The sequence below is a fragment of the Komagataeibacter rhaeticus genome, assembly GCF_011611525.1.
GTDB lineage: Bacteria > Pseudomonadota > Alphaproteobacteria > Acetobacterales > Acetobacteraceae > Komagataeibacter > Komagataeibacter rhaeticus.
This window is the reverse complement of record NZ_CP050139.1, coordinates 684479-741637: the sequence shown is the minus strand read 5'-3', so window position 1 is coordinate 741637 and position 57159 is coordinate 684479. Positions and strand designations below refer to the sequence as shown.

The 57159-nt window shown below is 65.5% G+C and carries 51 protein-coding genes and 1 riboswitch (2 of these 52 only partly in view); of the genes, 24 read left to right on the top strand and 27 right to left on the bottom strand.

Annotation, left to right across the window (positions count from 1 at the left end):
• Window positions 1–487, top strand: the 3' portion of a protein-coding gene (locus GWK63_RS03460) for an NAD(P)-dependent oxidoreductase (RefSeq protein WP_007399150.1). It extends 389 nt beyond the left edge of the window; only the last 487 of its 876 coding nucleotides appear in the window; its start codon lies beyond the left edge, outside the window; it ends in the stop codon at window positions 485–487.
• Here the strand turns inward: GWK63_RS03460 and GWK63_RS03455 are convergent.
• Window positions 484–1356 (bottom strand): squalene/phytoene synthase family protein, encoded by an 873-nt coding sequence (locus GWK63_RS03455; protein WP_007399149.1) that lies wholly within the window; start codon window positions 1354–1356, stop codon window positions 484–486. The two genes, GWK63_RS03460 and GWK63_RS03455, sit on opposite strands and share 4 nt — an antisense overlap.
• 108 nt (window positions 1357–1464) lie before the next feature.
• On the opposite strand from GWK63_RS03455, the gene GWK63_RS03450 reads away from it, so the two are divergent.
• Complete coding sequence (locus GWK63_RS03450) at window positions 1465–2073, top strand: superoxide dismutase (RefSeq protein ID WP_034929349.1); 609 nt, start codon at window positions 1465–1467, stop codon at window positions 2071–2073.
• An 82-nt stretch (window positions 2074–2155) separates the two neighbouring features.
• On the opposite strand, the gene GWK63_RS03445 is transcribed toward GWK63_RS03450, so the two are convergent.
• Complete coding sequence (locus GWK63_RS03445; RefSeq protein WP_110581044.1) at window positions 2156–3583, bottom strand: sugar porter family MFS transporter; 1428 nt, start codon at window positions 3581–3583, stop codon at window positions 2156–2158.
• Between the two features lie 88 nt (window positions 3584–3671).
• Window positions 3672–4061, bottom strand: coding sequence for a preprotein translocase subunit YajC (gene yajC, locus GWK63_RS03440; RefSeq protein ID WP_007399146.1), 390 nt, complete (start codon window positions 4059–4061; stop codon window positions 3672–3674).
• Between the two features lie 174 nt (window positions 4062–4235).
• Here yajC and GWK63_RS03435 point away from each other — a divergent pair, with 174 nt between their 5' ends.
• From GWK63_RS03435 to mutT, 3 genes are all read left to right on the top strand, one after another.
• Complete coding sequence (locus GWK63_RS03435; RefSeq protein ID WP_007399144.1) at window positions 4236–5108, top strand: ATP-binding protein; 873 nt, start codon at window positions 4236–4238, stop codon at window positions 5106–5108.
• Between the two features lie 283 nt (window positions 5109–5391).
• Entirely contained in the window at window positions 5392–6513 is a 1122-nt protein-coding gene (locus tag GWK63_RS03430) for an aromatic ring-hydroxylating oxygenase subunit alpha (protein ID WP_034929170.1), read from the top strand.
• Entirely contained in the window at window positions 6510–7511 is a 1002-nt protein-coding gene (mutT, locus tag GWK63_RS17395) for an 8-oxo-dGTP diphosphatase MutT (protein ID WP_007399142.1), read from the top strand. Before GWK63_RS03430 ends, mutT begins: the two co-directional genes overlap by 4 nt.
• Before the next feature lie 2 nt (window positions 7512–7513).
• On the opposite strand, the gene GWK63_RS03420 is transcribed toward mutT, so the two are convergent.
• Window positions 7514–8443, bottom strand: a complete 930-nt coding sequence (locus GWK63_RS03420; RefSeq protein WP_223846628.1) for an SMP-30/gluconolactonase/LRE family protein — start codon at window positions 8441–8443, stop codon at window positions 7514–7516.
• Window positions 8444–8522: 79 nt separating this feature from the next.
• Between GWK63_RS03420 and GWK63_RS03415 the strand changes: the two genes are divergently transcribed.
• The gene (locus GWK63_RS03415; protein WP_034929344.1) at window positions 8523–9281 is read left to right on the top strand and encodes a competence/damage-inducible protein A; all 759 of its coding nucleotides are present in this window, start codon (window positions 8523–8525) and stop codon (window positions 9279–9281) included.
• Between the two features lie 51 nt (window positions 9282–9332).
• Here GWK63_RS03415 and GWK63_RS03410 read toward each other — a convergent pair whose 3' ends face one another.
• The 3 genes from GWK63_RS03410 to GWK63_RS03400 all read right to left on the bottom strand — a co-directional run bounded on the left by GWK63_RS03410 (window position 9333) and on the right by GWK63_RS03400 (window position 11518).
• Window positions 9333–10289, bottom strand: a complete 957-nt coding sequence (locus GWK63_RS03410; RefSeq protein WP_039999430.1) for an acetyl-CoA carboxylase carboxyltransferase subunit alpha — start codon at window positions 10287–10289, stop codon at window positions 9333–9335.
• A 75-nt stretch (window positions 10290–10364) separates the two neighbouring features.
• A complete protein-coding gene (locus GWK63_RS03405) occupies window positions 10365–11288 on the bottom strand; it encodes a tyrosine recombinase (RefSeq protein WP_007399138.1) in 924 nt (307 codons plus the stop codon).
• Between the two features lie 14 nt (window positions 11289–11302).
• Entirely contained in the window at window positions 11303–11518 is a 216-nt protein-coding gene (locus GWK63_RS03400; RefSeq protein WP_007399137.1) for a hypothetical protein, read from the bottom strand.
• 129 nt (window positions 11519–11647) lie between these two features.
• Between GWK63_RS03400 and aroB the strand changes: the two genes are divergently transcribed.
• From aroB to GWK63_RS03360, 8 genes are all read left to right on the top strand, one after another.
• Window positions 11648–13381: a 3-dehydroquinate synthase gene (gene aroB / locus GWK63_RS03395; RefSeq protein WP_050800736.1), complete on the top strand. Its 1734-nt coding sequence runs from the start codon at window positions 11648–11650 to the stop codon at window positions 13379–13381.
• Window positions 13382–13650: 269 nt separating this feature from the next.
• Window positions 13651–14874, top strand: coding sequence for an OmpA family protein (locus GWK63_RS03390; RefSeq protein ID WP_007399135.1), 1224 nt, complete (start codon window positions 13651–13653; stop codon window positions 14872–14874).
• 408 nt (window positions 14875–15282) lie between these two features.
• Window positions 15283–16389: an OmpA family protein gene (locus GWK63_RS03385; RefSeq protein WP_007399132.1), complete on the top strand. Its 1107-nt coding sequence runs from the start codon at window positions 15283–15285 to the stop codon at window positions 16387–16389.
• 380 nt (window positions 16390–16769) lie between these two features.
• The gene (locus GWK63_RS03380; protein ID WP_007399130.1) at window positions 16770–17864 is read left to right on the top strand and encodes an OmpA family protein; all 1095 of its coding nucleotides are present in this window, start codon (window positions 16770–16772) and stop codon (window positions 17862–17864) included.
• Window positions 17865–18038: 174 nt separating this feature from the next.
• The gene (locus tag GWK63_RS03375) at window positions 18039–18566 is read left to right on the top strand and encodes a GtrA family protein (RefSeq protein WP_007399128.1); all 528 of its coding nucleotides are present in this window, start codon (window positions 18039–18041) and stop codon (window positions 18564–18566) included.
• A gap of 522 nt (window positions 18567–19088) precedes the next feature.
• Complete coding sequence (gene alaS / locus GWK63_RS03370) at window positions 19089–21740, top strand: alanine--tRNA ligase (protein WP_039999329.1); 2652 nt, start codon at window positions 19089–19091, stop codon at window positions 21738–21740.
• Window positions 21741–22033: 293 nt separating this feature from the next.
• Window positions 22034–22726, top strand: a complete 693-nt coding sequence (locus GWK63_RS03365) for a carbonic anhydrase (protein ID WP_007399123.1) — start codon at window positions 22034–22036, stop codon at window positions 22724–22726.
• A gap of 28 nt (window positions 22727–22754) precedes the next feature.
• Window positions 22755–23606 carry an endonuclease/exonuclease/phosphatase family protein gene (locus GWK63_RS03360; protein WP_007399122.1) on the top strand — a complete coding sequence of 284 codons (852 nt, stop codon included), beginning with the start codon at window positions 22755–22757 and terminating at the stop codon, window positions 23604–23606.
• A gap of 9 nt (window positions 23607–23615) precedes the next feature.
• Here the strand turns inward: GWK63_RS03360 and GWK63_RS03355 are convergent, their stop codons facing one another.
• Window positions 23616–23969, bottom strand: a complete 354-nt coding sequence (locus GWK63_RS03355) for a hypothetical protein (RefSeq protein ID WP_007399121.1) — start codon at window positions 23967–23969, stop codon at window positions 23616–23618.
• 122 nt (window positions 23970–24091) lie between these two features.
• On the opposite strand from GWK63_RS03355, the gene GWK63_RS03350 reads away from it, so the two are divergent.
• Window positions 24092–24865: an NADPH-dependent F420 reductase gene (locus GWK63_RS03350; RefSeq protein ID WP_007399120.1), complete on the top strand. Its 774-nt coding sequence runs from the start codon at window positions 24092–24094 to the stop codon at window positions 24863–24865.
• On the opposite strand, the gene GWK63_RS03345 is transcribed toward GWK63_RS03350, so the two are convergent.
• A complete protein-coding gene (locus GWK63_RS03345; protein WP_034929143.1) occupies window positions 24844–25392 on the bottom strand; it encodes an HdeD family acid-resistance protein in 549 nt (182 codons plus the stop codon). The genes GWK63_RS03350 and GWK63_RS03345 overlap by 22 nt on opposite strands.
• 315 nt (window positions 25393–25707) lie before the next feature.
• Between GWK63_RS03345 and rpsD the strand changes: the two genes are divergently transcribed.
• From rpsD to GWK63_RS03325, 4 genes are all read left to right on the top strand, one after another.
• Window positions 25708–26325 (top strand): 30S ribosomal protein S4, encoded by a 618-nt coding sequence (gene rpsD, locus GWK63_RS03340; RefSeq protein WP_007399117.1) that lies wholly within the window; start codon window positions 25708–25710, stop codon window positions 26323–26325.
• A 120-nt stretch (window positions 26326–26445) separates the two neighbouring features.
• Entirely contained in the window at window positions 26446–28008 is a 1563-nt protein-coding gene (locus tag GWK63_RS03335; RefSeq protein WP_007399116.1) for a peptide chain release factor 3, read from the top strand.
• A 73-nt stretch (window positions 28009–28081) separates the two neighbouring features.
• The gene (gene cysS, locus GWK63_RS03330) at window positions 28082–29461 is read left to right on the top strand and encodes a cysteine--tRNA ligase (protein WP_007399115.1); all 1380 of its coding nucleotides are present in this window, start codon (window positions 28082–28084) and stop codon (window positions 29459–29461) included.
• Window positions 29458–30258, top strand: coding sequence for an RNA methyltransferase (locus GWK63_RS03325; RefSeq protein WP_007399114.1), 801 nt, complete (start codon window positions 29458–29460; stop codon window positions 30256–30258). Before cysS ends, GWK63_RS03325 begins: the two co-directional genes overlap by 4 nt.
• Before the next feature lie 123 nt (window positions 30259–30381).
• On the opposite strand, the gene gltX is transcribed toward GWK63_RS03325, so the two are convergent.
• From gltX to GWK63_RS03305, 4 genes are all read right to left on the bottom strand, one after another.
• Window positions 30382–31719 carry a glutamate--tRNA ligase gene (gene gltX, locus GWK63_RS03320; protein WP_007399113.1) on the bottom strand — a complete coding sequence of 446 codons (1338 nt, stop codon included), beginning with the start codon at window positions 31717–31719 and terminating at the stop codon, window positions 30382–30384.
• A 204-nt stretch (window positions 31720–31923) separates the two neighbouring features.
• The gene (locus GWK63_RS03315; RefSeq protein WP_039999326.1) at window positions 31924–32292 is read right to left on the bottom strand and encodes a hypothetical protein; all 369 of its coding nucleotides are present in this window, start codon (window positions 32290–32292) and stop codon (window positions 31924–31926) included.
• 154 nt (window positions 32293–32446) lie between these two features.
• Complete coding sequence (locus tag GWK63_RS03310; RefSeq protein ID WP_034929126.1) at window positions 32447–33613, bottom strand: beta/alpha barrel domain-containing protein; 1167 nt, start codon at window positions 33611–33613, stop codon at window positions 32447–32449.
• Window positions 33614–33641: 28 nt separating this feature from the next.
• Window positions 33642–35045, bottom strand: a complete 1404-nt coding sequence (locus GWK63_RS03305) for a class II 3-deoxy-7-phosphoheptulonate synthase (RefSeq protein WP_034929123.1) — start codon at window positions 35043–35045, stop codon at window positions 33642–33644.
• Window positions 35046–35352: 307 nt separating this feature from the next.
• Between GWK63_RS03305 and GWK63_RS03300 the strand changes: the two genes are divergently transcribed.
• Window positions 35353–35697: a hypothetical protein gene (locus tag GWK63_RS03300; protein ID WP_007399107.1), complete on the top strand. Its 345-nt coding sequence runs from the start codon at window positions 35353–35355 to the stop codon at window positions 35695–35697.
• Window positions 35698–35862: 165 nt separating this feature from the next.
• Here the strand turns inward: GWK63_RS03300 and gorA are convergent, their stop codons facing one another.
• Both gorA and GWK63_RS03290 read right to left on the bottom strand, forming a co-directional pair.
• On the bottom strand, window positions 35863–37263 hold the full coding sequence (gorA, locus tag GWK63_RS03295) for a glutathione-disulfide reductase (RefSeq protein ID WP_039999325.1): 1401 nt from the start codon (window positions 37261–37263) through the stop codon (window positions 35863–35865).
• Between the two features lie 131 nt (window positions 37264–37394).
• Entirely contained in the window at window positions 37395–38273 is an 879-nt protein-coding gene (locus GWK63_RS03290) for a ferredoxin--NADP reductase (RefSeq protein WP_034929117.1), read from the bottom strand.
• A 292-nt stretch (window positions 38274–38565) separates the two neighbouring features.
• On the opposite strand from GWK63_RS03290, the gene GWK63_RS03285 reads away from it, so the two are divergent.
• Window positions 38566–41019 carry a helicase-related protein gene (locus GWK63_RS03285; RefSeq protein ID WP_007399101.1) on the top strand — a complete coding sequence of 818 codons (2454 nt, stop codon included), beginning with the start codon at window positions 38566–38568 and terminating at the stop codon, window positions 41017–41019.
• Between the two features lie 143 nt (window positions 41020–41162).
• Here the strand turns inward: GWK63_RS03285 and serS are convergent, their stop codons facing one another.
• The 8 genes from serS to GWK63_RS03245 form a co-directional block, all read right to left on the bottom strand.
• Window positions 41163–42434: a serine--tRNA ligase gene (gene serS, locus GWK63_RS03280; RefSeq protein ID WP_007399099.1), complete on the bottom strand. Its 1272-nt coding sequence runs from the start codon at window positions 42432–42434 to the stop codon at window positions 41163–41165.
• Window positions 42434–43246, bottom strand: a complete 813-nt coding sequence (gene tatC / locus GWK63_RS03275) for a twin-arginine translocase subunit TatC (RefSeq protein ID WP_034929332.1) — start codon at window positions 43244–43246, stop codon at window positions 42434–42436. Before tatC ends, serS begins: the two co-directional genes overlap by 1 nt.
• Window positions 43247–43253: 7 nt before the next feature.
• Window positions 43254–43826: a Sec-independent protein translocase protein TatB gene (gene tatB / locus GWK63_RS03270; protein ID WP_007399097.1), complete on the bottom strand. Its 573-nt coding sequence runs from the start codon at window positions 43824–43826 to the stop codon at window positions 43254–43256.
• Between the two features lie 79 nt (window positions 43827–43905).
• A complete protein-coding gene (scpB, locus tag GWK63_RS03265; protein WP_007399096.1) occupies window positions 43906–44757 on the bottom strand; it encodes an SMC-Scp complex subunit ScpB in 852 nt (283 codons plus the stop codon).
• Window positions 44747–45634 (bottom strand): segregation and condensation protein A, encoded by an 888-nt coding sequence (locus tag GWK63_RS03260; protein ID WP_007399095.1) that lies wholly within the window; start codon window positions 45632–45634, stop codon window positions 44747–44749. Before GWK63_RS03260 ends, scpB begins: the two co-directional genes overlap by 11 nt.
• Before the next feature lie 7 nt (window positions 45635–45641).
• On the bottom strand, window positions 45642–46679 hold the full coding sequence (locus GWK63_RS03255) for an SPOR domain-containing protein (protein ID WP_099963266.1): 1038 nt from the start codon (window positions 46677–46679) through the stop codon (window positions 45642–45644).
• Window positions 46676–48481 (bottom strand): arginine--tRNA ligase, encoded by a 1806-nt coding sequence (argS, locus tag GWK63_RS03250; protein ID WP_007399093.1) that lies wholly within the window; start codon window positions 48479–48481, stop codon window positions 46676–46678. Before argS ends, GWK63_RS03255 begins: the two co-directional genes overlap by 4 nt.
• 111 nt (window positions 48482–48592) lie before the next feature.
• Window positions 48593–49771, bottom strand: coding sequence for a deoxyguanosinetriphosphate triphosphohydrolase (locus GWK63_RS03245; RefSeq protein WP_007399092.1), 1179 nt, complete (start codon window positions 49769–49771; stop codon window positions 48593–48595).
• Between the two features lie 127 nt (window positions 49772–49898).
• Between GWK63_RS03245 and GWK63_RS03240 the strand changes: the two genes are divergently transcribed.
• Window positions 49899–50264, top strand: a complete 366-nt coding sequence (locus GWK63_RS03240; RefSeq protein WP_034929092.1) for a HesB/IscA family protein — start codon at window positions 49899–49901, stop codon at window positions 50262–50264.
• Window positions 50261–51046, top strand: a complete 786-nt coding sequence (locus GWK63_RS03235; protein WP_007399089.1) for an exodeoxyribonuclease III — start codon at window positions 50261–50263, stop codon at window positions 51044–51046. Before GWK63_RS03240 ends, GWK63_RS03235 begins: the two co-directional genes overlap by 4 nt.
• On the opposite strand, the gene GWK63_RS03230 is transcribed toward GWK63_RS03235, so the two are convergent.
• From GWK63_RS03230 to mtnA, 3 genes are all read right to left on the bottom strand, one after another.
• On the bottom strand, window positions 51036–51905 hold the full coding sequence (locus tag GWK63_RS03230) for an EipB family protein (protein WP_083824474.1): 870 nt from the start codon (window positions 51903–51905) through the stop codon (window positions 51036–51038). The two genes, GWK63_RS03235 and GWK63_RS03230, sit on opposite strands and share 11 nt — an antisense overlap.
• A 5-nt stretch (window positions 51906–51910) precedes the next feature.
• Window positions 51911–53707 (bottom strand): aspartate--tRNA ligase, encoded by a 1797-nt coding sequence (gene aspS / locus GWK63_RS03225; protein ID WP_007399087.1) that lies wholly within the window; start codon window positions 53705–53707, stop codon window positions 51911–51913.
• Window positions 53708–53841: 134 nt separating this feature from the next.
• A complete protein-coding gene (gene mtnA / locus GWK63_RS03220) occupies window positions 53842–54933 on the bottom strand; it encodes an S-methyl-5-thioribose-1-phosphate isomerase (protein WP_034929328.1) in 1092 nt (363 codons plus the stop codon).
• A gap of 215 nt (window positions 54934–55148) precedes the next feature.
• Window positions 55149–55294, top strand: a riboswitch (FMN riboswitch).
• Window positions 55295–55374: 80 nt separating this feature from the next.
• On the opposite strand from mtnA, the gene GWK63_RS03215 reads away from it, so the two are divergent.
• Window positions 55375–56160 (top strand): class I SAM-dependent methyltransferase, encoded by a 786-nt coding sequence (locus GWK63_RS03215; RefSeq protein ID WP_007399083.1) that lies wholly within the window; start codon window positions 55375–55377, stop codon window positions 56158–56160.
• Between the two features lie 158 nt (window positions 56161–56318).
• On the opposite strand, the gene htpG is transcribed toward GWK63_RS03215, so the two are convergent.
• A protein-coding gene (htpG, locus tag GWK63_RS03210; protein WP_007399082.1) for a molecular chaperone HtpG crosses the window boundary here: on the bottom strand, window positions 56319–57159 show its end. The gene runs 1043 nt beyond the window's last position; 841 of the gene's 1884 nt are visible here — the last part of the coding sequence; its start codon lies off the right edge, out of view; it ends in the stop codon at window positions 56319–56321.

Genomic DNA, 57159 nt, shown 5'->3' with positions numbered 1-57159 from the left:
CAACCTGATCGTGCTGGCGGGCGGGACGGCCGAGGCCATTGCCCGTGTGCAGAAGGTTTTTGACACCATTGGCCGCCTGACCATCCATGCAGGCCCGGCAGGGTGCGGCACGAAGCTCAAGCTGGTGATCAACGGCATCATGGGATCGACACTGGCGGTGGTGGCGGAAGGTGTTGCCTACGGTCTGGCCACCGGGCTGGAGCGGGGCATGCTGTTCGATGCGCTGGACGAGGTGCCGGTCATCTCGCCCCACCACAAGCGCAAGCTCAAGGCGGCGAAGGCGGGGGATTTCAGCCCGCAGTTCCCTGCCCGGCTCATGCAGAAGGACATGCGCCTGCTGCTGACCAGCGCGGCGCGCCAGACGGCCCCCCTGCCCGCCATGGCCGCCGCGACCCAGAGCCTGTCGCTCACCCGCCGCCGCCACCCGGACGAGGATTATTCCGCCCTGTTCGCGGTCATGGAAAGCCTGGTGGCCAACACCCCCTAAATCCGCCCGCGCAGCCGTGCCATGATCACGGCCAGCCGGTCCCCCATGCCACGCGGCAGGGCGTGGGGGGCCGCCGGGCCTTCACGCATGTCACGCAGCCCCAGCACCGCGGGCAGGCTTGCGGCCAGCGCGGGGCGCGGCAGGCGGCCACCTGCCCGCGCCCGGTCCAGCCAGTCCCGGCCCTGCTGGCGCAGCATGGCACGCAGGGCCGCGATCTGGGTGGGCGTGGGCCGCCCCGTCCGCAGCCCGTCGCGCGTAAGCCCGGCCATGGCCAGCGCGTCATCGGGCAACGGGCAGCGCCCGGCCGCCAGCACGGCGGGCAGGTAGCGCACCAGTGCGCCCACACCGTACACCCCGCCCAGCAGGCGCACGCGCGCCAGCACGCCCGCATCCGCAATGCCCGCCGCCTGCGCCATGGCCACCTGCATGCCGCCCGCGCCATCCAGCATGGAAGCCTGCCATGCAGCGCTGTCCGGCAGGCCCTCAAGTTCACATTCCCGTGCCTCGATCATCGCCACCAGTGTCCCGCGCCGCACCGCGCCGCGCGCCAGCAGGTCAAGCACGCTGGCCGCCAGTTCAACCCGCCGGGCGTTGCCACCTTCCAGAACATCCCGCCACCATTGCAGCCGGATCAGCCCCGCCATCGGCCCCGCCACCGACCACGATGCAGGCAGCGCCAGCGCGCGCGTGCACTCATGATTGAAGGCAATCAGCACCATGGCGGCATGACGCGCGGCGGCCGGCAGGAACAGCGCGCAGAAGAAGCGGTCCGGGTCCGCCTTGCGGGCGGCGTGCATGAGCGAGAGGGCCGTGCCGCCTGATTGGCATGCATCCATCCGGTCCATCATGGCGTTTGCACCGGGTGGCATGGGATGGCGGTGTTCATGTGTCCGTCACTTGACGCACCCGCTCCGCCCCCATAGCAATCTTGGTATGGCGGCTGCCGGCCGCCCCTTGCAATTCCCAGGAGAATGTTCATGGCTTTTGAATTGCCGTCCCTTCCCTTCGCCTACAATGCCCTTGCCAACCGTGGCATGTGCCAGGAAACGCTGGAGCTGCATCATGACAAGCACCATCAGGCCTATGTGACGGCCCTGAACGGGTTTGTCGAATCCAAGCCGGAACTGCAGGGCAAGTCGCTTGAGGAAATCATCCTCATGGTCAAGGGCAAGCCTGACCTGGCCCCCGTGTTCAACAATGCGGGACAGCACTGGAACCATATCCTGTTCTGGCAGAACCTGGCACCGTCGGGCGGGGCGATCCCCGACTCGCTGAACAGGAAGCTGATCGAGGATTTCGGCAGCATCGAGAAGTTCAAGGCCGACTTCAAGGCCGCCGCCGCATCGCAGTTCGGCTCCGGCTGGGCATGGCTGGTGCTGGGTTCCGATGGCAAGCTGAAGGTGACCAAGACCGCCAACGGCTCCAACCCGCTGGCCGAAGGCCAGGGCAAGGTGCTGCTGGGTCTCGATGTGTGGGAGCATTCCTACTACCTCGATTTCCGCAACCGTCGCCCCGACTACATCGTCAACTACCTGGACAAGCTGGCCAACTACGAGTTCGCCGAAGCGCAGCTCCAGTCCGCCTGATCCGGCCCGTTACCGGCCAGACCACGAAAAACCCGGCCATGCGCCGGGTTTTTTGCATCCTTCCGCCCGGTGCGCCCCCCGGTCAGGAATGTCCCTGCCCCCCCAGCGTGCGCAGCGGCGTGCCGCGCATGAGTTCCGCCTCGATCTGTTCCAGCGTCATGCCCCGGGTTTCGGGCACGCGCAGCACCACCATGAGCAGGAACAGCGCATTCAGCCCCGCATAGATCCACAGCACCCTGTCCGCCCCCAGCAGTTCCAGCCCCGTCAGGAACGTGGCGCTGACCAGCATGTTGGCAATCCAGTTGGCGCAGGTGGAGCATGCCATGCCGAATTCCCGCCCGCGCAGGGGCAGGATCTCGGCACAGAGCAGCCACGCCAGCGGCCCGGCCGAAAACGCGAACGCGGCAACGAACAGCAGCATGAACCCACCCATGAGCAGCCGCATGCCCGGCATGACCGGAATGCCGCCCGCCACCATCAGGGCCTGCCCCCCCATGGCCAGCGCCATGACGGCGAACCCGGCAACCAGCATGGGCCTGCGCCCCACGCGGTCGACACAGGTCGTGGCCACACAGGTGGAAAGCAGGTTGATCACCCCCACCCCCACCGGCCCCCAGACCTGCGCGTAATGCCCGTATCCCGCAAGCCCGATCAGGTGCGGCGCGTAATACAGCACCGCGTTGATGCCCGAGAACTGCTGCGCCACCTGCAGCCCCACCGCCAGCCACATGGCGCGGCGGCAGTTGGGGTCGCGCATGAAGCTGCCAATGCCGTCACGCCGCGCCGAGAGCCGGGCCATGATGGCATTGCGTTCGGCCATGACCATGCGCGGCAGGCCGCGCAGCTCGATCAGCACGCGCCGCGCATCACGCTCGCGCCCCTGCGCCAGCAGCCAGCGCGGGCTGGGGGGCAGGAACAGCACCCCCATCATGAACACCAGCCCCGGAAAGCCGACAATGCCCAGCATCCACCGCCACACCCCGAAATAGGAGAACAGCCCGTCGGATACGAAAGCCGCCAGCAGCCCGCATGAAATCATGAGCTGGTAGCCCAGGATCATGGCGCCACGCCGGCCCGAATCAGCAATTTCGGCAATATAGAGGGGGGTTGTGAACGTGGTTGCCCCCGTTGCCAGCCCCAGCAGCAGGCGGGCGAACAGCAGCATGTGGAACGATGTCGCTTCGGCACACAGCAGCGGGCCGATCACGAACAGCCCGGCGGTCAGCACCAGCGTGCGCTTGCGCCCCCATGCATGCGACATCCACGCCGCGCACAGCACGCCAAGGGCCGCCCCCAGCAGCATGATGGCCACCAGGGATTCGCGCTGGAAGTCCGACAGGATGAACTCCTGCGCGATCAGGTCCAGTGCGCCGGACATGACGCCGGTATCCAGACCGAACAGGATGCCCGACAGCGCGGCCAGCCCCCCGATCAGCCCGGCACGCCCCCGTATGACTGGCCTGTGCCGGATGCTCTGGTCGGTCTGGGCGCCACCGGGCTGCGTGTGCATTCACCATCACTCCTGCTTTCCACCCAGAACGGCACAGCACCGGGGAAGTTCGCCCCGCGCGTGCCATGGAGGGAACAAAAGAGCAGGGTCAGGCGTTCTTGTCGGTCGTTTTGGCGGCACTGTCATTGGCGGGGGTGGCGGCACTGGTGATGACCGAGCTTATGGTATCGCGCAGCACGGCCACGCGCACGCCCTGCGCGATCTCGACTTCCACCTCGTTGGACTCCGCCTGCACCTTCTGCACCACGCCAATGATTCCGCCTGCCGTCAGCACCCGGTCCCCCCGGCGCAGGGCCGCAAGCTGGCTGCGCAGCTGCTTCTGCTTGACCTGCTGGGGGCGGATGAGCAGGAAGTAGAAAATGGCGAACATCGCCACGTAAGGCAGCACGGCCATGATGCCATCCCCGCTGAGCAGGCCGCCGCCCGCAGCCTGCGCATGGGCGGGGGTGGTCAGTAAATCATTGAAAATCGAAGGCATTGCTATCTTTCCGGCAAATGGTGGGATTGAACGGGTTGCGGGTTTGCCATGCGGACCATAGTTTTCGCCTGTTTCCCGTCAAGGCGTTCGCCTGCCATTGCTGGCCAACGCGCTCCGGAGCCCCCGGTGGCAGCGGCCACCGCCATGCCATGCTAAAAGAAAGCAGGACCGACGATGGACAGCACGACCCTTCCCGTTCTCGAACGCATTGCCGCGGCCCTTGAGCGGCTTTCCCCACCCGCCCCGTCGCTTGCCGGGCTGGACGCGGCGGATGCCTTCATCTGGCATCCCGGCCTTGGCCGCCTGACCGCCGTGCCGCATGTGGCCCATGTGGACATGGGGCTGCTGCAGGGCATCGACCGCCAGCGCAGGCTGCTGCTGGACAACACGCTGCATTTCGCAAGTGGCCTGCCCGCCAACAACGCCATGCTGTGGGGCGCGCGCGGCATGGGCAAGTCATCGCTGGTCAAGGCCGCCCACGCGCAGGCCAACCTGGTGGATGGCCAGCCCGCCGCACCGGGAAAGGGGCGGCTGGTGCTGGTCGAGATCCAGCGTGAGGACCTGTCCACCCTGCCCGACCTGCTGGCCCTGCTGCGCGCAAGCCCGCGCCGGTTCATCGTGTTCTGCGACGACCTGTCGTTCGAGCGCGAGGATGCGGACTACAAGGCGCTGAAATCCGTACTGGATGGCGGTATCGCCGGCCGGCCGGCCAATGTGCTGTTCTATGCCACATCCAACCGCCGCCACCTGATGCCGCGCGAAATGATCGAGAACGAAAGCTCCACCGCCATCAACACCGCCGAGGCAACGGAGGAAAAGGTCTCGCTCTCCGACCGTTTCGGTCTGTGGATCGGCTTTCACAACTGCGCGCAGGACACCTTCCTGGCCATGGTCCGGGCCTATGCGAAGGAACGCCACCTGCCGATCACGGATGCCGATCTGGTGCGGCAGGCCAATGCGTGGTCGCTGGGGCGCGGCGGCCGGTCGGGCCGGGTGGCGTTCCAGTTCATCGAGGACCTGAGCGCCGAACTTTCCGCCAAAGGATGATCCATAACAAGGATGGCACCGGGCGGGTACTGCCATAAATGCCACGATGCGCGCCCCTGTGCACGGCATGATGGGACGGCCGGAATGCTGGTGGCAAAGGGGGCGCGCGGCATATTACAAAACATGATCACGTTGAACCATTTGCCCTGCCCGAAAAAAACCTCCTTAATATCGCCATGGCGGCAAGATATTGTTGGGAATGCCTCGCAACTTACATGTAGAACCGGTGTCCTGCCCCGTGGCACCCCCGGCTGCCATGCCCTGCAAACAGTCAAGAGAGACAATGGATCAGTCGTTATCGCCTGACAGCATGCAATCCTCCGCCCCGGTCACCGGGCGGGATCTGCGCCGAATCCGCGCCAACCCCGATTTCTGGTATCCTGTTGCCTGGTCACGGGAACTGAAGCCCGGCAAGACCATTGGCACCCGCTATGCCGGGCAGCCCATTGCCCTGGTCCGCCCGCTGGAGGGCGGGAGCGTCTTTGCACTGGAAGACCGCTGCGCCCACCGTCAGGTCCCGCTCAGCAAGGGTACGGTCAAGGGCGACTCGGTGCAGTGCTGCTATCATGGCTGGGCCTATGGCCGTTCGGGCCGCTGCATCGACGTGCCCTATCTGGGCAAGGGCAAGCTGCCCAACGGGGTGCGCACCTACCCCGTGCGTGAGGTCGATGGCCTGATCTTCGTCTTTCCCGGCGATGCGGCGAAGGCGGAGACGACGCCCTTCCCCCGCCTGGCGGAAGTGGCCAGCCCCGCCTACAAGACCCGCCGCTTCGGCCAGCTGGTACACTGCCACTACAGCTTCATGCACGAGAACCTGATGGATATGAACCACCAGTTCATGCACATGAAGCAGATGGGGCAGATGAAGCCCCGCTTCCTGGGGCAGGAACGTGGTCCCGGCCTGGTGGAAGCACGCTACAGCTTTGCGCGCACCGGCGGCAAGCAGCCGATCGGCGAGGCGCTGATCTTTGGCCAGAAGCGCGACAACAGCGAGAAATTCGCCCATCGCGACGTGATGACCATCCGCACCACCTATCCCTACCAGACCCTTCATATCCAGACGGGTGACAACGCGCCGGTCATGGACCTGTGGATTGCGTACGTACCGCAGGACGAGGCGGAACTGACCAACCGGGTGTTCGGGCTGCTGTCCATCAAGCGGCCGGGGATTCCGGGCATACTGGACCTGGCCTGGCCGTTCCTGACCGCGTTTACCGAACGGATCTTCCGTGAGGACCGTGAGATCGTGGAGCTGGAGCAGAACGCCTGGTATGAACAGGGCGGTGACCGCAACCAGGAAATCTTTCCCGTGATCAACAGCCTGCGGTCGCTGCTGGCCGAATGCGGGTTGCCTGCCGACCAGGATACGCCCGCCCCCGTGGCCAGGGGCGCCTCCCGCGCATGAGTGTTCATGGAGGACATGATCCCGGTACCCTACTGGAGGCTGGCGAATACCGCCTGCGTGAAGTCCGCACATCAGATGCGGGCACAATGCACAGGCTGATCAACGACTGGAGCGTGGTGCGGATGCTCAGCCGCGTTCCCTTCCCGTATTCGCTGGCCATGACAGAGGACTGGATCACGGCCACCATGGAACAGTCCCGGCGTGGCGAAGCCTATCACTTCGCCATCACCTGTCCGCACTCCGATCAGCCCGATGCGCTGATCGGCTGTATCGGGCTGCGCATCAACGCTACCGAACGCTCCTGCTCGCTGGGGTACTGGGTCGGTCGCGCGCACTGGAACCGCAAGGTCGCCAGCACCACGGCGGGCAGGCTGGCGCGCTGGGCGCTGGCCAACCTGCCGGTGGACCGGCTTACGGCCTCGGCGGCCCATGACAACCATGCCTCCGTCGCGGTGCTGAAGCGGATCGGGTTTCGGGAAAACGGCACCGCCACGCAGGAATTCGTCTCTCGCGGGGGGGAATACCCTGTCCGCCTGTTCGAGGCCCGACATGCCGACCTGTCGGGGGAGGCCATGGCCGGGACGCAGGCCGACGGCCCGCGCCGGATCGTGCTGGTGGCTGCCGTCGCGCTGGTGGATTCGGATGCCCGCATCCTGCTGGCCCGCAGGCCCGAGGGCAAATCCATGGCCGGGCTGTGGGAATTCCCCGGCGGCAAGGTGGAAGCGGGTGAGACACCCGAGGAAGCGCTGGTGCGGGAACTGGATGAGGAACTGGGCCTGGACGTGGCCCGCTCCTGCCTGGCACCCTTTACCTTTGTCTCCCACGATTACGGGCATTTCCACCTGCTCATGCCCGTCTATGTCTGCCACCGCTGGAAGAACACCCCCATCGCGCGGGAGGGGCAGAAGCTGGAATGGGTGCCGGCATCCAGGCTGCGCGACTACCCCATGCCCGATGCCGACCGCCCGCTGGTCCCGCTGCTGCAGGACCTGCTCTAGCCCTAGCCCTGCTTGACCTCGTCACACAGGCCGTCCATCCCATCGGCCGGGAAGGCACGGGATGCCTGTCCGGGCACCTCCACACGCAGGCTGAACAGTCCCCCCGCCTGCGGGTAGCGGGCCAGCGCATCGGGCGGCGTGTTCCTGCGTGCTGTCGTGACATAAAGCGTGCGCAGGTCGGGACCGCCAAAGGCCACCTTGGTCACATTGACGGCAGGTACCGCCACCGGCGGCAGTTCCACGCCATCTGGCGTAAACCGCATGACCCGCCCCCCGTTCCAGGCCCCCACCCACACGGTGCCCGCGCTGTCCACCACCACGCCGTCGGGATACCCCTCCGCCACACGGGCGAAGATGCGCCGGCCGGACAGGCTGCCATCGGGCGCCAGGTCAAACACATATATGATCCCGGCGGGGGAATTGTTGTGGTACAGCTTCGTGCCATCGGGCGAGATGGCGGGGCCGTTGGTCACGACATACCCTTCGTCATGGCGCAGCACGTCCAGCCTGCCGCCCCTGCCGCGGGTGACGGAATAGAGCGCGCCACTGGGTGTCGCCTCGCCATCATCCATGGTGCCGAACCACAGCCGGCCCGTCGAATCGACACAGCCGTCATTGATGCGGTTGCCCGGCAGGTCACGTTCCACCGCCACCAGGCAGGTGAACCGGCCCGAAGCCGGGTCAAACCCGTACAGCCCGTCCTTCAGCCCGCATATGAGTGTCCCGTCACTGGCGGGCACGACAAAACCCGGGCGCTGCGGCGTGGCCCACGAAGCATGGCCACCGCTTTCCGGGTGGAAACGGTGGATGGCCTGTCCCACGATATCCACGAAATAAAGCGCCTGTTCGCGCACGGACCACACGGGGCCTTCGCCCAGTTCCGCCCTGATGTCCCACACACAGTGCGGCTGTGGCATTGCTGCCGTGTTCATGGCTTCTCCTTCCGGCGGGCTGTCTGTCATTGTAGGGTGAACGTGAAACGCCCCTGCCGCAACCAAGTGGAATGTCATGATGAACCCCACAGCCTGCCTGCTTGTCATTGGCAACGAGATCCTGTCCGGCCGCACCCAGGACGTGAACGTGCAGTATATCGCGCGCCGCCTGTCGGAAACCGGCATTACCCTGAGCGAGGTACGGATCATTCCCGATATCCGCGCCGTCATTGTCCGTAACGTGACCGAGGCCCGCGCGGCCCATGACAACGTCTTCACCACCGGCGGCATCGGGCCGACGCATGACGATATCACCTCTGCCTGTGTTGCGGAATCGTTCGGGGTGCCCTGGGTGCACCACCCCGCGACATTCCGCCTGCTGGAAGCGCATTTCGCCCCCGGCGAATTCAATGCCGCCCGCCAGCGCATGGCCACCATGCCACAGGGGGCCATCCCCATCCGCAATTCCGTGTCGGTGGCGCCGGGCTTTACCATGGGCAACGTACATGTCATGGCGGGCGTGCCCCGCATCATGCGCGCGATGTTCGAGGAGGTGCTGCCCACCCTACCCCACGGCACGCCGGTCACATCACAGGCATGGCATGCGAACGGGCTGTATGAAGGGGCACTGGCCGCGGCGCTGGAGGCCATCCAGCACCGCTACCCGGCCGTGGATATCGGTTCCTACCCCTACCGGCTGGATGAAAGCCAGCGTGGTGTCTGCCTGCTGTGCAAGGGGACGGACACCCGCGCCGTGCATGACGCGGCCCACGCGGTCCGTGACCTGATCAAGGAAATGGGTTTCGAGCCGCAGGCCGGTGAACCCGCGAAAGCCTGATGTTTCCCTGCCCGGCCGTGCCGCACGCGGCGGCACGATCCGGCACGCAATTCAGGAAACCGCTTCACGCCCCATGGCAAGGAACTTGTCGCGCCGCTGCGCCTTGAGCAGGGCCGGGTCCTTCGCCTGCAGGCCGGGCAGCTCGGCGGCAATGGCGTCGCCCACGGCCCGGATGGCAGCCGCCGGGTCACGCTGCGCGCCGCCCAGTGGCTCGGGGATGATGCGGTCGATCAGCCGCAGCTGGAGCAGGTCCTGCGCGGTCAGCTTCAGCGCATCCGCCGCCGTGCTCGCCTGCTTGGGGTCGCGCCACAGGATGGAGGAACACGCCTCGGGCGAGATGACGGAATAGATGGCATGTTCCAGCATCATCACCCGGTCCCCCGCGCCAAGGGCCACGGCACCGCCGGACCCCCCTTCGCCAATAACGGTGGCAATGACCGGCACCGGCACGTTCAGGCAGGTATCAATGGAACGCGCGATGGCCTCCGCCTGGCCACGGGCCTCGGCATCGATGCCGGGCCACGCGCCCGATGTGTCGATGAAGGTCAGGACCGGCAGGCCGAATCGCCCGGCCAGTTTCATCAGGCGCTGCGCCTTGCGGTAGCCTTCGGGCCGGGCCATGCCGAAATTATGCTTCAGCCGCGTCTCGATCTCGGCCCCGCGTTCGGTCCCGATCACCACCACCGGCTGGCCGTTGAAACGGCCAATGCCGCCAATGATGGCCTTGTCCTCACCAAACAGGCGGTCCCCCGCCAGCGGCGCGAATTCGGTGATCAGCGCACCGATGTAATCCACCGTGTGCGGCCGCTGGGCATGGCGGGCGACCTGCACCTTCTGCCATGGGGTCAGCTTGGCGTAGGCCGTACGCAACTGCCGGTCGGCTTTCTCGCTCAACCGGGCGATCTCTTCCGCGATGTTGATCCCGTCCGGACCGGACATCTTGCGAAGCTCGTCGATCTTGTTCTCAAGCTCGGCGACCGACTTTTCGAAATCTAGAAACTGGCGCATGCGCTGCCGATAGCACAGCCTGCACGCCAGCCAAACATTTTCACGCGGGGAATTCACCCCGCCATGCATTTTTGTCTATCCCACCTCCAGCTCCCCCGCGTGGGACAGGGGATGGTGGTCAGCCACCGCCTCGCGCAGGCGGTCAAGCATGACGTGGGTATAGATCTGTGTTGTCGCGATATCGGCATGGCCCAGCAGCACCTGCAACGCGCGCAGGTCCGCCCCGTGGGCCAGCAGGTGCGTGGCAAAGGAATGGCGCAGCACATGCGGCGAAAGCCGGGCCGGGTCCAGCCCCGCGCGCAGGGCCACATCGTGCAGGATGCGGTCGAATCCCTGCCGGGTCATGGGCCGGGCCACCCCACGGCCGGGAAACAGGAAGGGACTCCGGCGCGCGGCATCGGCTTCCATCAGCGCGCGGGCGGCTTCACGCGCACGCGCCGACATGGGCACCATGCGCTCGCGCCCGCCCTTGCCCCGCACCAGCATCATGCCGGGTGCTGCATCCAGCGCGCGGCGGGGCAGCGCCAGCAGTTCGGATATGCGCAGCCCCGATGCATACAGCATTTCCAGCGCCGCGCGCGCGACCTGCAGCCTGCGCTGGCGCGCGGGAGTTGCATCGGGTTCCGGCGCGCAGGCGGCCAGCAGGGCCTCCACCTCCCCTTCCGACAGGAAACGCGGCAGCGGCGTGTCCAGCCGGGGGGCTTCCAGCAGGGCGGCGGGATTGTCGGGCCGCATGCCCTCCCGCGCCAGGAACAGGAAATACTGCTTCAGGCACGACAGCCTGCGCGCCTGGGTGCGCGCCGCCAGCCCCTGCCCCGCCAGACCGGCCAGATAGGCACGCAGGTCGGCCTCCCCCGCCGTGCGCGCCGTAACACCACCGGCATGAAGGACCGCCGTCATGTCCGCCAGGTCACGGGCATAGGCGGCCAGCGTGTTCAGGGCAGCACCCCGTTCGGCGGCCTGCATTTCCAGAAAGGCGTCAATCCCGTCCGCCTGCACGCCGCCGGGCACCCCTAGTGCAGAGGCGCAAGCGGGGTCACGGGCAGCGGCGCGGGCGCGCCCGGCAGCGCGGGAAGGGCCGCCGCCGCGGGCGGGGCGGGTGGGGCGAAGGGAATGTCCTTATGGATGGCCTGCTGCACCGGCGCGGGCGGAAAGGCGCCCAGCGAGAAGAATCCCCCCACGGCGCACAGGGCAAGAACGCCAACCAGGGCAATGACTATACGGAGCATCAGACCGCTTCCCATATCCTGCAAAATCCGGTTTCGCGTGTTCCCGTACCCGGACACGCCCCATGCGCGACACAGGTCCCGGGCGCGGAGTCTACCGGTCCTGTCCTGCTGTATGTTAGGTTGCCGCGCATGTCACGCCAGATTCCCCCCGACCGGCCCAGTCCGGAGGCTCCGTCACTCAGCATTCCGCTCGACCTGAACGCCGTGGGCCCATCCGCCCCGCGACAGGCCGGATGCGGCCGGACCATCGTGCTGGTGGGCCTGATGGGGGCGGGCAAGACCACAATCGGCCGCATCCTTGCCACGACGCTGGGCCTGCCCTTTGTCGATTCGGACGAGGAGATCGAGCGCGCGGCCGGCTGCTCGATCGCCGACCTGTTCCAGAAATACGGCGAGCCGGAATTCCGCCGGGGCGAACGGCTGGTCATCCGCCGCCTGCTGTCCGGCCCGCCCGTGGTGCTGGCGACCGGCGGCGGCGCCTTCATGGATCAGCGCACGCGCGCCAGCGTGCGCGAGCAGGCAGTGTCCATCTGGCTGCGCTGCCCGCTGCCGCTGCTGGTACAGCGCGTGGCGGAGCGCACACACCGCCCGCTGCTCAATACCGCCTCGCCGCACGCGGTGCTGGCGGATTTCATGCGCATCCGCCATCCGGTCTATGCGGAAGCGGATATCATCGTGGATTGTGGAGATGACAACGTGGAACACAGCGCCGACCATGTGCTGCAGGCCCTGAAACACAGCCAGCAGCCGCTGCGCGTGCCCGTGCGGCTGGAGCGCGCCAGCTACGAGGTGATGATCGGCCCCGACGTGATCCGCCGCGCGGGCGCGCTGCTGGCCCCCGTCCTGCCCCAGAAGCGCGTGATGATCGTGACCGACGCGACGGTCTCCCCCCTGCACCTGCCCCGCCTGCTGGAAGGGCTGGAGGAATGCGCCATCCGTGCCGAGGTGATCACCATCCCCCCCGGCGAGGGGTCCAAGAGCATGGCCCGGTACGAGCAGGTGACCAATGCCCTGCTGGAAGCGCATGTGGAGCGGGGCACCACGGTCGTGGCGCTGGGCGGCGGCGTGGTGGGGGATCTGTCCGGATTCTGCGCCGCCACCACCCTGCGCGGGCTGCCGTTCGTACAGATTCCGACCACGCTGCTTTCGCAGGTGGATTCGTCGGTGGGGGGCAAGACGGGCATCAATACCCCGTTTGGCAAGAATCTGGTGGGCGCGTTCCACCAGCCCATCGCCGTGCTGGCCGACACGTCCACCCTGGCCACCCTGCCGGTGCGCGAACTGCGCGCGGGGTATGCCGAAATCGTAAAATCCGGGCTGCTGGGCGATGCGGCACTGTTCGCATGGTGTGAGCGCCACGGGGCGGCGGTGCTGGCGGGCGACCCCGCCATGCAGGCCGAGGCCATTCGCATGGCCTGTGCCTTCAAGGCCCGCGTGGTCACGGCCGATGAGCGCGAGGAGCGCCGCGTCGATGGCCGCGCCCTGCTCAACCTGGGCCACACCTTCGGCCACGCGCTGGAAGCCGAGATGGGGTACGATGGCAGCCTGCTGCATGGGGAAGCCGTGTCCATCGGGCTGCGGCTGGCCTTCATGCTGTCGGTCAGGCTGGGCTACTGCCCCGCCGGGGACCTGGAGCGCGTGACCCGCCATCTGGAAGACCTGTCCATGCCGCTGCGGGTCAGCGATACGGGGCGGAATTTTTCCGCCAGCCAGCTTGTGCGCAACATGCAGCGCGACAAGAAAATGCGCGATGGCCGCCTGTCCTTCGTGCTGGTACGCGGCATCGGACAGGCCTTTACCTGTCGCGACGTACCCGATGAGGCCGTGCTGGACGTGCTGCGCGCGGATGGCTGCACACCCTGACCCGTCGCGCCGCGCGATGTGATTTTTATACAACAGCCCCCTGCCTTCCCCACGATGGGCAGGGGGTATTTACCGTATTTCAATCCTTGCCCCGCACAACGGTCCCGCCACGGACCGGCGGGGCCGGATGCCACCATTCCCACCCGGCCGCTGGCACCATTCTCACGGCCCCTCTCCGGGCCGATCGTGTCAACAAGCATCAGGCCGGTGTGGAATGCCCCCATCTCCACAGCAGAGAAGGCGTCTGATCAAGTATCAAGGACGGGAATATGCGTCTTCGCGCGGCATTGCTGGCGACTGCACTGACCACGACCCCGGTTGTCACCGCCATGGCAACAACAATCACCGGCCCCTATGCCGATATCGGCGGCGGCTACAACCTGACCCAGACCCAGCATCTTCATGATTTTGACAATGACCGTCTCATGAAGGGGTATGTCGACCACGCGCCTGCCGCCTCGCAGGCGGACGTGCGCGATACCTACAGCCCGAGCATGCATTACCGCGAACGGGTACGCCACGGCGATGGCTGGACCGGCTTCGCCGCCTTTGGCTGGGGCTTCGGCAATGGCCTGCGCGCGGAAGTCGAAGGCGCGTACAACTGGTCCGGCCTGACCGGCATGACCTTCAGCCAGGGCGGCCCGCGGGGCGGTTCCACCACCGGCAGGACCCAGGGCAGCGACCGCTCCTACGGCGGTTTCATCAATGTGCTGTATGACATCGACCTCAAGCGCCTGTTCAACATTGACGTGCCGGTCACGCCATTTGTCGGTGTGGGTGCGGGCTATCTTTGGCAGAATGTAAGCAGCAGCACGGTGCTGGCCTCCAACAGCAGCCTCAACCTGCGCCAGCACGGCACCAATGGCAGCTTCGCCTACCAGGGTATCGTGGGTGCGGCCTATGACATACCGGGCGTGGCCGGCCTGCAGATGACCACCGAATACCGCATGGTCGGTCAGGTGGAATCGTTCAGCATGGGCAACATCACACAGTCCTACACCGCCAATTACGGTGCCGATAACAGCCACCCGAGCTACGACCACCGCTTCAACCACCAGTTCATCGTGGGCGTCCGCTACGCCTTCAACACCGCCCCGCCGCCACCGCCGCCGGCCCCCGCCGTCGTCCCGCCCGTGCCCGCCGTGGCGCGTACCTACCTGGTGTTCTTCGACTGGGATGGGGCAGCCCTGACCGGCCGCGCGCGCGAGATCGTGGCAGAGGCCGCACAGGCTTCCACCCACGTCCAGACCACCCGCATCGAGGTGAACGGTTATACCGACAATTCCGCCGCCCAGCCCGGCCCGCGCGGGCAGCAGTACAACCTTGGCCTGTCCCTGCGCCGCGCGGACAGCGTGAAGGCCGAACTGATCCGTGACGGCGTGCCCGCCAGCGCCATTGGCGTGCAGGGCTATGGCGAAGCCCGCCCGCTGGTGCCGACCGGCCCCGACACGCGGGAGCCGCAGAACCGCCGCGTGGAGATCATCCTGCACTGACCTCCAGTCCCGCCTGACAACAAAACCATGTGGAAAATCAGGGAGAATGCCCGGCATTCTCCCTTTTTGCGTCGAATCGTCCAGTGCCATGACGACCGTCAGGCAGCCCCTCCTTTTCCGGCAATGTCCTATGCAAAATAGAAGGGGCTGTGCCGGCAGTGCAAAAAATCCTTTATAAAGTCACAACTTTTCGCAGCACCTTCCAAAGCTTCCTGAAAGATATGTGTTTTTTTTGCCACACACGATCCGCTTGCGCCATTTTGCCCATTCTCAAGCCTGCCCAGACACGCTAATCCCCGCATCATAGCTTGCGGGTAATCTCAGGCTGCCCTGTCTTCGGGGCATATCCATTGCCCGGCCCACAAGATAGGGCTCTGCCCTGCAACAACAGAGTTTAAGGACTTGAACATGCGTCTTCGCGCAGCGTTACTGGCTACCAGCCTGCTGGCAGCGGCACCGGTCGCCGCCAAAGCCACGACCATCACCGGTCCCTATGTGGGCATCGGCGGTGGCTACGATCTGACCCAGACCCAGCATATGCATGATGCTGACCTGAAAAACGGCGCCAACGGCAATGACGACGGCGGCCAGCATGTCCGTCACGGCCATGGCTGGACCGGCTTTGCCAATGTTGGCTGGGGCTTCGGTAACGGCCTGCGCGCCGAAGTCGAAGGTGCCTACAGCTGGACCGCAATCACCAGTGTCGATGCCGAGAAGACGAAGGGTCACGACCGTTCGTATGGCGGCTTCGTCAACGTACTGTATGACATCGACCTGAAGCGTCTGTTCGGCATTGATGTGCCGGTCACGCCGTTCGTCGGTGCCGGTGCCGGTTACCTGTGGGAAAACGCGAATGTCACGGGCATGTCCTCCGGCGCCCAGATGAAGGGCACGAACGGCAGCTTCGCCTATCAGGGTATCGTGGGTGCGGCCTACGACATCCCGGGCGTGTCCGGCCTGCAGATGACCACCGAATACCGCATGGTTGGTCAGGTTGAAGACTTCGGGATGGGCAACATCCACGCTTCCGGTGGTGGCTACACGAGCGCCGAGCGCTTCGATCACCGCTTCAACCACGAGTTCATCGTAGGCGTCCGCTACGCGTTCAACAACGCGCCGCCGCCGCCGCCGCCGGCCCCCGCTGTCGTGCCGCCCGCGCCGACCGCGGCCCGCACCTACCTGGTGTTCTTCGACTGGGACGGCGCAGCCCTGACCGGCCGCTCGCGTGAGATCGTGGCAGAGGCCGCACAGGCTTCCACCCACGTCCAGACCACCCGCATCGAAGTCAACGGTTATACCGATAACACGGCGGCCCACCCCGGCCCGCGTGGCCAGCAGTACAACCTTGGCCTGTCCATGCGCCGCGCGGACAGCGTGAAGGCTGAACTGATCCGTGACGGTGTGCCCGCCAACGCCATCGACATCCATGGCTATGGTGAAGCCCACCCGCTGGTGCCGACCGGCCCCGACACGCGTGAGCCCCAGAACCGTCGCGTCGAGATCATCCTGCACTGATCACGGCCAACACGGTCACCAAAACGGAAAAGGAGCACTTCGGTGCTCCTTTTTTTATGCCCGTTTTAATGTATGAAAAATTTCTTACTTTTTGAAATACTTCGTTTATTGCGTGATTTTTCTGCCACATTGGGCCTTGAAGATTGTGCGAGACACTTGTTTCCAATGGAATCTTCCCTAACTAGACAATTGTTCTAAAATGGGAAAATCGATTGATCGGCCTGCATTCGGCACGGTGTCACTTTTCTGCCGCCATATGGTAGCAGGGTTCAGGCAACCCCGGGCAACACACAGTGTTTAGGGATATGGATTGATTAATCTTCGCATCCCATGCGTGATGTGGTTTACAAAGAAGTAATAACATGAGGAAGGACGAACATATGCGTCTCCGCACTGCCCTGCTGGCAACCAGCCTGCTGGCAGCGACACCGTTCGCAGCCAAGGCCACGACCATTACTGGCCCCTATGTCGATATCGGCGGTGGCTACAACCTGACCCAGACCCAGCACGGGCATTTCGCGGATACGGAAGATGGCCCGGGCCGTGAAAAGCTTGGCCACCGTCATGGCTGGACCGGCTTTGGCGCGGTGGGCTGGGGCTTTGGCAACGGCCTGCGCGCTGAAATCGAAGGCGACTACAACTGGTCCGAAATCTACAGCAAGACCCGTGGCGACAAGGGCAGCGACCGCTCCTATGGCGGTTTCGTCAACGTGCTGTATGACATCGACCTCAAGCGCCTGTTCAACATTGACGTGCCGGTCACGCCGTTTGTCGGTGTTGGCGCGGGCTACCTGTGGCAGAACGCCCATGACGTGACCGTTGGCAACAACGCGGCACGCAGCCTGAGCGGCACCAAGGGTGGCTTCGCCTATCAGGGCATCGTCGGTGCGGCCTATGACATCCCCGGTGTCCCTGGCCTGCAGATGACCACCGAATACCGCATGATCGGCCAGCCCTCCTCCTTCACCATGGGCAACTACACCGCCAGCGGGCCGGAAGGTACGGGTCATGCCAGCTTTGACCACCGCTTCAACCACCAGTTCATCGTAGGCGTCCGCTACGCGTTCAACAACGCGCCGCCGCCGCCGCCGCCGGCCCCCGCCGTCGTGCCGCCCGCACCGACCGCCGCCCGCACCTACCTGGTGTTCTTCGACTGGGACGGCGCAGCCCTGACCGGCCGCTCGCGTGAGATCGTGGCAGAGGCCGCACAGGCTTCCACCCACGTCCAGACCACCCGCATCGAAGTCAACGGTTATACCGACAACACGGCGGCCCACCCCGGCCCGCGTGGCCAGCAGTACAACCTTGGCCTGTCCATGCGCCGTGCTGAAAGCGTGAAGGCCGAACTGATCCGTGACGGCGTGCCCGCCAACGCCATCGACATCCATGGCTATGGTGAAGCCCACCCGCTGGTGCCGACCGGCCCCGACACGCGTGAGCCCCAGAACCGGCGCGTCGAGATCATCCTGCACTGATCACGGCCAGCCGCTCATCAGGAAAAGGGGGTGCTTCGGTGCCCCCTTTTCTCTTTTATTGACGCAGTATTTGGCCTAATACGATATCCACATGCCCGGCGGGAGGTCCTTGCCGAACAGGCGTGCCCTGACCATATGCCAGCGAATCCCTCGCCCAGGCAGAAGGATCATCCCTTGCCCAGACTCTCTTCCGAGAAAATCACGCAATTCCTCAAATTCGGCATTGTAGGACTGTTAGGACTGGGCTGGGACACAACAGCGGTTTACAGCCTGCGTCCCCTGGTCGGCCTGACTACCGCAACCATCGCCGCCTATTTCATCGCGGCTTCGATCAACTGGTTCATCAACCGGCTGTGGACCTTCCGCAAGGCGGGCAACCAGCATCATTTCATGGTCCAGTGGCTCCGCTTCCTTGCGGGCAACTCGCTGGGGTTCTTCCTGAACCGGGGCTGCGTGTTCATGCTCTTCCACCTTTCCCCCATCTTCAAGGCCAATCCGGTGCTGGCGCTGGTGGCCGGTGCGGCGGCTGGCATGATGGCCAACTTCCATATCAGTCGGAAGCTGGTTTTCCACAGGGAATCGCCCAAGGCCACCGGGCGCCGCAACGTCCAGATCGTGCCCTTCCAGCCTGAACGCGCCGTGGCGCAGAATGCCGTCTCCAGCCGGACCGCTGTCGTGAACTCCCGCAGCAAGACGGGATAACGCGCCCGGGCGCCGTAAGTGGCCCCCACCTGATTCAAGGCGACGGATTGCGTCTTCCACCAGCGTGGCATATTCGCTGCCGCCATGCAGGCCGCATCCATGACCGGCAGGGATTATCCTTCCTGCGGGGCCGGGGACACCGATCTCCGCATAGCCAGCCCGGCACGGCGCCATGGTACCATGCAGGTCACCACCCCGCGGCCCCGGTCAAATACAAACCGGCCGCAGGCAAGTAATTCACGCACCCCGTGCGCAGGCGCGGGCATACCGGATCAGGTCAAGATGATCCCGGATCAGGAAATTCTGGAAGGCGTCGGGCGGCAGGGTGCCAGCAGCCCGTGCTGTTCCGCCGTCCATTCCCGTGGCATATTGAAGCCTCCCGCTGATACAAGCCGCCTGTCATGCCATGGGCATATGGGCGGAACACGCATGTTCGTACTTCCGGTCTGGTGCTACGTGCGCTAGGTGAATGAATCCGGTTTTATATCTATATCTTCAATACAGGATCGTCTGTTTCCCGCCATGCCCACAACAAACGACATTCGTGCCACCTTCCTCGATTATTTCGCGGGGAACGGGCATCAGATCGTGCCGTCCTCGTCCCTGGTGCCGCACAACGATCCGACACTGCTGTTTACCAATGCTGGTATGGTGCAGTTCAAGAACGTGTTCACCGGGCAGGAAACACGTCCCTATTCCCGCGCCACCACCGCCCAGAAGGTCGTGCGCGCGGGCGGCAAGCATAACGACCTGGATAATGTGGGCTATACCGCCCGCCACCATACCTTCTTCGAGATGATGGGCAATTTCTCGTTCGGGGACTATTTCAAGGCCGAAGCTATCGAACTGGCCTGGAAACTGGTGACCGGCACGTTCGGCCTGCCCAAAGAAAAGCTGCTGACCACCGTCTATGCCGATGACGAGGAAGCCGCCAGCCTGTGGCGCAGGATCGCCGGCCTGTCCGATGACCGCATCATCCGCATCCCCACCTCTGACAATTTCTGGCGCATGGGCGATACCGGTCCCTGCGGCCCGTGTTCCGAGATCTTTTACGATCACGGCCCCGAAGTGGCGGGCGGCCCCCCCGGCTCCCCCGATGAGGACGGTGACCGCTTTACCGAAATCTGGAACCTCGTGTTCATGCAGTATTTCGAGAATCCGCCCGGCACCCGCTCGCCCCTGCCGCGCCCGTCCATCGACACCGGGCTGGGGCTGGAGCGTTTTGCCGCCATCCTGCAGGGCAAGCGCGACAATTATGATACCGATACCTTCCGCGCGCTCATCCTCGCCTCGGCCGAGGTGACGGGGCAGGACCCCGACGGGCCATTCAACGCCAGCCACCGCGTGGTGGCCGACCACCTGCGCTCCACCTCGTTCCTGATTGCCGATGGCGTGCTGCCATCCAAGGACGGGCGCGGCTACGTGCTGCGCCGCATCATGCGCCGCGCCATGCGCCACCTGCACATGATGGGCACGACGGAGCCGACCTTCTACAAACTCGTCCCCGCGCTGATCCGGCAGATGGGCGAGGCCTATCCCGAACTGGTCCATGCCCGCGCCCTGATCGAGGGTACGATGAAGGGCGAGGAAGAGCGTTTCAAGGCCATGCTGGACCGTGGCCTGTCGCTGCTGGCGGACGAGACGGAACGCCTGGGCGATGGCGCGCCCCTGCCCGGTGATGTTGCGTTCAAGCTGTATGACACCTTCGGCTTCCCGCTTGACCTGACACAGGATGCCCTGCGCGGCAGCAGCCACAATGTGGATGTGGCGGGCTTCAACGCGGCCATGGAGGTGCAGCGCAAGCGCGCCCGCGCCGCATGGAGCGGTTCGGGCGACAGCGCGACCGAGACCGTGTGGTTCGAGGCCCGCGACACGTTCGGCGCCACCGAATTCCTGGGCTACACCACCGAAACCTCGGATGCCGAGGTACAGACCGTGATCGTGGACAACGCGCAGGTGGAAAGTGCTGGTCCCGGCACCAAGGTGGCGCTGCTGCTCAACCAGACCCCCTTCTATGGGGAAAGCGGTGGCCAGGTGGGCGATACCGGCACCATCACGGCACCCGGCCTGCATATTGCCATTACCGACACGCAGAAAAAGCTGGGCGACCTGCTGGTGCATTACGGCACGGTCATCGAAGGCACGGTCAAGCCCGGCATGGCGGTCACGGCACAGGTCGATCATGACCGCCGCAGCGCCATCCGCGCCCATCATTCCGCCACCCACCTGCTGCACGAGGCCATGCGCCGCAGGCTGGGCGCGCACGTCACCCAGAAGGGCAGCCTGAACGCACCCGACCGCCTGCGCTTTGACGTAAGCCAGCCCCGCCCCATCACGCCCGAGGAACTGGCCGATATCGAGGCCGAGGTGAATGCCCGCATCCGTGAGAATACGGATGTCACCACCCGTCACATGACACCCGAAGAAGCCATCGAGCAGGGCGCCATGGCCCTGTTTGGCGAAAAATACGGTGATGAGGTGCGCGTCGTGTCCATGGGCGGCCCGGAGGAAGGCCGCGCGGGCTGGTCGATCGAACTGTGCGGCGGCACGCATGTGCGCCGCACGGGTGATATCGGGCTGTTCCGCATCACATCGGAAAGTGGCGTATCGTCAGGCGTGCGGCGGATCGAGGCCGTGACCGGCCTGGCCGCGCAGAACGCCACCATCGCCACCGAGGAACGCCTGAACCAGATTGCCGCCATGCTGCGCGTGCCACCTGCGGAAACACCCGAACGCCTGGCCGTGCTGCTGGAAGAGCGCAAGGTGATGGAACGCCAGATTTCCGACCTGCAGCGCAAGCTGGCCTCGGGCAGCCAGGCGGCGGCATCCATTGTGGACGTGGGCGGCATAAAACTTGATGCCCGCAACGTGGGCGAACTGCCGGCCAAGGAACTCAAGCCACTGGCGGATTCGCTGCGCAAGGAAATCGGCTCCGGCGTGATCGTGCTGATCTCCACCGCTGATGGCAAGGGCAGCATCGTCGTGGCCGCCACCCCTGATCTGGGCGAGAAGGTCGACGCCGTGGCACTGGTGCGCGCGGCCAGCACGGCCATGGGCGGCAAGGGCGGCGGTGGCCGGCGCGACATGGCGCAGGCGGGCGGTCCCGACACCACCCGGGTGGAAGCGGCGCTGGAAGCCGTGCGGGCGGCCCTGCAGCAGGGGAACGCCAGCTAGGCACCACCCCGCCAGCAGCCATACAGCCCCATGCAACGGCGCGCCCAGGCGCGCCGTTGTGCTGTACGCCCCCAGGACAGATGAATACTTCAGGACCCGAAGTGAAGATTTATTAATTATATCGTGGTTACATAGTATTTCCAATTCAGTTCAGGAAGAAACCGTTGGGACAGACAGGTGTTTCCATGATACAAAGGACGCGGGATGTAGTCCGGGCCACCGAATTGTACCGCACTGGCGTTGCGGATCATGGCTTTCCCTTTGTCCGGACATTCAGGTGACAGGATTTTATAATGGCTACTACCAATACTGCCCGGGATACCCTTATCGACCTGCTGCACGGCGTTGAACGTTTCAACACCGAAGTCTTCCCGCAGAACCGGGAACTGTTCGCCAGTCTTGCCAACAGCCAGTCACCCGACACGCTGTTCATCGCCTGTGCCGACAGCCGGGTCAATCCCAGCATGATTACCCAGACCCGGCCGGGCGACCTGTTCGTACTGCGCAACATCGGCAATATCGTTCCTGCCTATGGGGAAATGCTGGGCGGTGTGTCATCGGCCATCGAATACGCGGTCAGTGCGCTCAGGGTCTCGCACATCATTGTCTGTGGCCATTCCAACTGCGGCGCCATGAAGGCCCTGCTTGACCCTGAAGCCAGCAACCTGAACAAGATGCCCACCGTGGCAAGCTGGCTGCGCAATGCCGAAGCCGCCCGCGCCGTGCTGGAGGCATCGGATGCAGGCCCCGCTACCGTGCGCAGCCTGTCGGAACAGAACGTACAGCTCCAGATCGCGCATCTGCGCACACACCCCGCCGTGGCGGCGGGGCTTGCCCGCGGCACCCTGACATTGCAGGGATGGTTCTATGATATTGCCAGTGGGGAAGTTGTGGTGCTGGATGAAACATCGCGCACGTTCATCCATGTGGACGAGGCGATTGCCAAGCTGCGCGCCCAGCAGGCGGACAGCGCCTCCACGGCGTAAGGCAGCCCATGCATGGCGGGCGGCATGGGTGTGCCTGCCCGTCATCACGGGCCTGCTGCCCGCAACAGCCGGGGCACGGGAAGATATCCGGCTTTCCACATGGAATCTGGAATGGCTGACCACCCGCCCGCAGGGTGATCCGGCCCTGCCCGCCGATGTCACGCCCCGCACGGTCGTGGAACTGGAACATCTGGCAGCCTATGCCCGGCGCCTGGCCCCCGATATTGCAGCGCTGGAGGAGGTGGACAGCCCGGCGCTTGCCGCCCGGCTGTTCCCTGCCCCGGCCTATCGCATTTTCATTACCCATGACACGGTCGTGCAGAAGGTGGCCCTGGCCGTGCGCGCGGAGCTTGCGGTCACGCGGCATGCTGATGTCACGGCGCTGGATGTCTATGCGCCTGACGCCCCCCACCACCTGCGCGCGGGTCTGGATGTCAGTATCGGCACCGGGGCCGACAGCCTGCGGGTCCTTGTTGTACATCTCAAGGCAGGGTGCCGCGATTCGGCACCGGACAGCCGCAGACCCGCCTGCCGGACGCTGCTACGCCAGATTGCCATTGTCGCGGACTGGATTCTTGAACGTCAGGACGAAGGCGAGGCCTTTGCCGTGCTGGGTGATTTCAACCGGCTGCTGGCCCCCGATGACCCGGCCTTCCATACCCTTGCCGCCAGCGGCCCGCTGGCACTGGTGACCGCGGGCCGGGCAAGCCCCTGCGCGCAGGGCAGCTATTTCATCGACCATATCCTTGTGGGGGGTCCGGCTTACGCCCGGGTGCGGCCGGACAGCCTGCGCGTGATGCTCTACCACGAGGACAGCGGGACGGAGGCCTCCCGCCTGTCCGATCACTGCCCGGTATCCGTCAATCTGTCCCTGCCCTGAAGCCGGGGCCTATTCGGGCCAGATGCCGGAATCATGCATGGCGCTGACGCCCACCATCAGCACGATCATCACGAACACCACCGCCCCCATAAGCTGGAACAGTTCCTTATAGGGCATGAAGGCCGGGTCCATGCTGGCGGCGGCCGTGGCAGCGGCCTGGGTGGTGGCCACGGCATCATGGTCGGTCGTGACCACATGGTCCTGGCCATCCGGCACCGGACCGGGATCGGGCATGTTCATTGCCGCATGGGCGGCCTCATCTTCCTGCACGGCCGCATGCAGGGCCTCGATGGGATGGTCCACACCAGCGGGAACGGCGGACTCCGCCACGACAGTGCTGTCCTGATCGGGGGTATCGGTCATTGACGCTGTACTCCTGCTTCAGCCAAGTCTGTGCCATATACCGACAGGTCGGCAAAGAACCAAACTGCGGACCAGACCCGGACGTGCCATACTAGCACATGCCGCCAGAACAGGAGAGATGCATGCCAGCCCTGAAACTGACCCGCCGGCAGGGCCTGACCGCCCTGCTTGCCACCCTGCTGCCCGCATCCCTGCCGGTTGCGGCGCGCGCGGGCCGGCCGCTGCGCATCGGCATGATCGGGGCGGGCCATGTCGGCAGTACACTGGGCCATTTATGGAACCGCGCCGGCCACCAGATCATGTTTGCCGACGTGAAGAAGGAAGCCGCGAACCGGCTTGCATCCGAACTGTATCCCCTGGCCCGCACCGGCACGGTGCAGGAGGCCGCCAGATTCGGAGATGCCGTGGTGCTGGCCGTGCCCTATGGCGCGCTGCCGCAGCTGGGCCATGCCATCGGCACCACCATTGGCAGCAAGCCGCTGATCGATGCCACCAACCCCTATGGCTGGCGCGATGGCAAGATCGGCCACCTTGCCCTGAAAAAGGGGGCGGGGATTGTGACCCAGGCCGTGTTCCCCTCCGCCTCGGTGGTGCGGGCCTTCAATTCGGAAGACATGACAACCCTGGCCGCCCAGACCTGGCGCACACCGCCGCGCATGGCGCTGCCCATGGCGGGTGACGTGACGCAGGCGCTGTACACGGCAGGCTGGCTGATCCATGATGCAGGCTTCGACCCGGTCATGGTGGGGCCGCTTTCGGCCGCGACGCTGTTCCAGCCCGGCCACCCGGGGTTCGAGGCGCAGATGAACGCCACCGACCTGCGCAACCTGCTGGGCGTTGCGGCTGACAACCCGATCAACCGCAACCTTGCCACTCAGTTCGCTGGCGGGATGTAGGCCGCCTGCCGCAGGGCCAGGCCGAACTGGATCCAGCCAAGGCCGGCGGCAATCAGTTCAACCGCCACGAACGTGCCGATCAGCCACAGCCCGGACCATGGCAGGGTGGCATACAGGCACACCCCCACCAGCAGGCTGATCAGCCCGCCCATCAGGATCAGCCACCAGCCCTGCAGGCCGCGCTGCTGGAAGGCCATGATGATGCGCCCGATGCCCGACACCACAAGGCAGGCGGAAATGAACAGGGTAATGGCCATGGTGCCCGCGGCCGGTTCCTCCATCATCATGGTGCCCGCCAGTATGTAAAGCGCGCCACCAAGGATGGACATGAGCCGCCCGCTCCAGTCCCGCACCACGAAGGCATGCACAAGCTGCACCGCGCCCACCACGAACAGCAGCACGCCCAGCACGATGGTGCTGGCCAGCGACACGACCAGCGCATCCACCCACGCGACAATGCCAAGGGCAAAGGAAATCACCCCCAGCCCCACAAACAGCCCCCAGCGCTGTGTCAATGCCGTGTCCATGCGTGCCTTCCCCCTGTTGCCGTGATCGGTCACCCTTGCGGTTCCCGCTTCATAACAGGGCGGACCGCCGGCGCGATACAGTCTTTTGCCCCACCGTCCTGCCCCCATGGCAATTGACAGGACACAGCAGTACTTCTATACGCGCCCGACTGCCGGGAACGTGGACGATCCGGCTGGTGCCCATGGGTGATTGCTCCCCGGTGCCAGTAATACGGAGCGCGCCCGCCCTGTCCATGAGGGACAGGACCTACCGGTGCAACACCATGGCATATGGTCCGCCATATCCATGCAGATGAATGAAGAGAGAGCGCGCAGATGAGCAAGCGCCTTGAGAGCAAGTACAAGATCAACCGCCGCCTTGGCGTGAACCTGTGGGGCCGTGCGAAGTCCCCGGTCAACAAGCGCGAGTACGGCCCCGGCCAGCACGGCCAGCGCCGCAAGCAGAAGCCGTCCGACTTCTCCGTGCAGCTGATGGCCAAGCAGAAGCTGAAGGGCTACTACGGCAACATCGGCGAAAAGCAGTTCCGCAAGTATTATGACGAGGCCGTCCGCCGCAAGGGTGACACCTCCGAGAACCTGATCGACCTGCTGGAGCGCCGGCTGGACGCGGTTGTCTACCGCCTGAAGTTCGCGATCACCCCGTTCGCGGCGCGTCAGTTCATCAGCCACGGCCACATCACGGTCAACGGCCGCAAGGTCAACATCCCCTCCTACCTGGTGCGTGATGGCGACGTGATCGAAGTGCGCGAGAAGTCCAAGCAGCTGGCCATCGTGCTGGATGCGGCCCAGAGCGGCGAACGCGACGTGCCGGAATACCTGGAAGTGGATCACCGCCAGATGAAGGGCTCCTTCCTGCGCAGCCCCAAGCTGTCGGATGTGCCCTATCCCGTGCAGATGGAACCGAACCTGGTCATCGAATTCTACTCTCGCTGATCTATACCCGGAACCGGGCAGGCGTGACGCCGGGCGTGGGGGCTTTTGTCCCTGCGTCCGGCGTCCGCGTTTCTGGCCCCTGCCCGCTTCCCCCTCCCTTCCGCCGGGCCAGCCGCAGGAATGGACAAGACCGTGACCGCCACCACAGCCGATACCGCCCTGACCGCCGAGATTACCCGGCGGCGCACCTTTGCCATCATCTCCCACCCGGATGCCGGCAAGACGACACTGACCGAACGCATCCTGCGGGCCGGTGGCGCCATCCAGATGGCGGGCAACGTGCGGGCCAAGGGCGAGCGGCGGCGCACGCGCTCGGACTGGATGGGCATCGAGCGCGACCGCGGCATTTCCGTCGTGACCTCGGTCATGACGTTCGAATATGGCGGCTGCATCTTCAACCTGCTCGACACGCCGGGCCATGAAGACTTTTCGGAAGATACCTACCGCACGCTGACGGCGGTCGATGCCGCCGTGATGGTGATCGACGCCGCCAAGGGCATCGAGGCCCGGACCCGCAAGCTGTTCGAGATCTGCCGCCTGCGCGACATTCCCATCGTCACCTTCATCAACAAGATGGACCGTGAGGCACAGGACCCGTTTGCCCTGCTGGATGAAATCTCGTCCTCGCTGGCACTGGATGTCTCGCCCGCGACGTGGCCGGTGGGCCGCGCCGCCAAATTCGTCGGCACCTATGATATCCGCAGCCGTGAACTGCATGTGAGCGAACCGCTGGACCAGTCCGACCCGCGCATGGTGCAACTGGGCGAGGAACTGGAACTGGTTGAGGCGGCACTGCCGGAATTCGACCTGGAAAGCTTCAACGCAGGCCACCTGACCCCGGTGTTCTTCGGCAGTGCGATGAAGGAGATCGGCGTGACCGACCTGCTGGACGCGCTGGCCAGCTTCGGCCCGCCGCCGCGTGACCAGGCGACCGAGACCCGCAACGTGCGTGCCGATGAACCCGCCCTGACCGCGCTGGTGTTCAAGATCCAGGCCAACATGGACCCCAACCACCGTGACCGCATGGCCTTTGCCCGCATCTGCTCGGGCAAGCTGCAGCGCGGCATGCGGCTCAAGCATGTGCGCATCGGCAAGCAGTTCGCGCTGCACACCCCGCAGTTCTTCTTCGCCCGTGACCGCCAGTTGGCCGAGGAAGCCTTTGCGGGCGACGTGGTGGGCATTCCCAACCACGGCACGCTGCGCATTGGTGACACACTGACCGAAGGCGAGGACCTGCGCTTTACCGGCGTGCCCTATTTCGCGCCCGAAATCCTGCGCCGCGTGCGGCTGGATGACGCGATGAAGGCCAAGAAGCTGCGCCAGGCACTGACCGAACTGGCGGAAGAAGGCGTGGTGCAGCTGTTCCGCCCGCAGGATGGCGCGCCCCCCATCGTGGGCGTGGTCGGCACGCTGCAGCTTGACGTGCTGCAGTCGCGGCTGAAGGGGGAATACGGGGTTGCGATCGGCTTCGAATCGACCCCCTATAACCTGGCCCGCTGGGTAACGGGGCCAAGGGACCGGCTGGAAACCTTCTGCATGGCCAACCGCACCGCCATGGCGGATGATATTGATGGCGACCCGGTCTTCCTTGCCTCCTCGGCGTTCATGATGAAGCGCACGGCGGAAGGGAACCCGGAATTGACGTTCCATGACATCAAGCAGATCGGTCAGGAAATCGGCTGACCGGCCACCCCGGCGGGGCCGGCGCAGATGAACTATTGCGTCCCCCCGCCTGTCTGTCGCATCTAGGCGCATCATGTCCGACACACAGCCCCGTCCGCACCTGCCCCGCCTGCATCTACATGACAGCAGGACCCGCAGCACCGTTCCCTTCGTCCCGCTGGCACCCGATAACGTGCGGGTCTATTACTGCGGCCCCACGGTCTATGACCTGGCGCATATCGGCAACCTGCGCGCCATGCTTACGGCCGATGTGCTGGTGCGCCTGCTGCGCCACCTGTACCCGCGCGTGACCTACGTGCGCAACATCACCGACGTGGATGACAAGATCAACGCCCGCGCGCATGCCAACGGCGAATCCATTGCCGACCTGACCGCGCGCACCATTGCCGATTTCCATGCGGACCTGGCCGCCGTCTCCATCCTGCCGCCGGATGTGGAGCCGCGCGCGACCCACCATATTGGCGAGATGCAGGACATGATCGCCCGCCTGATCGAAAGCGGCCATGCCTATGAGGCCGAGGGCCATGTGCTGTTCGCGGTGGGCACCTACCCGTCCTATGGCGCGCTGTCGGGCCGCACGCCCGATGACCTGATCGCGGGCGCGCGGGTGGAAGTCGCCCCCTACAAGCGCGACCCCGGCGATTTCGTGCTGTGGAAACCCTCCGATGACCAGACGCCGGGCTGGGACAGCCCTTGGGGCCGGGGGCGTCCGGGCTGGCATATCGAATGCTCGGCCATGTCGCACCGCTATCTGGGCGAGAGCTTTGACATTCATGGCGGCGGGTCGGACCTGCTGTTCCCCCACCATGAGAACGAACGCGCGCAGAGCATGTGCTGCCACCCGCACGGGCATTTCGCCAACCACTGGGTGCATAATGCGATGCTGCTGGTGAATGGGGAGAAGATGTCGAAATCCCTCGGCAACTTCCTGACCGTGCGCGACGTGCTGCGTGATACCCCTGCCGAGGCGCTGCGCCTTCTGCTGCTGCGCGCCCAGTACCGCTCGGTGCTCAACTTCACGCGCGAAGGACTGGATGAAGCCCGCCAGATGCTGGACCGCTTCTACCGCGCGCTGGAAAAGCTGGACCCGGACCAGCCACCCGTACCCGCGCCAGACAGCGTGGTGCAGGTGCTGTGCGATGACCTGAACACCCCGCGCGCGCTGGCGGAAATGCATGCGCTGGCTGATGCCGCCCTGACGGGTGACCGTGTTGCGGCGGCGCAACTGAAGGCTGCGGGCAACCTGATCGGCCTGCTCAATGACACACCCGAAGCATGGTTCCGTGGTGGCGCGAAAGTGGACCCGGCCCATATCGAACGCCTGATTGAAGAACGCCTTGCCGCGCGCAAGGCGCGTGACTTCGCCCGCGCGGATGAAATCCGCAACACCCTCGCGGCACAGGGCATTGTACTGGAAGACGGCCCGCAGGGCACGACATGGAGGCAGGCATGACCGGGCGCGATGGCGGGGCGGATATCGGCCCCATTGGCAACAGCCCGGTCGTAATCCTTGTCCGGCCCCAGATGGCCGAGAACATCGGCACCACGGCCCGCGCCATGGCCAATGGCGGACTGTTCCACATGCGCATTGTCGCACCCCGCGATGGCTGGCCGCAGGAGCGCGCATGGCGCAGTGCCTCGGGCGCAGACCGCATCCTTGAATCGGCACAGGTGTTTGACACCGTGGATGACGCGGTGGCCGACCTGCACCACGTCTTCGCCACCTGCCCCCGCCCGCGCCATATCGTAAAGCCGGTGCTGACCGCGCGCGGCGGGGCGGCGGAACTGCGTGAGATGACGGGGCGCGGGCTGAAGGTGGGGCTGATGTTCGGCCCCGAACGCGCGGGGCTGGATAACGAGGACATGGCACGCGCCGATGCACTGATCCGCTACCCGCTCAATCCCGCCTTCATGTCGCTCAACCTGGCGCAGGCGGTAATGATCATGGCCTATGAGTGGTGGATGACGGAGGATGAGACCCCGCCCCGCGCACTCATGACCAACGAGACGCATGTGGCCACCCGGGGTGAGCTGGAAAACTTCATGCACCACCTGATTACCGACCTGGATGACTGCGGCTTCCTGCGCAATGAACAGAAACGCGCGGGCATGGTGCGCAACCTGCGCCACTTCTTCCTGCGCGGTGAAGTGACGGAACAGGAACTGCGCACGCTGCATGGCGTGGTGACCGAACTGTCCCGTGGGCGCAAGGCGCGACAGGCGGCAAGAGAAGTATCTGAAAAACAGTAAAAGTCCTTGGGGGCCGCCTTTTTTCAAAAAGATGGTGTCCTTCGAAGCTTTTTGAAAAAAGCTTCGCCAAAAACTTCTTCTCCTTTGGAAAAGGCCCGGTGTGAAACCGGGCCTTTTTGCGTATCAGCGGGCGGCAATCTGTAGCCGGTCGGCCACGCGTGCCCGGCCCATGAGCGGCAGCAGGTCACGCATTTCCGGCCCGCTCTCCTCCCCCGTCAGCGCCAGGCGCAGCGGGTGGAACAGGGCGCGGCCCGTGCGGCCCGTGGCCTCTTTCACGGCCGTGGTCCATGTCTTCCATGTCGTGTCATCCCACGGCGCCGCAGGCAGCGCCCCCAGGGCCTGAAGCAGGAAGGGACGATCCGCCTCATCAATCACCGGGGGTACGATATCGCCCGCCACCACATCCCACCAGTGGCGCAGTTCACCCGCCATGTCCACATTGCCACGCACGGCCAGCCAGAAGGCTTCCGTCGCCCCTTCGGGCAGGCGTGCGCGGATTTCCTCAAACGGCATGGCATGCATGACGCGCCGGTTCAGCCCCAGCAGCTGGCGCATGTCAAAGCGCGCGGCGGAACGTGAAACACGGCCAAGGTCATAGGTTTGGGCCAGTTCATCGAACGATAGCGGTTCCGGGTCATCCGCGCTGCCCAGGCGGGCAAGGTAGGAGACGATGGCCGAAGGCTCGACCCCATCCTGCCGCAAGGCCCGAATCGACAGCCCGTCGAAGCGCTTGGACAGCTTGCCGCCCCCCTGATCAAGCAGCAGCGGCAGGTGGGCGAAGGTGAAGCGGTTGCGTTTTGCCCCCAGCGCCTCGGCAATGTCGATCTGCACACCTGTATTGGTCACATGGTCCTCGCCACGGATGACGTGGGTAATACCCAGTTCCATGTCATCCACGACCGAGGCCAGCGTGTACAGCACCGTGCCATCGGCACGGACCAGAACCGGGTCGGAAATGGCGGGCAGCTTGACGCGCGATGGCCCCATGACCAGGTCGTTCCATTCCACCGTGCGGTAGTCGGACAGTTTAAAGCGCCAGTAGGGCACCTTGCCATTGGCTTCGGCCTGCGCGCGCTGCTGCGGCGTCATGCGCAGCATGGCCCGGTCATAGACGGGGGGCTTGCGCATGCGGATGCGGGCCTCGCGCTTGGAGGCCAGTTCCTGCTCGCTTTCAAAGCACGGATAGAGCCGCCCGCTGGCCTTCAGCTTTTCAATGGCCAGCGCATAGCGGTCCAGCCGGTCCGACTGGCGCACGAATTCGTCCCAGCCAATGCCAAGCCAGCGCAGGTCGTCCTGCAGGGCCTGCACGTATTCCTCTTTCGAGCGGCTGCGGTCGGTATCATCGATCCGCAGCAGGAACCGGGCGCCATGACGGCGGGCAAACAGGGCATTGGCAATGGCCTGACGCGCATTGCCGACATGGATCAGCCCGGTCGGGCTGGGCGCAAAACGGAGTTTCATGCCCCCTATATGCGGCGATTACGCCCCGAATGCCAGAGAACACATGCGCAATCTGGCACGGAATGCACGCGCCTGGCAGGCCGGCCCGATACACGCCGGTATCGGTGCATAACCCGTATGGGCAAAGTATTTTCAGGCGGCCCGCCAACGCCGCCTTTTAAAAAAGGCGGCATCCAAAAACCTTTATGAATTTAAGGGGCGCTCTTACGCCTCGTCATCCTCATCGCCGCCGCGGCGGGGGTCAAAGGCACGCCAGTCGCGTTCCATCAGGGTTGCCGCATGGGCCGCGAAATCATCCAGTTCATTGGCGGAACGCCAGCCCTGATCGCCTGCCTCCAGCACCTCCGCATCCTCGCCAAAGGCAAACCATGCCTTGAGCACCTCGGCGGGGGAAAGACCCGCCATGCGGCACCGCTCGATACTGTCGCGCACATAGGCACGCGCAAAGGCGTTGGCCTGGATCAGGTCGGGAAAACCGCCGACTTCCTCGACAATACTGTCTTCCGCCCCGCCCGACAGGTCCAGTATCCGCACGCGCCAGCCCCCTTCAGGGGCAAAAATGGTTTCTGACAAGATCAGGCCTTTCGTTAAAGACTGTTTAAAAAGCAACCTGTTGATAAAGGGCATGACGTTCAGGGCAAGGCCATCTTCCCTAAAATAAAGGCGGCCTTCCCGAAGCGGCTTTTCTGGCCACGTCCCAGCCACATGCCAAGGGGCGGCGCATGGCCTAGCGCGCGTGGTTATGGCGCAGCAGGAACTCGCGCCCGGCCTTGACGCGGGGCACATCGTCATAGGCCACGATATCCGCCGTGGCATAGGTCTCGGACCAGCGATCGGGAATGAAGGAGCCGGTGCCGATCACATCAACCGGCGCATGGGCGTCGGCCATGCTCAGGCATTTTTCAACACTGAACCCGGATGAGGCGATGATGCGCACATGCGCGAATCCGGCCTCGTCCAGCGCCTCACGCATGCGCCAGATGGCGGCGGCCGAAACCCCCGTGCCCACCAGGTAGCGCAGTTCCTTGTCCGAACGGTAGCGGCGGATGCTGCCCGGCGTGTGCCGCTCCAGCACATCATAGGACGATTGCGGATCCAGCCCCTCCAGAAAGCGGCCGCCATGCGTGTCCAGCCGCACGGCCAGCCGCCCGGTCGCCGCCAGATCGGGAAAGTGACGGCAGACTTCCAGCGCGTCCGTCACCTCACGCCCGAAATAGTCCACCAGTACCACCAGGTCCATTTCGGGATAGACCTCGTGGAACATCTCGGCCGCGCGCAGGGTGGAGCCGGCATAGCCCACCAGCGCATGCGGCATGGTGCCCAGCCCCCTTGATGTGCCGAAATAATGCGCCGTTGCATCATTGGCGCCGCCGATAAAGCCCAGCGCGCCTTCCTTCTGCGCGGCCTGACTGCCGATGGAGGCGGCATAGGCCATCTGTTCCTGCATGCCAAACCCCGCGCAGTGCCGGGCCTCCATGGCCATGAAGCGTACCTGCGGCAGCGCCAGCGCCATCTGGTAGGCATTATGCGCGGCCACACAGGCCGGGCCAAGGCGCTGGAGCACCAGGGTTTCCAGCGGGGCAAGCTGGGCGAAGGAGCCGGTCACGTAAACCAGCGGCTCACCCGCCCCCACCCATGTCCCCTCGGGGAACATGAGGCTGCATTCGATATCGATTCCGCGCTCGGCGGCCACGGCATGCAGCCAGTCCACCATAAGGCGCGGAGCGGATATGACGGGACGGCGCAGGAAGATGGCGTAGGTCACCTTCCTGTCCCCGAAATGTTCGACAATGGCCCGCGTGCGGTTGAAATACGCATCCGTGCGGGCAGCGATCACATCGCGTTCCACCGCGCCCGCATTCTTGTCACGTACCGTCTTCTCACCGTGGGTCATGGCCCCTCCGATCGTGTCCCTGACGGGACTAGCGCGCTCCGCCCGCCATGCGATGCATGCGTGTCTTGAGTTCTTCCGACAGGCGGAACGCCATCTCAAGCGACTGTTCCGCATTCAGGCGCGGGTCGCAGAAGGTCTCATAGCGCTCACCAAGATCGGCTTCCGTCAAGCGGTGGGCACCGCCGATACACTCGGTCACGTTCTGGCCCGTCATCTCGAAATGCACGCCGCCGGGATGGGCGCCCGCGGCCTCGAACACGTCGAAAAACCCGTGAATCTCCGACAGGATGGCATCAAACGACCGCGTCTTGACCCCCGTCGAGGTCGAGCTGGTGTTGCCGTGCATGGGATCACACAACCATGTGACGGTGCGGCCTGTGGCCATCACTTTCCCGAGCAGCGGCGGCAGGTGGTCACGCACCTTGCCCGCGCCCATGCGCGAGATGAGCGAGATGCGCCCGGCTTCATCGGACGGGTTGAGGATATCGAGCAGCTGCTCCAGGTCCTCGATGGTGGTGGTGGGACCGACCTTGATCCCGATGGGGTTGCGCACCCCGCGCAGGAACTCGACATGCGCGCCTTCGGGCTGGCGGGTACGGTCCCCGATCCACACGAAATGGGCCGAGCAGTCATACCACTCGCCCGATGTCGAATCGATGCGGGTCAGCGCCTGCTCGTAGGGCAGCAGCAGGGCCTCGTGCGAGGTGTAGAACTCGGTCTCGTCAATCTGGGGGGTGGTGGCCGCCGTCAGGCCGCACGCCGCCATGAAGTCCAGCGTCTCACCGATGCGTTCGGCAAGCTGGCCATAGCGCTGGGCCAGCGGCGAGCGCTCGACAAAGCCCAGGTTCCAGCGATGCACCTCGTGCAGGTTGGCATAGCCGCCGCTGGCAAACGCGCGCAGCAGGTTCATGGTGCCGACGGACTGGAAATACCCCGTCTCCATCCGCTTCGGGTCGGGCACACGGGCGGATTCGGTAAAATCGGACCCGTTGATGATGTCCCCCCGGTAGGAAGGCAGCGTCACGCCGTCCTTCGTCTCGTCATCGGACGAGCGCGGCTTGGCGTACTGCCCCGCCATGCGCCCGATCTTGATGACCGGCACCTTGGCGCCAAAGGTCAGCACCACCGCCATCTGCAGCAGCACCCGAAAGGTGTCGCGCACGATATCGGCCGTGAACTCATTGAAGCTTTCGGCGCACGCGCCGCCCTGCAGCACGAAGGCCTGCCCGCTGGCCGCCTTGGCCAGATGGGCGCGCAGGCGGCGGGCCTCACCGGCAAAGACCAGGGGCGGGTAGCGGCGCAGGCGCGCCTCCACGCCCTCCAGCGCTGCCTCGTCGGGGTATCGCGGCATCTGCCGCGCCGGAAACGACCGCCAGCTCTCCGGCGTCCAGGCCTGCCGGGAAGAACTGTTATGGCTGTGCGTCGCACTCATGGGTCGGATCCTAATTCCTCTTGATACAAGACTGTTCCCGCCGCCCGTGGCGGAAGGGCAGTCTTTATGTCGAAAAAACCCCGCCATGGCAAAGCCTGTTCTGCCGCCGGCGCGCATGATGGCGCACCGCACGGGAAACATATGTTGCATCCGGGCCACAAAGTTGCCTGGACCATGCAGTTAACGGTCGCATTGCAAACGGGCTTCACCCATATGTAAAACCGACATGGTTGGCCTGCCAGACCACGCCTTTTCCTTGTGGCGCAGGGTTGGCATGCTGCCCACCCCGGTAAAAGGATGACGGATCATGGCCACGACGCGTGGGAAACTCTTAACCGCCCTGTCCGCAGGGCTGTGCCTGTTCAGCGTGACGGCCATGGCCGCGCCACAGGACACGGATGACAGCAGCAGCCAGAACGAGGACAGGATGACCGTCCACGGCCAGCGCAGCCACCTGCCGCCCGGCTATGAGGAAGCGCCCTCCATGGAACTGAACCATGGGCCGGACCCCGATCATCTGGAGCATGTGCACCGTGATTCCGTAACCGGCACCGACCTGTCGAAATTCGGTTCCGCCTACCAGAGCAGCGGGATCAATGGCGACGGCCAGCTTGGTGATTCCACCGGCAATGGCTGGGTCGCGCCGCGCTAGGGGTCCCTGCCCGATACATGAAAAAAACCGTTGCCAGGTCCACTCCGGCAACGGTTTTTTTATTTAAGGACCGGGAAGGCGTTTTTGGTAAAGCTGTTTTCCGAAAAACTTCAGAGAACGCCGCCTTTTTGAAAAAAGGCGGCACCCAAAAACTTCTATTCTGTTTCAGTCCACCTTGTGGGGCGTGACGCGCGTGCGGGTGCGCATGGTCACGAATTCTTCCGCCGCGGTGGGATGGATGCCGATGGTGCGGTCCCAGTCCGCCTTGGTCAGCCGCGCGGTGACCGCAATGGCCAGCCCCTGCATGATTTCGGGCGCGTCATCGCCCAGCATGTGCGCGCCCACCACAACCTGGCTGGCCTGATCGACCACCAGCTTCATGAACGTGCGCTGTGCGCGGCCACTAAGCGTGTTGCGCATGGGGCGGAAGCGGCTGACATAGACATCCACATCGCCTTCTTTCGCGGCTTCGGCCTCCGTCAGGCCAACGCTGGCAACGGTGGGGGTGAAGAACACGGCCTTGGGCGTGGTGGCATAGCACCACTGGCGCGGGGGCCCCTTGCCAAACAGGCGGTCGGCCAGGTTGTGCCCTTCGGCAATGGCGACGGGGGTCAGGTTCAGCCGGTTGGTCACGTCGCCAATGGCATAGATGCCGGGGACGGATGTCTCGCTGTTTTCATCCACGATGACCCGCCCGTTCTCCTGCATCGCCACCCCTGCCTGCGTCAGGCCCAGATGGGTGACCTTGGGATGGCGGCCGGTGGCGAAGAACACGCAGTCGGTTTCGATCCGCGTGCCGTTATCAAGGCTTACGACAAGGCTGCCATCCGCCTGTTTCCCGATTTCCGTGGGGGAAGCCCCGGCATGCTGGCGGATACCGCGCAGGTCAATGGCATCATGCACCGCGTGGCGCAGGTCGGTATCGAACCCGCGCAGGGGCTGGGGCTGGCGGTAGACCAGATCCACCTCCGAGCCGAAGCCACGGAATATCCCGGCGAACTCCACCCCGATATAGCCGCCCCCGACCATGCAGACCCGTTCGGGGCGGTCCTTGAGATGGAAAGCCTCGTCGGAGGAAATGGCATGTTCCGCACCCGGTATTTTCGGCAGGGTGGGGGTGGAGCCCACGGCAATGACAATACGCGCAGCCGTAACACGGCGGGGCTGCGCCTGCGGGGCCAGCGGCGAAGGATCGATGCGGACGGTATGCGCATCCTCCAGCGTGGCATGGCCGGTAAACAGCGCCACGCCCGCCTTTTCCAGCATGGAGACATAGATGCCGTTAAGGCGTTCGATCTCCCGGTCCTTGGCGGCGATCAGGGCGGCCCAGTCATGCTGGCCGCGCTTTGTGTTCCAGCCAAAGCCGTGGCTGTCCTCCACCCAGTCACCATAGTCACTGGCCTGCACCATAAGCTTCTTGGGCACGCAGCCAAGGTTGACGCAGGTGCCGCCCCAGTGCCGGCTTTCCGCCACCGCCACGCGCGCGCCATGGCTGGCCGCGATGCGCGCGCAGCGTACGCCACCGGAGCCCGCGCCAATTACGAACAGATCAAAATCATGACTCATTGCCGGTTGTGCATCCTGTCTGGGCCGGAAAGACGGCAAGGACAGGCGTCACTCCGGCCATCCCGCCGCGCTATGGGGCGGGGCCAATAAAAAACCCCGGCCATGCAGCATGGCCGGGGGCGCGGGCGGGATCAGCGTTCAGCGAACGCCTTTTCCACCACATAGGCGCCGGGGTGGGAGTTGTTCCCCTCGTCAAAGCCACGGTCCTGCAGCAGCTTTTCCGTATCGGCCAGCATTTCGGGCGAACCGCAGATCATGACACGGTCATGCTCGGGGTCGAGCGCCGGGATGTTCAGGTCGGTAAAGATCTTGCCCGTCTCGATCAGCCTGGTGATGCGGTCGGTCACGGCAAAGGCTTCGCGCGTCACGGCGGGGTAGTACAACAGCTTGCCCTTCACGTCCTCGCCCAGGAACTCGTGCTCGGGCAGTTCGTGGCGGATGTGGTTGGCATAGGCCAGCTCACCCGAGATGCGCACCGTGTGGCTCAGGATCACGTGCTCGTAACGCTCATAGCATTCCGGGTCCTTGATCAGGCTCATGAAGGGCGCAAGCCCCGTGCCGGTGGACAGGAAATACAGGTTGCGGCCCGGACGCAGGTTGTCCAGCAGCAGGGTGCCGACGGGCTTGCGGCCGATCAGCACCTTGTCCCCCACCTTGACGTGGCGCAGGCGGGAGGTGAGCGGACCATCGGGCACGGCGATGGACAGGAATTCGAGGTGGTCCTCGTAATTCGCGCTGGCAATGCTGTAGGCACGCAGCAGCGGCTTGCCCTCGACCTCGATGCCGATCATCGTGAACTGGCCGTTCTCGAAGCGCAGGGCCGGGTCGCGCGTGGTGGTGAAGCTGAACAGCCGGTCGGTCCAGTGATGGACGGACAGCACGGTCTCCGCGTTCAGGTGGCCGTATTCCTTGGTCGGTTCGGCAAGATGGAACACGCCTGCCTGCCCCTCTACCGGGGCAAGGCCGGTGAGCATGGTCTCAGCGGTTGGCACAATCAACGTATCGGACATCTGGTTATCACTCTCCCGGCTGGATATGACGCAGACCCAGGACTTCCTGAAACATGCGCCCCACAACGATATCGCTCAGGCGGGCATGTCTAGGCCATCCACAGCGTGGAATTCCAGCACAAACAAACATATCTCGCGCCACGGGAAGCTGAATTCACCGCACAATGCCCATTCCGGGGCGCTCATGTCACGTCACATGCGTACGATGCGGGCTTCTATTCAATGATTTCCCCTGCGGATGCAAGTACTGATGTCCATTGTCCCCGCAGCCCGGATGACGCACATAGGCAGTATGACTTCTGAATTCCCCGACCGGGCCGCCCCTGCCCTGCTGGCGCTGGACGCGGCGATTGCCGCAACCGGGCTGCATGTTGAAACCCGCGAACGCCCCAAGCTGGAGCGCGTGATCGCCCGCATGCTGCCCCCCGGTGCCCAGCGGATAGACGATGCCGCCTTCCGCGCCGCCCTGTGCACCGTGCGCCGCAAGCCGTGGGGGTCGCGCCTCATGGACCTTACGCGCCGTGCAGGGCAGGTATGGGTTACGCGCGCGGATACCGAAGCCGCCGCCATGACGGTGGATGACCCCGAACCCGATGATGCCCGCCTGCTGGCCGCCCTTACCCCCGTCCTGCGCGAAAAGCTGCGCGCGCAGGGCGACACGCCCCGCGCCGCCATGGACAATGTGCGCGGCGACCTGTTTGACGGCACGGGCCGCACCCTTGCACCCACCGAGATCCGCACCCTGGCGCTGGCCGTGGCCGATGCCTTTGCCGTGGCCGACCCCGAAGCCTTCGCCACCGAACTGGAGCGCGAGGACACCAGCCGCAAGGACCGCGATGCCCGCATAGAGGAGACGGCGCGCACCCGCCGGCGCGAGGAAGTCCTGCGCCTGCGGGAGTGGGAAAAAAGCCTTGTCCCCTTCAGCGACGTGCCCGGCCTGCTGCGCTGCTCCCAGCGTGAGGCGCTGCGCTGGATTGCCGAAAACCGCCTGCCCGTCGCCCGCCGCGTGCCGCAGGCAGGCGGGCAGGAACGCTGGGAGTTCGATCCCGGCGAGCTTATGGCCCTGCGCCAGAACCTGCCCCAGTGGCGCAGGGAGGGCCCGCAGGGGCCGGGCCGGGCACCACTGGCCCCCGACCTGGGCAACCAGCGCATCGGCAACGCCGTCATAGCCCAGGTCGCGGCCCTTGACCGCTATGCCGCCCATTTCCGCACCGCGCGCGCGCTGAAGCGCCGGATCACGCTGGTCACGGGGCCGACCAACAGCGGCAAGTCCCACACGGCACTGGACGCGCTGGCGCGGGCCGAAAGCGGGCTGGCGCTGGCGCCGCTGCGGCTGCTGGCCCATGAGTTCCGCGAGTCGCTGACCGCGCGCGGCGTGCCGACCTCGCTCGCCACGGGAGAGGAACGCATCGACGTGCCCGGCAGCCGCCACCTGGCCGCGACCGTGGAAATGTGCCCGCTCAACAACCCGGTCGATGTGGCCATCATTGACGAAGCCCAGATGCTGACCGACCCCGACCGGGGGGCGGCGTGGACGGCGGCCATCATGGGCGCGCCGGCGCGGCACCTGTTCATTCTGGGGGCGCCGGACTGCATTCCCATGGTCCGGCGCATTGCCGAACTGTGCGGCGACCCGATCGACGAGATCCGTCTGGAGCGCAAGAGCCCGCTGGTCGCCGCCGAACGCGCGGTCAGCCTGCATGAACTGCAGAAGCACGATGCGCTGATCGCCTTCTCGCGCCGTGAGGTACTGGACCTGCGCGCCCTGCTGCTGGCGCACGGCAAGCGGGTGGCGGTGGTGTATGGCGCGCTCAGCCCCGAAGTCCGCCGGGCGGAGGCGCAGCGCTTCAACAATGGCGATGCCGACATCCTGATCGCAACCGATGCCATCGGCATGGGGCTGAACCTGACCATCCGCCGCGTGGTCTTTGCCGCCCTGCGCAAATATGACGGCAACCAGACGCGCGACCTCAACCCGCAGGAAGTCAAGCAGATCGGCGGCCGGGCCGGGCGCTTTGGCAAGCATGAACAGGGTGTGGTGGCCGTGCTGGAAGGGGTGGGCAGCCCGTCCTTCATCCATGCCATGCTGGCGGCCCCCCCGCAGCCAATCGAGGATATGCGCCCGCAGGTGCAGCCGGATGCCGACATCGTGCAGGCCGTGGCGGCCGAGATCGGGTCGGACAGCCTGTTTGGCGTTCTGGTGCGCATCCGCCGCGCGGTGCTGCGGCGCGATGACCCCAATTACCGGCTGGCCAACATGGAACAGGCCTTTGCCATTGCCACCGCACTGGAAGGTGTTCCCGACCTGACGCTGGCCCAGCGCTGGGTTTACGCCATGTGCCCGGTCGATGACCGCGACAACGGCATCCAGCGCCTGGTGCACTGGGCGGCGGACCACGCCGCGGGCAATACCGTGCCGCCCCCGGGCACGGGCCGCCTGCCCGCCGCCGAACGCGCCGAGCGCACGGAACTGGAACGGGCCGAAAAGCGCCACAAGCGGCTGGTGGCCTGGCGGTGGCTGGCGCTGCGCTTCCCCGAGACCTATGTCAACCGTGAGGAAGCCGAGGGAACCACCGCGCGCCTTGATGAATGGATCGAGGACGTGCTGCGCCAGCAGAGCATCCGCGCCCGCGCACCCAATGCATCCCCCTTCCGCCCGGACAGCCGCGCCAGCCCGCCCGGACGCCGCGGCCGCGATGGGGGCGGCCCGCCAAAGGGCAAGCGCCCCCACCGCAAGGGGCGCTGAACGGGATTTAGATAACCTGTTGATAAGGAATGAACGTTTTCGGGTGCCGCCTTTTTTCAAAAAGGCGGCGTTCCCTGAAGCTTTTTGAAAAAAGCTTCACCAGAAACGTCCTTGGGTTTTCCACCCATTTCGTGGGCTGATGTTTATGCGCTACGAATGACTTCAATGCCGCCCATATAGGGTCGCAGCACATCCGGCACCGTAATGCTGCCGTCCGCGGTCTGGTAATTCTCCATGACCGCAATCAGCGTGCGGCCCACGGCAAGGCCCGACCCGTTCAGGGTATGGACAAAGGCAGGCTTGCCATCGGCCGCGCGATAGCGGGCATTCAGGCGCCGGGCCTGGAAATCGCGCGTGGTGGAGCATGACGAGATCTCACGCCACGCCTTCTGCCCCGGCAGCCATGCCTCAAGGTCAAACGTCCTGGCCGCGCCAAAGCCGGTATCGCCCGCGCACAGCAGCATGCGGCGGTAGGGAATGCCCAGCTTTTCCAGCACCATTTCCGCGCAGCGGGTCATGCGCTCGTGCTCGGCGTCACTTTCCTCCGGCGTGGTGATGCTGACCATCTCCACCTTCTGGAACTGGTGCTGGCGCAGCATGCCGCGTGTATCGCGCCCTGCCGCCCCCGCCTCGCTACGGAAGCAGGAAGACAGGGCAACCAGACGCTGCGGCAGCACGCCCACGGGCAGGATCTGCCCCGCGACGCTGGCGGTCAGCGGTACCTCCGCCGTGGGGATCAGCCAGCGGCCATCTTCGGTGCGGAAGGACTGGTCGGCGAATTTGGGCAGCTTGTCCGTGCCATACATCGCCTCGTTATTGACCAGCACGGGCACGGCGGTTTCCTCGTACCCGTTTTCACCCGTGTGCAGGTCCAGCATGAACTGGCCCAGCGCCCGCTCCATGCGCGCAAGCTGACCGCGCAGCACCACGAACCGCGCGCCCGACAGGCGGGATGCGGTCTCGAAATCCATCAGGCCAAGCGCTTCGCCCAGCTCGAAATGCTCGCGCGCGGCAAAGGCGAATTCGGGCGGCGTGCCGTGCTGGTGCACCTGCACGTTGCCGCTCTCATCCGCGCCTGCGGGCACGCTTTCATCCAGCCGGTTGGGCAGGCGTTCCAGCGTGCCACGGATCTGGCCATCCAGATCATCAACGCGGGCCTGCAGTGCCTCCATATGGGCCTTGGCGCCGGTCACCTCGGCTTCCAGCGCGGACGTGTCCGCACCGGATCGGCGCATGGCCCCGATTTCCCGGGAAATCTGGTTGCGCCGCGCCTGCAGTTCCTGCAGCGCGGTTTCAGCGGCGCGGCGGTCATGATCCAGCAGCAATACGGCCTGCGCCACGGCAGGCTCGCCCCGCCGCTTCAGGTCAGCATCAAAACCGTCAGGATCGGCGCGAAGGGCACGCAGGTCATGCATCAGGTGGTCTCCTCGGTGTCTTCAGGCGGGGTGCGCGGCTCGACAAGGCGGGCGCAGAGAATGGATATTTCGTACAGCCCGATCAGCGGCACGGCCAGCCCGGTCTGGGTAATCACGTCGGGCGGGGTTAGGATGGCGGCGGCCACGAACGCGCCCACATAGGCATAGCGCCGCACGCGCGCCAGCCCCTTTGACGTCACCAGCCCCACCCGCGCCATGAGGGTCAGCACCACCGGCAGTTCGAACGCCATGCCGAACGCCATGATCAGCTTCATCACCAGCGAAAGATATTCCGACACCTTGGCCTGCAGTTCGATCTGCAAGCCGTCCTGTCCGTCCGCCGTCTGGAACGACAGGAAGAACTTCCACGCGGCGGGGAAGATGAAATAATAGGCCAGCGCCGCACCGATCGCGAACATGATGGGGGTGGCCACAAGGAACGGGGCAAAGGCCCGCTTCTCGCTACGGTACAGCCCCGGTGCGATGAAGATCCACGCCTGCACCGCCACCATGGGAAACGACAGGCAGGCCGCACCGAAGAAGGCCACCTTCATGTAGGTGAAGAAGGCTTCGTACAGCGCGGTATAGATCAGGTGTGGCTGTTCGCCCTTCTGGCGCATGATGTCGCCCAGCGGCCTGGCCAGGAAGAAGTAGATCTGTTCCGAATAATAGTAACAGACGGCAAAGCACACCACGAACGACGCCATGGACCACAGCAGCCTGCGCCGCAATTCGACCAGGTGCTCAAGCAGCGGCATGGGCTGGTCGTTGATCGAATCATCGGGCTTCAGGGTCTCGTCTCCTGCATCCATCTTGGTCTTATTCCCGCCCGCCATCGGTCACGGAAACACGCTGCCCCCGATGGATGACACGCACCGGCGGCAGGAAGGCGGGCGGGGTCAGGGCGGGCAGTTCGGCGGCAATGCGGCGGGCCGTGCGCGGCGGCAGGAAGGCCGGGGCATCCGCCACATCCACCCCCTCCGCATGCGGATCGGGCCGGGCAAGGGGCGGAATGTAATGGCGCGCGGGAATTTTCTGTTCGGGCAGCGCATCGGCCGCCGGTGGCGGCGTGACGGCAGTGGACAGGGCGGAGCCCGCCACCTGCCGCGTATCATCCAGCGAGCGTCGCAATGCGCCATCACGGTCGATCGTGTCCATGATCCTGTCACGCACGTTCATCCGCCGGAGCTGGCCCAGCTGGTCACGGGCTTCCGTCAGGTCGGCCTCGCGCACCATTTCATCCACATGGGACTGGAATTCGGTTGCAAGCCCCCGCGCCTTCTTGATCAGCCCGGTGACCGTGCGGATGGCGACCGGCATGTCCTTTGGTCCGATCAGGAGCAGGCCCACCACCCCGATCAGGGCAAATTCAGACCACGCGAAATCGAACATGACCAGTTTCCTTCCCCACCGCGCGGCCGCCCATCCGCCCGCGCAGGCCCGCATACCACCATATCGTCCCGCACACCTATCACGACGCGGGCGGGTCAGGAACCTCGTCCGGCGCATCGGGGTCCAGTGCGGCGGACTCCGCCCGCTCCGCCATGCCGTCCCCTGCCGGCTTCCCTGCTGGATTCCCTTCAGGCGCATCCCGTTCCGGCACATCCCATTCCGGCGCATCCTGCCCTGGCATGCGCCCCTCTGGCAGGCTCCCCTCTGGCACGCTTCCCTCTGGCGGCAGCCCCTCCGCCACCGGCATGCCGGGAACCGGGCCGGTATCGGGCACATCCACCAGCAGTTCCTCGCGCCGGGGCAGGTCACCCAGGTCCTTCAGCCCGAAATGCCGCAGGAACCCCGCCGACGTACCCCACAGGATGGGCCGCCCCGGCACCTCCTTGCGGCCCAGCGGCACGATCAGCTCCGCTTCCAGCAGGGTGTCCAGCACCTGCTGGCTCAGGCTCACGCCACGGATTTCCTCGATCTCGGCACGGGTGCAGGGCTGATGATAGGCGATGATGGCCAGTGTTTCCATGGTCGAGCGCGCAAGCCTGCGCGGGCGCGGCATGACGCGGGTCAGGCGCGGGGCCAGGTCGGGCGCGGTGCGGAACTGCCAGCCCCCCGCCACCTCCGCCAGTACCACGCCACGCCCGGCATACTGCGCCCCAAGTGCCGAAAGGGTGGCGGTGACATAGGCGTCACGGTCCGTGACATCATGCGGGATGCCGCCCTGCGCGGTCAGGACCTCGGCTATGGCGCGCGTGCTCAGCGGGTCGGAACGGGCAAAGATCAGCGCCTCGACCAGCCGCAGCGAGAACGCGCGCACCGATACCGGCGGCACAGGCATATCATCGGGTAGCAGGTCGGGCTGCGGCTCATCTGTCATCGGGCCATGTCCTCTCCGGGTTGTGTCCGTGTCTCTTCCCATCCATGCGCTCACGCAGCAGGATACGGCCGAACTGCTCGTCCTGCTGGAGTTCGATCGTGCCGTTGCGCGCCATTTCCAGACTGGCCAGCAGGGTACCGGCCACGGCGGCCCGGCGGCCGGTCCGCACCATGGTGTCCGTCATGTCGGGCTGGGGCGGCAGGGCGGGGGGCAGGAAATGCTCCAGCCCGCACCACCGCGCCCGCGCATCGTGCGTGCCCAGCATCCGCCCAAGGCGGCCCAGCGCGTCCTGCACGGTCCAGAAGCGCAGCACGCGCGGCTGGTAGACATGGCGGCGCGCCCGCCTGCGCATGGCCGCCATGTAACCGCGCATGAGCTGCGGCACGTCAACCGCAAGGCCCGAACGGTCAACCGCCACCAGGCTTTCCGCCTGACCACGCTCGAACACATCAAACCCCAGCTGCGCGCGCGCACCCAGCCAGCGGCCAAGCTGGACCATGCGCTCCAGTTCCAGCAGCCGTTCATGCAGCAGGGCGGCGGCTTCCTCCGCATCGGTGGCTTCCTCGTCATCGTCTGGCAGAAGCAGGCGCGACTTGAGCCACGCCAGCCAGGCCGCCATGACCAGCCAGTCCGCCGCCTGTTCCAGCCGCACCACGCCGGGTGCCGCGCGCACCACGGCCAGGTACTGCTCCACCAGCTGCAGGATCGAGATGCGCCACAGGTCCACCTTCTGCGCGCGGGCCAGTTCCAGCAGCAGGTCCATCGGTCCCTCGAACCCCTCCAGATGCACGATGGGGGCCGAGGCTGGCGCGGCCGGGGCGGCGGATGCGTCCCCCCCGCCTGCCGGCCCCGGCCGTGGCGGGTGGTCGCGTGTCATGGGATGATCAGGAATGGACCAGGTCGCACGGCAGGCCCTTCGCCTTTGCCTTCTCGCACAGCGATGTGGCCTGCGCCTTGCCCAGTCCCTTGACCCGCAGGCGATAGAACGTCTTGCCGCCGCGCTGCGCCTCCACCACGGTGGGCTGGTAGGAGCCGAACACGTCGGGATAGCGGCCGGCCAGGTGCGACCAGCTTTTCAGCGCCGCCTCATGCGTGTCAAGGGCGGCAAGCTGCACGCCATAGCCGCCCGTGCCCTGAGCGGCGCTGCCGGCCGCGCGCGGCACCGGTGCCGGCAGGTGCCGGGGCGCGGGGGCGGCGGCTTCGGGGGCCGGGGCATCCGCCTGCGTCTCCTCCTGTGGCACCGGCTGGGCGGGTGCGGGCGGGGCGGACGGTGTGGTGGCCGGCACGTCGGCTGTGGCGGCAGGCTGCGCGGGCGCAGGCTGCGGGCCTGCCGGGGCACCGGCCGCGTTTCCTGCCGGGGGGGGGGCGCCATTCCCGTCGCCCGTGGCCGTCTGGCCATACTGGCGGGCCATGGCATCGGGCTGGGGCTGTTCAGGCGGGGGGGAGAGACGCATCACACCGCCATCGGCGGGCATGCCATCGGCCGCCCCCAGTATCTGCATGCCGCCCGGATCGGCGGGCTTGACGCGCACCGGCCCCGGCGGCGGACCCAGCACGGGAATACCGGCCTGATGGTGCCCGAACAGCGACCAGCCGCCAATGGCCACCACCAGCACGCCACCAAGCCCCGCAGCACCATAGACCAGCCTGCGCGTAAGCGGGTCATCACCCAGCAGGCTGCTGCCCGCCACACGGCCCAGCAGCCCCCTGATGTCAAAGCCCCCCCTGCCCCGCGCGGACGCGGCGGGACGGATGTCATCGGATGGCTCCATCGGGGTGCGCTGTTCGCGGTCGGGGTCGGAATCCGCCCCCATGCGTTCACGCACGATCCTGGGGCGCTCGGCATACGGATCGGGCGCGGGCGGGTTGTCCGGCCTGTCATCGCGGGTGCCGCCGGGGGGCGGCGTTTCGTCTGGACTCATCGCATCTCCTCGACCGGCTGCACGCCGAGCACTTTCATCCCCGAACGCAGCACGGTTGCCGTTGCCTCGACAAGGGCGAGCTTCATGCGGGTGGTGGCTACATCATGCTCCTGCAGGAAGCGCAGGGTGGCATCATCACGCCCCCGGTTCCACAGGGCATGGAAATCCGATGCCAGTTCATTGAGATAGAAGGCAATCCGGTGCGGTTCATGCGCGCTGGCAGCCGACTCAACCATGCGGGGCCACTGCGCCATGCGCCGGAGCAGGGCAAGCTCCGCATCCGATGTCAGGCCGGACAGGTCGGCATCACCCAGGCTGGCGGGGGTGGTGGACAGATCAAAAACGCCCTTTTCCACCATTTCGGCCGCCGCACGCAGCACCGAACGGCAGCGCGCATGGGCGTACTGCACGTAAAAGACCGGGTTGTCGCGGCTCTGCGCCACCACCTGGTCCAGATCGAACTCCATCTGGGCATCGGCCTTGCGCGTCAGCATGGTAAAGCGCACGGCGTCACGCCCCACCTCGTCAATCAGGTCACGCAGGGTGACGAACGTGCCCGCGCGCTTGGACATGCGCACCGGCTGCCCATCACGCACGATGCGCACGATCTGGCACAAAAGCACGTCCAGCACGGGGCGGCCATCGGTGGCCAGCGCGGCCACGGCCGCCTTCATGCGGGTGACGTAGCCGCCATGGTCCGCGCCCCACACATCCACCAGCACATCGGCGCCGCGGCGGATCTTGTCGGCATGGTAGCCGATATCATTGGCGAAATAGGTGTTCGACCCGTCCGACTTGCGCAGCGGGCGGTCCACGTCATCGCCAAATTCGGTGGAGCGGAACAGGGTCTGGGGCCGGGCTTCCCAGTCATCGGGCAGCTTGCCCTTGGGCGGTTCCAGCACGCCTTCGTAAATCAGGCCCTTGGCATCGAGTGCCGCGATGGCGCGATCGGTCTCGCCATCGGCCAGGATCTTCGCCTCGCTGGTAAAGACATCATGATGCACGCCAAGGGCGGCCAGATCCTCGCGGATCATGCCCATCATGGTATCGACCGCTTCCGTCTTCACGGTGTCCAGCCACAGCGCGGGTTCGGCAGGCCGCAGGCCGGGGGCGGCCAGCGCGTCACCATGCCTTTCAGCCAGCGCCCGGCCTACGGGCACAAGGTAGTCGCCGCCGTACTGGATCGCGCCACCGGGCACGGACTGCGCGAATTCCGCCTCGCTCACGCTGGTGCCAAGGGCCTGCAGGTAGCGCCAGTAGGTGGCCCATGCCAGCGCGATCACCTGCGCGCCGGCATCATTGATGTAATATTCCTTGGTGACGGCATAGCCCGCCTTGGCCAGCAGGTTGGCCAGCACATCCCCCACCACGGCCCCCCGGCAGTGGCCGACATGCATCGGCCCCGTGGGGTTGGCGGAGACATATTCCACATTCACCTTCACCCCGTTCCCGGCGGTGGAGGTGCCATAGCCCTCGCCCGCCGCCAGCACGGCCCGGGCCACGCCCTGCCACACGGCGGGGGTCAGGTGCATGTTGACGAAACCGGGGCCCGCCACCTCCGCCCGCGCGATGCCGGGAACCGTGGCAAGGGCGGTGACCAGTCCGGCCGCGATCTCGGCCGGGCGGCGGCGGGCGGCCTTGGAAATGACAAGGGCCGCATTGGTCGCCAGATCACCATGCGCGGGATCACGGGTGGGCGTGACCTCGACCCGTGCCAGTGCCGCATCCGGCAGGTCGGGCATGATCGTGCGCAACGCATCGCGCACATGCGTAAGGTAACGGGCGAACAGACAGTCTGACATGCGGCTTGGCTTCCCGACAAAAACAGTAACGGACCCTGTGGCCCGGCATGGATGGGCCGCCCGGATCGCCCGGCCAGGGGGCGGCGGGCGGACAGGCGTGCTGCGCGTGTTTCACCCCGGCGAGGACAGGTCCGTCAACCGTCGATATTCCTCCATCGCGCAGCGATCGGTCATACCGGCAATATAATCCGCCACCACGCGGCACGCACGCGCCATGTCATCCGCGTCACGCGCGGCCAGGGCGGATTCGCGCCAGCCATCGGGCAACAGGGTCATGTTTTCCGAAAGGATGGTGAAGATCGATTCGACCGTAAGCCGTGCCTTGCGCGCCATGCGGTTGACGCGCCAGTGCCGGTACAGCCGGGCATACAGGAATTTGCGGATTTCCAGATTGGCCGCGCCAATTTCCGGGCTGTAGGCCACGACCGGACGGGCCGCGTGGCGGATGTCATCCGCACTGCGGGGCGCCAGGCGCTCCAGATTGCGCTGGGTCTGGCGGATCAGGTCCATGGCCAGCGTGTTGATGACCCGGCGGATGGTCTCATGGCGCAGGCGGGGGTCGTTATTGCCGCCGTCATGCGTTGCCTCATGCTGGGCGCGGCGGGCCTCGGCCAGGGCTTCACGCACCACGGGCAGGGTCTCGAGTTCCTCGATATGCAGCAGTCCCGCGCGCAGCCCGTCATCCAGGTCATGGGCATGATAGGCGATATCATCGGACAGGGCCGCGACCTGCGCCTCGGCGGAGGCATAGCTGCCCAGTTCCAGCCGGTGGCGGGCGGCATACCGGGCCAGATAGGCGGTGGGATGGTCCACCGGGCCATTATGCTTGGCCAGTCCCTCCAGCATTTCCCATGTCAGGTTCAGCCCGTCAAAGGCGAAATACCGCCGCTCCAGCAATGTAACCAGCCGCAGGGACTGGGTATTGTGGTCAAACCCGCCCCATGGCTTCATGGCGGCGGCCAGGGCGTCCTCCCCCGCGTGGCCAAAGGGGGTGTGGCCCAGGTCATGGGCCAGCGCCAGCCCTTCGGTCAGGTCCTCCTCCAGCCCCAGCCGGCGTGCTATGGAGCGGGCCACCTGCGCCACCTCCAGCGAGTGGGTCAGGCGCGTACGGAAGAAATCCCCCTCGTGATTGAGAAATACCTGCGTCTTGTACTGAAGCGTGCGGAAACCCGCCGAATGCAGGACCCGGTCCCGGTCGCGCTGCCACGGGCTGCGGGTCGGGGCCTCGGCTTCGGGGTAAAGCCTGCCACGGGCGGTGGCGGGCTGGACAGCATAGGGTGCAGTACTCATATAAGATCAGGATCCAGCCATGGATGGGACGGCACGGGATGCGGCCGCCCTCCATCCATAACCCGCGCGCGCCCCGTGGCCAACATGATCCCGCCCCGCCGCGCCGCATTGACCATGGTGAAGCCCGATGTCCCAGCCCCCTGCCCCCGCCGCCGATGGCTTCCGTGTATCGGAATCGGCCGCGCGCCGCCTGCGTGAAATCCTGGATGAACAGCCCCCCGCCCCCGATGGCGAACCCGCGCTGCGGGTTGCGGTGGAAGCGGGGGGATGCAACGGGTTCCAGTACAAATTCGCACTGGACCACAGCGTGGCCGCCGATGACATCGTCATCCCCGCCGGCACGGCGCGGGTGCTGGTGGACCCCGCCAGCCTGGACCTGCTGGCCGGTGCCGAGCTGGATTTCAATGACAGCCTGATGGGCGCGCATTTTACCGTGCGCAACCCCAATGCCGCGTCATCATGCGGGTGTGGCACCAGCTTTTCGGTTGAATGATGAAACTCGTTACCTGGAACGTCAATTCCATCCGCCAGCGCTGTGACCATGTGCTGGACTACCTTGCCCGCGAACAGCCGGACGTGCTGGCGCTGCAGGAAATCAAGTGCGCCACCGACCTGTTCCCCGCCGATGCGTTCCGCAAGGCGGGATATGAATGCACCGCTGTCGGGCAGAAAAGCTATAACGGCGTGGCCATGCTGGCCCGCCAGCCCTTTACGGTCACGCACACCGCCCTGCCCGGCTGGGAGACCACCCCCCCGCAGGCCCGTTATGTGGAGATCCGCACGGGCGGGCTGGTGGTGGGCAACCTGTACCTGCCCAATGGCAATTCCGGCGGCAGTGCCGGCTACGACTCCAAGCTGGCCTTCATGGAGGCACTGGCCCTTCATGCCCGTGGCCTGCTTCAGGCGGGCCAGGATTTCGTGCTGATGGGGGACTACAATGTCTGCCCCACCGATGAGGACTGCGCCCCCGGCGCCCTGCCCCCCACCGATGCGCTGGTCCGCCCCGAAAGCCGCGCCGCCTTCCGCCGCCTGCTGTGGCTGGGACTGACCGACGCGCTGCGCGCCCTGCACCCCGCCGGGCGCTTCTATACGTTCTGGGATTATCAGGCCGCCGCCTGGCAGCGTGACAGCGGGCTGCGGATCGACCATGCCCTGCTCTCGCCGCGCGTGGCCGAACGGCTGCTGACCGCCCTGCCCGCGCGCGATGAACGGGGAAAGCCCCAGCCCTCGGACCATGTGCCGCTGGCCATTACACTGGCTGATGCTATGGCCTGAGCCGTGGCGTGGCGCAATGGCCCGGCACAGGCGGCAGGCGGAGTTCGCGCAACGTGCCCGCCATGCGGAACTGGCCGAAATCCATATCCACCCGGTCGGCCACGCCATTGGTGAAATAGCGCATGCCGGTCTCGAACAGCGGCGTCATGTCGCGTGTGGCCAGGTTGTAATAGGCCACATGCACCCGCTGCGCCGGCAGGTCCGCCAGTGCGGGAAAGGACGTGGCGACGGGGGGCGCCTCGCGGCCCAGCAGCAGCACATAGGTGCCCAGTGCGCCACTATCCACCGTGCCATCAAACAGGATGGGCGCTATTTCCCCCTGCCCTGCCTGCCCCGCCGCGATCACGGCGGCGGTATGCGCCACCGGGAACAGCGTGCCTGCGGGCAGCGCCACGTCATGCGGTGCCGGGGCGGTGTAATGCACGGAACCGGCCCCCCCTCTGGGGCGCATATGGGCCTCGCCCGCCATGCGGGGGGCGGGGTGGCCGTTTTCCGTCTGGTCGGCGCGGAAGACGAGGGATGAACCGTCCTTGTCCTCCAGCACCGCGTAATCCGAATCGCTGACCGATTCGGTCCCGTTGCGGTCCACCGTGCGCAGGTGCAGCTGCTGCTGGGTGGACCAGGCCGTACACATGTCCGACAGCACGAAGGTCAGTTTCCCCTCCGCCGTCACAACATCCCCACCGCTCACGGCCACCAGCGTCAGGTCATACACCGCCCGGTGCGCCGCCATGACGGGAGCGGCCCCGGCAGGGCCATGCCACAGGCACAGACACTGGCACAGGGCCGATACCGCCACCGCCACCCGGCCACGGGTCCGCCATCCGGTACGGACGGGCCGGGGGATGGGGGGGCGCATGCAGGTCAGTTCTTGGTCTGGCCGGGCTTGGGACGCGGCAGGTCAAGGGCAAGCGAGAGTTCCTTGAGCCGCTGCGGCTCGACCGGGGCGGGCGCGCCCATCATCAGGTCCTCGCCCTGCTGGTTGAGCGGGAACAGGATCACCTCGCGGATGTTCGGCTCATCGGCCAGCAGCATCACGATACGGTCCACGCCGGGGGCCGAACCACCATGCGGCGGCGCGCCATAGCGGAAGGCGTTGAGCATGCCACCAAAGCGGGCCTCGACCTCGCTGGCCGGATAGCCCGCAATCTCGAACGCACGGATCATGACATCAGGCTGGTGATTACGGATCGCACCAGAGGACAGTTCGATGCCGTTACACACGATATCGTACTGGAAAGCCTTGATGGTCAGCGGGTCCTGGTTGAGCAGCGCGTCCATGCCCCCCTGCGGCATGGAGAACGGATTGTGGGAGAAGTCGATCTGACCCGTTTCCTCATTGCGCTCGTACATCGGGAAATCCGTGATCCAGCAGAAGCGGAAGGCATTCTGTTCAATCAGGTCCAGTTCGGTGGCAACGCGCGTGCGCACCGCACCGGAGAACCTGACCATCTCGTCTCCCTTGCCCGCGACGAAGAACACGGCATCGCCTGCCTTCAGGCCCGTCTTTGCCCGGATGGCCTCGATACGGTCGGCCTCAAGGTTCTTGGCGATCGGTCCCTTGCCACCATCTTCGGCAAAGATAATGTAGCCCAGCCCACCGGCACCGGATTCGCGCGCCCAGTTGTTCAGCTTGTCAAAGAACGCACGCGGCCGGTCGCCCGCGCCGGGAGCCGGGATGGCGCGGATCTGGCCGCCATCGGCCGCGATGCGGGCAAACAGGCCAAAGCCGGAGTCGGCAAAGGCCTCGGTCACGTCCGACAGCCTGAGCGGGTTGCGCAGGTCGGGCTTGTCGCTGCCATAGACGGCCATGGCCGTGGCGTAGGGAATGCGCTCGAACGGCCCTTCGCTGACAATGCGGCCGCCACCGAATTCGCGGAACACGCCTTCCATCACCGGCTCAAGGGTTGCGAACACGTCTTCCTGCGTTGCGAACGCCATCTCGAAATCAAGCTGGTAGAACTCACCCGGCGAGCGGTCGGCGCGGGCCGCTTCGTCACGGAAGCAGGGTGCGATCTGGAAATAACGGTCAAACCCCGCCACCATCGCCAGCTGCTTGAACTGCTGGGGGGCCTGCGGCAGGGCATAGAACCTGCCGGGGTGCATGCGCGCGGGCACCAGGAAGTCGCGGGCCCCTTCGGGCGAGGACGCGGTCAGGATCGGGGTCTGGAACTCCACGAAGCCAAGGTCCGTCATCCGCCTGCGCAGGCTGGCGATGACCTGTGCACGCAGCATGATGTTGCGATGCACCTTCTCGCGCCGCAGGTCGATGTAGCGGTAGGTCAGGCGCAGGTCTTCGGGGTAGTGCTCGTTGCCCGCGACCTGCAGCGGCAGCACGTCGGCGCTGGACTGCACCGTGATCTCACGCGCGCGCAGTTCGATCTCGCCGGTGGGCAGGTTGGGGTTTTTTGTCGCGCCATCGCGCAGCACCACTTCACCCGTGACCGTCAGCACGCTTTCCACACGCACGCGCTCGGCCGTTTCCAGCACGGGGGAACCTGCGGGGATCACGATCTGCGTCATGCCGAAATGGTCACGCAGGTCAATGAACAGCAGGCCGCCATGATCGCGCTTGGAGTGTACCCATCCGGAAAGGCGGGCCGTCTGCCCGGCATCGGCAGCCCGCAGGGCCGCGCAGCTATGGGTACGATAGGGATGCATGATCTTGTCCTGATTCTACCAGATTTGGGGGATGCGCCCCATGGGGCCACACCCGGTTGCAGGCGCGACAAAGCCAATCCCGCCCGCCCGTGTCAAGGTTATTAGGTGAACGGCCGTACCCGGTGCCGCCCTGCTCAGACGTATTCGGGAAACAGGTCGCACAGCCCGTCCGCCGTGGCGGGGCAGCGGCCACGTTCGGTTATCAGCCCGGTCACAAGGCGCGCGGGCGTTACGTCAAAGGCCGGATTGGCGCCCTTGCTCCCATCGGGCACAAGCTGCACGGTGGTCACATGCCCCGTGTCATCACGCCCCTGGATATGGGTGACTTCACGGTCGCTGCGTTCCTCGATGGGAATTTCCTTCACACCGTCGCTGATGCTCCAGTCAATGGTGGTGGAGGGCAACGCCACCCAGAATGGCACGCCATTGTCATGGGCCGCCAGCGCCTTGAGATAGGTGCCGATCTTGTTGGCCACATCCCCCGTGCGGGTCACGCGGTCGGTGCCCACGATCACCATATCCACCTGCCCGTGCTGCATCAGGTGCCCACCCGCATTATCGGCGATGACCGTATGCCGCACGCCATGGCGGCCCAGTTCCCATGCGGTAAGCGACGCACCCTGGTTGCGCGGGCGGGTTTCGTCCACCCATACATGCACGTCAATGCCGCGGTCATGCGCCATGTAGATGGGCGCAAGCGCCGTGCCCCAGTCCACGGTGGCAATCCAGCCCGCGTTGCAGTGGGTCATGATGTTGACCGGGCCGGGGCGGCTGCGTGCGATTCCCTCGATCAGTTCCAGTCCCTGCCGGCCGATGGCCTCGTTCTGGATCACGTCCTCGTCACAGATGCGCCCGGCCTCGTCATATGCCGCGGCCATGCGGCGTTCGGGCGGCGTGGTACGCAGGCGGGTAAGCATGCGCCGGATGGCCCAGCCCAGGTTGACCGCCGTGGGGCGTGTGGCCGCCAGCAGCGCCGCGTCACGCTCCATCGCCTCATCACTGCTGTCCTGACGCAGCGCCAGCGCCAGCCCGTAAGCCGCCACCGCACCGATCAGCGGCGCGCCACGGACCTGCATGGTGCGGATGGCATGCGCCACCTGGTCGCGCCCGGTCAGGCGCAGGATATCCAGCGACCATGGCAGGCGGGTCTGGTCAAAGATATGGACTGACCAGCCATCATCCGCATCCACCCATACGCTGCGATAGGAGACGTTATCGATTTTCATATAATACGTGCCGCCATCAAAAAACCAGAACACACAAAAGGGAGCGCAGGGAAACATCCGGCAGGCTGTTATTCAAGCCCCATCCCGGATAATACCACGCGCTTTTTTCCCGACGGGCCGCAGGTCCCATTCCCGTGCGGCACCCATCATACAACCGGATTGCCAATAGCTCCACACGCTTGCGCCCGGTCTCGGCCTGCCCCTATCCTGACGGCCTGTGTTCTCGGGGCGGGGTGGAAGTCCCTACCGGCGGTAACAGGCCCATGGCCTGAAGCCCGCGAGCGCCCGGCACGCGCCGGGGTCAGCAGATCTGGTGCAATGCCAGGGCCGACGGTTACAGTCCGGATAAAAGAGAACTGGCGGTTGCATGACCCATGCGGGTCCATGCCCGTCCGTGATCGCCTTGGATGACCACCGAGTCCACCAAGGGAGACATGATACATGACCTCATCACACGAAGACCATAACACGGTGCCTGCCCCATCACCGCAGAACATTTATGACGATCCGCGTTTTTTTGAGGGGTACCGCACCCTTCGTGAAAAGGATACCGGCCTTAACGGTGCGCTGGAAATCCCGGCAATCCGGGCGCTGCTGCCCGACCTGCGGGGCAGGACCGTACTCGACCTTGGATGCGGGTTCGGGGATTTTGCCCGCCATGCCCGCGCACAGGGCGCGGCCCGGGTCACGGCGCTGGATGTATCGGCAAACATGATCGAAGCCGCACGCGCGCTGACACAGGATGCGGCCATTACCTACATACACGGTTCCATCGAGGACTGTGCGATGCCGCCAGCGGCATTCGACCTTGCGGTTTCATCCCTCGCCCTGCACTACATCGCGGATTACAGGGCCGTGGTGCGGCGCGTTTTCGACTGCCTCAGGCCCGGCGGCACCTTCATCTTTTCCGTCGAGCACCCGGTCCAGACCGCCCACCCCGTGGGATGGGTCCGCGATGCGGATGGCAACAAGCTGCACTGGCCACTCGACCGCTACCAGCAGGAAGGGGCACGCAGCACGTCGTGGTTTGTCGATGGGGTGATCAAATACCACCGCACGATGGAAACCTACGTCAACACGCTGATCGCATGCGGCTTCCAGCTCCGCCATCTGGCCGAACCCTGCCCGCCTGCCGCGATACTGCAGGCCCGGCCTGATCTGGAAGATACAGTGCGTCGGCCGCCCATGCTCATTCTGGTGGCGACGAAACCTGTTGAGAAAGAATAACAGGCGTTTTCAGGAGCCACCTTTGTCAAAAAGGACGGTGTTCTTTGAAGCTTCTTGAAAAAAGCTTCACCAAAAACTTTTCCATGATTCAGACAGGACTGCCCCGCCATGCGGCCAGCATGGCGGGGCAGTTCAGATTACTCCGGCTACGGGGCTGTTCAGCCCTGCGGGCCGTCCGTCAGCGGCAGGCGTGTCAGGATGGCGGTCAGGCGCTGGGCAAAGCCGGTCGGGTCCTTCGGGCTTTCGCCGTCCTGGATGCGGGCCATGTCCATCAGCACCAGTGCAATATCCTGCACCGGGTCGCCATTCTTCACCCGTTCCGCCAGATCGGCGATCAGCGGATGGCCGGGATTGACCTGCAGCACGGGGGCCGTGTCCGGCACCTGCTGGCCGCTGCGCTTCATCAGACGGATCATCTGCAGGTCCGGCCCGGATTCGGGGGCGGCCAGCACGACCGCGCTGTTGACCAGCCGATTGGTGCCCTTCACATCCGACACCGCATCGCCCAGCGCTTCCTTCAGTGCCGGGATGACAACGTCCAGTGCCGCCTTTTCATCCGCCGTTTCTTCCGGTGCGCCGAACTTTTCCAGATCGGTGTGGAACTGGCTGATGTTGCGCAGCGGTGTGTCCTTGTACACCCCCAGCCGGTCGGGCCAGAAGGAATCCACGGGGTCGGACAGCAGCAGCACCTCGATCCCACGGGCGCGGAAGCCTTCAAGCTGCGGCGAGGACGGCAGCATTTCCGTGCGGTCGCCGGTCAGGTAGTAAATCGCTTCCTGCTCGGGCTTCTTGCGTTCCAGATAGGCATCAAGCGTGGTCCAGCCTTCCTGCGTGCTGGAACGGAAGCGGGCGATGGTGGCCAGTTCCGTGCGGTGCTCGGCGTCATCCCATATCCCTTCCTTGAAGGTGGGGCCGAAATTATCCCAGAACTTGTCAAAATCCGCCTCATCCTTCGCACGGGTCTTGAGTTCGGAGATCACGCGGTTGGTCACCGCCTTG

Excerpts from the sequence above, each read along its gene's own strand:
- GWK63_RS03400 (WP_007399137.1), bottom strand. The coding sequence starts at position 11,518 with ATGCTCCGTATAGTCATTGCCCTGGTTGGCGTTCTTGCCCTGTGCGCC.
- yajC (WP_007399146.1), bottom strand. The coding sequence starts at position 4,061 with ATGCCTTCGATTTTCAATGATTTACTGACCACCCCCGCCCATGCGCAG.
- GWK63_RS03300 (WP_007399107.1), top strand. The coding sequence starts at position 35,353 with ATGGCCACGACGCGTGGGAAACTCTTAACCGCCCTGTCCGCAGGGCTG.
- GWK63_RS03215 (WP_007399083.1), top strand. The coding sequence starts at position 55,375 with ATGACCTCATCACACGAAGACCATAACACGGTGCCTGCCCCATCACCG.
- GWK63_RS03390 (WP_007399135.1), top strand. The coding sequence starts at position 13,651 with ATGCGTCTTCGCGCGGCATTGCTGGCGACTGCACTGACCACGACCCCG.
- GWK63_RS03365 (WP_007399123.1), top strand. The coding sequence starts at position 22,034 with ATGGCTACTACCAATACTGCCCGGGATACCCTTATCGACCTGCTGCAC.
- GWK63_RS03420 (WP_223846628.1), bottom strand. The coding sequence starts at position 8,443 with ATGAACACGGCAGCAATGCCACAGCCGCACTGTGTGTGGGACATCAGG.
- GWK63_RS03230 (WP_083824474.1), bottom strand. The coding sequence starts at position 51,905 with ATGCGCCCCCCCATCCCCCGGCCCGTCCGTACCGGATGGCGGACCCGT.
- GWK63_RS03260 (WP_007399095.1), bottom strand. The coding sequence starts at position 45,634 with ATGACACGCGACCACCCGCCACGGCCGGGGCCGGCAGGCGGGGGGGAC.
- GWK63_RS03285 (WP_007399101.1), top strand. The coding sequence starts at position 38,566 with ATGACTTCTGAATTCCCCGACCGGGCCGCCCCTGCCCTGCTGGCGCTG.
- GWK63_RS03415 (WP_034929344.1), top strand. The coding sequence starts at position 8,523 with ATGAACCCCACAGCCTGCCTGCTTGTCATTGGCAACGAGATCCTGTCC.
- GWK63_RS03385 (WP_007399132.1), top strand. The coding sequence starts at position 15,283 with ATGCGTCTTCGCGCAGCGTTACTGGCTACCAGCCTGCTGGCAGCGGCA.
- GWK63_RS03245 (WP_007399092.1), bottom strand. The coding sequence starts at position 49,771 with ATGAGTACTGCACCCTATGCTGTCCAGCCCGCCACCGCCCGTGGCAGG.
- tatB (WP_007399097.1), bottom strand. The coding sequence starts at position 43,826 with ATGTTCGATTTCGCGTGGTCTGAATTTGCCCTGATCGGGGTGGTGGGC.
- GWK63_RS03355 (WP_007399121.1), bottom strand. The coding sequence starts at position 23,969 with ATGACCGATACCCCCGATCAGGACAGCACTGTCGTGGCGGAGTCCGCC.
- GWK63_RS03325 (WP_007399114.1), top strand. The coding sequence starts at position 29,458 with ATGACCGGGCGCGATGGCGGGGCGGATATCGGCCCCATTGGCAACAGC.
- mutT (WP_007399142.1), top strand. The coding sequence starts at position 6,510 with ATGAGTGTTCATGGAGGACATGATCCCGGTACCCTACTGGAGGCTGGC.
- scpB (WP_007399096.1), bottom strand. The coding sequence starts at position 44,757 with ATGACAGATGAGCCGCAGCCCGACCTGCTACCCGATGATATGCCTGTG.
- GWK63_RS03455 (WP_007399149.1), bottom strand. The coding sequence starts at position 1,356 with ATGCCACCCGGTGCAAACGCCATGATGGACCGGATGGATGCATGCCAA.
- GWK63_RS03445 (WP_110581044.1), bottom strand. The coding sequence starts at position 3,583 with ATGCACACGCAGCCCGGTGGCGCCCAGACCGACCAGAGCATCCGGCAC.
- GWK63_RS03435 (WP_007399144.1), top strand. The coding sequence starts at position 4,236 with ATGGACAGCACGACCCTTCCCGTTCTCGAACGCATTGCCGCGGCCCTT.
- GWK63_RS03410 (WP_039999430.1), bottom strand. The coding sequence starts at position 10,289 with ATGCGCCAGTTTCTAGATTTCGAAAAGTCGGTCGCCGAGCTTGAGAAC.
- serS (WP_007399099.1), bottom strand. The coding sequence starts at position 42,434 with ATGCATGACCTGCGTGCCCTTCGCGCCGATCCTGACGGTTTTGATGCT.
- gorA (WP_039999325.1), bottom strand. The coding sequence starts at position 37,263 with ATGAGTCATGATTTTGATCTGTTCGTAATTGGCGCGGGCTCCGGTGGC.
- GWK63_RS03240 (WP_034929092.1), top strand. The coding sequence starts at position 49,899 with ATGTCCCAGCCCCCTGCCCCCGCCGCCGATGGCTTCCGTGTATCGGAA.
- GWK63_RS03335 (WP_007399116.1), top strand. The coding sequence starts at position 26,446 with ATGGACAAGACCGTGACCGCCACCACAGCCGATACCGCCCTGACCGCC.
- GWK63_RS03235 (WP_007399089.1), top strand. The coding sequence starts at position 50,261 with ATGATGAAACTCGTTACCTGGAACGTCAATTCCATCCGCCAGCGCTGT.
- GWK63_RS03380 (WP_007399130.1), top strand. The coding sequence starts at position 16,770 with ATGCGTCTCCGCACTGCCCTGCTGGCAACCAGCCTGCTGGCAGCGACA.
- cysS (WP_007399115.1), top strand. The coding sequence starts at position 28,082 with ATGTCCGACACACAGCCCCGTCCGCACCTGCCCCGCCTGCATCTACAT.
- gltX (WP_007399113.1), bottom strand. The coding sequence starts at position 31,719 with ATGAAACTCCGTTTTGCGCCCAGCCCGACCGGGCTGATCCATGTCGGC.
- tatC (WP_034929332.1), bottom strand. The coding sequence starts at position 43,246 with ATGGATGCAGGAGACGAGACCCTGAAGCCCGATGATTCGATCAACGAC.
- GWK63_RS03345 (WP_034929143.1), bottom strand. The coding sequence starts at position 25,392 with ATGGACACGGCATTGACACAGCGCTGGGGGCTGTTTGTGGGGCTGGGG.
- GWK63_RS03255 (WP_099963266.1), bottom strand. The coding sequence starts at position 46,679 with ATGAGTCCAGACGAAACGCCGCCCCCCGGCGGCACCCGCGATGACAGG.
- GWK63_RS03305 (WP_034929123.1), bottom strand. The coding sequence starts at position 35,045 with ATGAGTGCGACGCACAGCCATAACAGTTCTTCCCGGCAGGCCTGGACG.
- GWK63_RS03310 (WP_034929126.1), bottom strand. The coding sequence starts at position 33,613 with ATGACCCACGGTGAGAAGACGGTACGTGACAAGAATGCGGGCGCGGTG.
- GWK63_RS03350 (WP_007399120.1), top strand. The coding sequence starts at position 24,092 with ATGCCAGCCCTGAAACTGACCCGCCGGCAGGGCCTGACCGCCCTGCTT.
- GWK63_RS03290 (WP_034929117.1), bottom strand. The coding sequence starts at position 38,273 with ATGTCCGATACGTTGATTGTGCCAACCGCTGAGACCATGCTCACCGGC.
- rpsD (WP_007399117.1), top strand. The coding sequence starts at position 25,708 with ATGAGCAAGCGCCTTGAGAGCAAGTACAAGATCAACCGCCGCCTTGGC.
- aroB (WP_050800736.1), top strand. The coding sequence starts at position 11,648 with ATGTCACGCCAGATTCCCCCCGACCGGCCCAGTCCGGAGGCTCCGTCA.
- GWK63_RS03450 (WP_034929349.1), top strand. The coding sequence starts at position 1,465 with ATGGCTTTTGAATTGCCGTCCCTTCCCTTCGCCTACAATGCCCTTGCC.
- aspS (WP_007399087.1), bottom strand. The coding sequence starts at position 53,707 with ATGCATCCCTATCGTACCCATAGCTGCGCGGCCCTGCGGGCTGCCGAT.
- argS (WP_007399093.1), bottom strand. The coding sequence starts at position 48,481 with ATGTCAGACTGTCTGTTCGCCCGTTACCTTACGCATGTGCGCGATGCG.
- GWK63_RS03430 (WP_034929170.1), top strand. The coding sequence starts at position 5,392 with ATGGATCAGTCGTTATCGCCTGACAGCATGCAATCCTCCGCCCCGGTC.
- alaS (WP_039999329.1), top strand. The coding sequence starts at position 19,089 with ATGCCCACAACAAACGACATTCGTGCCACCTTCCTCGATTATTTCGCG.
- mtnA (WP_034929328.1), bottom strand. The coding sequence starts at position 54,933 with ATGAAAATCGATAACGTCTCCTATCGCAGCGTATGGGTGGATGCGGAT.